Origin of the sequence: Rhodoferax sp. U11-2br (assembly GCF_018619435.1) — a bacterium.
In the GTDB taxonomy this organism is placed as follows: domain Bacteria; phylum Pseudomonadota; class Gammaproteobacteria; order Burkholderiales; family Burkholderiaceae_C; genus Rhodoferax.
Genome location: NZ_JAHFZF010000014.1, coordinates 57,672 through 103,472 on the forward strand (window position 1 = coordinate 57,672; position 45,801 = coordinate 103,472).

Here is a 45,801-nt window from a genome sequence, read left to right on the forward strand (position 1 = left end):
AACACGCTCGACCCGGTGCCGGTGGCCTGCCAACTGGTGCAGGGTTTTCAGAGCATCATCAGCCGCAATATCAAACCGATTGACGCTGGCGTGATCTCGGTCACCATGATCCACGCCGGTGAAGCCACCAACGTGATCCCCAACAGCTGCGAGTTGCAGGGCACGGTGCGCACCTTCTCCTTCGAGGTGCTGGACCTGATTGAACAACGCATGAAGGACATGACTGAACAGCTGTGCGCCGCGTTTGGCCTGAGCGCCGACTTCGACTTCCACCGCAACTACCCGCCCACCATCAACAGCGCGGCCGAGGCCGAGTTTTGCCGACAGGTGATGGCCGAGATCGTGGGGCCCGACAAGGTGCAGGTGCAGGAGCCGACCATGGGGGCGGAAGACTTCTCCTACATGCTGCTGCAAAAGCCAGGCTGTTACGCCTTCATCGCCAACGGCGACGGCAGCCACCGCGAGCTGGGCCATGGTGCCGGCCCCTGTGTGTTGCACAACGCCAGTTATGACTTCAACGACGCATTGTTGCCGCTGGGTGCGACCTACTGGGTACGGCTGGCGCAGCGCTGGCTGAGCCAAGCCGGGTAGCCCCTGGGCTGATCGATATCAGCGAGCTATATAAAAAGTAGCTATCAGCCTTTTATGCAAAAGGGCTAGAGGCCATTTTTACATCAATCCCGACATTCAACTATCAGAGAACTGGCCCGCGGGGACCTGACCGTTGACGCAGCCGCAGCCAAGTCACCGCAACAGCGGCCGGGTTCCCACGGTGGATGCCAGGTGAAACACCGAAACCGCTTGCTCCAGCTCTTGTGCCTGGCGGCGCATGGAGTCTGCGGCGGCAGCGGCCTGCTCGACCAGGGCAGCGTTTTGCTGGGTCATCTGATCGATTTCACTGACCGAGTCACCCACATGGGTTATGCCACGCCCCTGTTCTTCGGTGGCTTCACTGATCTGGGACACCAAGGCACTGACCCGTTTCACCGCTTGCATGATGTCGTCCATGGTGCGTCCGGCGCCTTCAACCTGCTCGCTGCCCACGCGCACCTTGTCACTGGAGTCTGAGATCAGGGTCTTGATTTCCTTGGCTGCCTGCGCAGACCTCTGCGCCAGTGTGCGCACCTCGCCCGCCACAACCGCAAAACCACGCCCTTGTTCACCCGCACGTGCCGCTTCCACCGCCGCATTGAGTGCCAGGATATTGGTCTGAAAAGCAATGCCATCGATCACCGCAATGATCTCTTCGATGCGGTGTGAGGCGCTGTTGATCTCGCTCATGGTGGTCACCACACGGGACACCGCCTCGCCTCCACGCTGCGCCACCAGGCTGGCTTCCTGCGAGAGCGTGTTGGCCTGTCGTGCGTGGTCGGCATTCTGGCGCACCGACTGGGTGATTTCGTCCATGGCGGAGGCCACCTGCTGCACGTTGCTGGCCTGCTGCTCGGTCCGGTGTGACAAGTCGTTGTTGCCCTGCGAGATTTCAGTGGAGGCGGTGGCGATGCTGTTGGTGCCTTGGCGCACCTGGTAAACGATGCGCTCCAGGGAGCTGGTCATCTCACCCATATTGCGCATCAGCTCGGCGAACTCGTCATGCCCCTGCACTTGCGGCTGTTGGCTCAAATCCCCCCCGGCAACCGCCCGGGCCACCGATACCGCTGCGTCGAGCGAGTGTTTGATGTGCCGCGTCACGCCCAAGGCCATCCACAAACCCAGCAAACCCAACACCACAGCAATCCCCAGCTGCCACAGGGCCCGTTGACGCGCCTGCGTCTTGACTTCTGCCACCTTGGCATCCATCAAGCTGCGTTGCAGCGCGGAAAAGGCGGCGATGTGTTCGTTGTAACTTTTTTGGGCCGGGACAAAGCCTTCATCAAACGCTTTGACAGCACCGTCCACATCGCCACTTTTGCGCAGTTCTGCCATTTGCCCCAAAGACTTGAGCAAGGCCTCACGCTTGGGTGTCATGGCGTCAAACCAGGCTTTCTCTTCCTCAGAGGTGGACACCTCGCGAATCTGGTTGAACATGGCGCCCACCGCCTTGACCAAAGGGCCAATTTCAGGACCAAACAGCTGCGCCAGTGCGGGGTCGGTTGACCGGTTGACCGCCATCAGACGCACGGTGGTTTCCTGTGACAGCGCCTTCCAGGTCTCCGTCAAACGTAATTTTTCCAGGTCGCTGCTGACCAGTTGGTCCATCGCCCGGGCGGACTGCTGTTGCTGCAACAATGCCAGACCGGCGCTGGCAAACAACAGGATCAACAAGGCGCCAAATGTCACCGTCAACCGAGCCATGACGCTCAAACCAGATAGAAATTTCATGCGCACTTTCCGCTTCAGTGTTCAGAGTACCCCGACCGTCCTCAGGGCTCAGCGGGATGGCGAGGCATTGGGTTTAACTTCCGTTGCAGTTCAGGCTTTGTGGCCCGTGGGGGCAAAAACCAAACCCGGCGAATGTAGCGTCAAAGCCCCAAATATGGCAAGCCATTCGCTGCGGTCAGTGGCCAAAGCGCCGCTCAGCCATTTCCAGCAGGCCATCAAACAGCAGGTTGTCCACCAGCTCAAAAGGCTGGGTCATGCTGGGCGCCACCTTCCAACCGGCGCCACCGGTCATCAGACACAAAGGCTCGGCGCCACAGTGTTTGCGCACATGCTGCAGCATCCGATCCACCGCACCCACAATCGCAAAGGTGCCGCCGCTGGTGAGTGCGTCGCTGGTGTTGGTGGGGAAATCGACCACATTGCCGGTCGGCACACTCAGGCCTGCGGTGCCGGACTCCATAGCGCGCAACATGATGCCGTGACCGGGCAAAATCAGGCCGCCCAGAAAACGGCCCGTGGCGTCCAGCGCATCCACGGTGACGGCCGTGCCGACCATCACCACCACCATCGGCCGCGCCGGGCCTTGGGCCAGGCCACGGTGCCAGGCGCCGATCATCGCCACCCAGCGGTCGGCCCCCAGGCGCGCCGGGTAGTCGTAACCGTTGGTGACACCAGCCTCTTCGCTGCTGGCCACCACCCACTGGGCCGACACGTCCCACAGCTCCATCTGTTCTTCGACCCGGCGTTTGACCGCCTCACCGGCCACCAGGCAACCCAACACATGCTGCGGCGGCGGGATGCGTGACCAGTCACCTTCAGCCAGTGTTTCGATGTTGTCGAGGAATTGCACCCCCTGGGCCAGCACCGGCGCGTCGCGCCTGGGTGCAGCATGCAGGGCCCATTTCAGGCGGGTATTGCCCACGTCCATTGCCAAAAAAGTCATGCCGGGGATTATCAGCACAAACCCGCTGTCCATTGGCACGACGGCCAGGCCCACAGGCCCTGACATCGTGTCAGTTGAGCTAGCTCAATAAAGCAGCGCCTGTTTGTGTCGGGTTGGGCTTCGACAGGCTCAGTCCAAACTGACAGCCCACCACCGCCGGACACAGATCAGCCGCGTTAGCTGACACTAACTCTGGCGCCAAGGCAGGCCATGAAAGCGCCAGCCGCCGTGCCGGTTGCGCTGGGCGTGCTCATCCGGGTCACCTTCAAAACCTTCGAGGATGTTGTAGGCCTGCAGCCCCAGCTCGGTGGCACGCTGGGCCGCTGCGACCGAGCGCACCCCGCTGCGGCACAGCAACAGCACTTTTTGGCCTTCGGGCACGGAGGCCTGCAACTGCGCATCAAAGTCGGGGTTCATCACCATGCCGGGCCATTGTTTCCAGGCCACCGCCAGGGCACCCGGCACAAAACCAACCCAGGCGCGTTCGGCATCGGTGCGCACATCCACCAGAACTGCTTCACCTGACTCAAACCACTGCCAGGCCAAGGTGGGTGACACGTCACCTGCGTAACCGGCAGCCGGGCGCGGCAGCAGGCTCTCGGGCGCCGGGGTGTCGTGGCGCAGACCAGAGCGCAGGTTGGCAGGCACCGCTTCCTGGATGCGTTGGGGTGGCGGCAGTTTCAGCGCGTCCATGATGGCCACAAACTCGGCCAGGCTTTTGCCCGCCACCCGGGGGTTGCTGGCCTTTTCCTGGCCGATGCTGGATTGGGTTTTGCCCTGGTAATCGTGCCCGGGCCAGACGGTGGTGTCCTCGGGCAGTTTGAACAACACTTCGGTGAGGCTGTGGTACATCTGCGTCGCACTGCCGGACTGAAAGTCGGTGCGGCCACAGCCGTTGATCAGCAAGGTGTCACCGGTAAAGACGTGGTTGTGCCAGACAAAACTCATGCTGCCTGCGGTGTGGCCCGGCGTGTGCAGGGCGCGGATTTGTTCAGCGCCAAAGTCCAGCATATCCCCGTCCTGCAGCTGCACCGACGCGGTGCTGATGCCACAGCCTGCGGGTGCGGTGGTTTTGGCACCCGCCAGTTCGGCCAACTGGCCTGCGCTGGTGATGTGGTCGGCATGGGCATGGGTTTCGAGCGCCCAGATCAGTTTGAGGCCATGCTCGCGTAACACCTGCAGATCACGCGCGATCTGGGTGTCCACCGGGTCGATGATCACGGCATCACGGCTGGCCGGGTCAAACAGGACGTAGGTGTAGGTGCTGGAGGCGGTGTCAAAAAGCTGGATGGGTGTCATGGCATCAGGTCCGAGGGTGTTCAAGGCAGTGGCTGGCGACCACATGGCAATGTAACGCGAAAGCACCGTTTCAAGTACCATGCGCACCAGATTGACGTTGACGTCAACGTCAAGTCAGTTCAAACCGATGAAATCGCGGTTTGAACCTTACAACGATAAGTACCCGACTGGAGACACCCATGACCGACCTGTCCACCGACCTCAAGGCCCTGGCCCACTACCGGCCGACCCACAAAGTGCGTTTTGTCACCGCGGCCAGCCTGTTTGACGGGCACGACGCCTCGATCAACATCATGCGTCGCATCCTGCAAAGCATGGGCGCCGAGGTGATCCACCTGGGCCACAACCGCAGTGTGGACGAGGTGGTGACCGCCGCGCTGCAGGAAGATGCCCAGGGCATTGCCATCAGCTCCTACCAGGGCGGGCATGTGGAGTATTTCAAATACATGGTGGACCTGCTCAAGAGCCGGGGCGGCGCGCACATCCAGGTGTTTGGCGGCGGCGGCGGCGTGATTGTGCCCAGCGAGATTGCCGAGTTGCATGCCTATGGTGTGCAACACATCTTCAGCCCCGAAGACGGCCAGCGCATGGGCCTGGCCGGCATGATTGGTCAGATGGTGAAGTCGTGTGACCTAGACCTCACTGCATACGCGCCGACCCAGATCGAAGCTATCCAGGGCCACACTGACGCCAGTTGGCGTGCACTGGCACAACTCATCACCGCACTCGAGAACGAAAACGCCTCGGGAGTAGGTAAAGGCGAGTTTTCAGTGCCTTTTAAGGCTCTAGCCCTTGATATACAAGGGCTAGAAGCTACAAAAAATATACCTGTTCTGGGCATCACCGGCACCGGTGGTGCGGGCAAGTCGAGCCTGACCGACGAGCTGATACGCCGCCTGCGGCTTGACCAGAGTGACAGCCTGCGTGTGGCGGTGATCAGCATCGACCCGAGTCGGCGCAAGAGTGGTGGCGCGCTGCTGGGTGACCGCATCCGCATGAACGCCATCAGTCCATGGCAAAACGGCCCCAAGGTCTTCATGCGTTCCCTCGCCACCCGGGACTTTGGTTCAGAAATCAGCGCTGCCCTGCCCGACGTGCTGGCCGCCTGCAAGGTGGCTGGTTTCGATCTGATCATTGTGGAGACCTCGGGCATTGGCCAGGGTGACGCGGCCATCGTGCCGCATGTGGATGTGCCTTTGTATGTGATGACACCCGAGTTTGGCGCCGCCAGCCAGCTGGAAAAAATCGACATGCTGGACTTTGCCGAGTTTGTGGCCATCAACAAGTTTGACCGCAAGGGCGCCGTGGATGCACTGCGCGACGTGGCCAAACAGGTGCAGCGCAACCGCGAGGCCTTTAACGTGCCGCCCGAGCAGATGCCGGTGTTTGGCACCATGGCGGCACGCTTCAACGACGACGGCGTGACCGCGTTGTACCAGGCCCTGAAAGTGCGGCTGGCTGAACTCGGCCTGCCGCTGGGTGCCTCACACCTGCCCACGGTGGCGGTGCGCCACAGCACCAACCAGAGCCCGGTGGTGCCCGCCGCACGCACCCGCTACTTGGCCGACATTGCCGACACGGTGCGCGATTACAAGAAAAATGCCCGCGCCCAAGCCAAGCTGGCGCGTGAAATCCAGCAACTGCGCGCCGCCGCAACGATGCTGCAGGACAACGACACCAGCGCGGCGGCCGAGGCCGCCCAAAAGCTGGCCCAGCAACGCGAGCAGACCCAAGACCCCGCTGCCCACAAGCTGCTGGCCCAGTGGCCCGAGATGCAGCGAGCCTACGCGGGCGACGAATACGTGGTGAAGATCCGCGACAAGGAAATCCGCACCAGCCTCACCACCAAAAGCTTGAGCGGCACGCCCATCCGCAAGGTGTGTCTGCCGCAATACGAAGACCACGGCGAAATCCTGAAGTGGCTGATGCTCGACAACGTGCCGGGCAGCTACCCCTACACCGCCGGCACCTTCGCCTTCAAACGCGAGAACGAAGACCCGACGCGGATGTTCGCCGGGGAAGGCGACCCGTTTCGCACCAACAAACGCTTCAAGTTGCTCAGCTCAGGGCTGCCCGCCAAACGCCTGTCGACCGCGTTTGACTCGGTCACGCTCTACGGCAACGACCCCGATCCGCGTCCGGACATCTACGGCAAGGTCGGCAATTCGGGCGTGTCGATTGCAACGATTGACGATCTGAAAGTGCTGTACGGCGGTTTTGATTTGTGCAGCCCCAACACCAGCGTGAGCATGACCATCAATGGGCCAGCACCGAGCATCCTGGCCATGTTCATGAATGCTGCTATCGACCAGAACCTGGAAAAGTTCATCACCGACAACGGCCGCGAACCCACCGACACCGAGGCGCAGAAGATACGTGAATGGGTGCTGGCCAATGTGCGCGGCACGGTGCAGGCCGACATCCTCAAAGAAGACCAGGGCCAGAACACCTGCATCTTCAGCACCGAGTTCAGCCTCAAGGTCATGGGAGACATCGCCAGCTACTTTGTGCACCACAACGTGCGCAACTTCTACAGCGTGAGCATCAGTGGTTACCACATCGCCGAGGCCGGCGCCAACCCGATCAGCCAGTTGGCGTTCACACTCTCCAACGGTTTCACCTATGTCGAAGCCTATCTGGCGCGCGGCATGCACATCGACGACTTTGCGCCGAACCTGAGCTTCTTCTTCAGCAACGGCATGGACCCCGAGTACACGGTGATGGGCCGTGTCGCGCGGCGCATCTGGGCGGTGGCGATGAAAGAGCGCTACGGCGCCAACGAGCGCAGCCAGAAGCTGAAATACCACATACAGACCAGCGGGCGCAGCCTGCACGCACAAGAAATCCAGTTCAACGACATCCGCACCACCTTGCAGGCGCTGATTGCCATCTACGACAACTGCAACAGCTTACACACCAACGCGTTTGACGAGGCCATCACCACACCAACCGAAGACTCGGTGCGCCGAGCGATGGCCATCCAGCTCATCATCAACCGCGAATGGGGCCTGGCCAAGAACGAGAACCCGTCACAGGGCGCGTTCATCATCGAAGAGCTGACCGAGTTGGTGGAAGAAGCGGTGTTGCTGGAGTTTGAGCGCATCACCGAGCGTGGTGGTGTGCTCGGTGCCATGGAAACCGGCTACCAGCGCGGCAAGATTCAGGACGAATCGATGACGTATGAGATGCTCAAACACACCGGCGAGTTGCCCATCATCGGTGTCAACACCTTCCGCAACCCGCATGGCGACCCGGTCAATGACAAGCTGGAGCTGGCGCGCTCCACCGACGAAGAAAAACAAAGCCAGCTCAGTCGCCTGGCCGACTTCCACACCCGCCATGCGGCCGAGGCACCGGCCCAGCTCAAACGCCTGCAGCAGGCCGTCATCGACAACCAGAATGTGTTTGAGGTGCTGATGGACGCGGTGCGTTGCTGCTCCCTGGGTCAGATCACCAATGCGCTGTTTGAGGTGGGTGGGCAATATCGGCGCAATATGTAAGGCCGATAGACTCTATTTTGCATAGCTACCAACCCTTTATAGATAAGGGCTAGAGGCCAAAAATGCATAAAAAAAACGGCCCGACTTGGGCCGTTTTTTGGCGCCGCATCAAGCGGCTAAAGCAGGGATCAGCCGCCTTTTTTGCAACGCTTGCCAGGGTTTTTCTTGTTGTTGGTGGCAACGCCGCGCTCCAGGCTGCGCATCTGGCCGTGGCCAGCGGTGTAGCACACGCCCTTGGGGGCAACAGGACGGGGCGTCGCTTTGCGGTCAGCTTCAGTACGAAATTCTTTGGCCATGATGAATGGGCTCCGGCAGGTTGGTAAAAGGGACGATTATCCTATTTTTTAGATTGGCTGTTCCCAAGCCAAAGACGAAGACCTCTCAAGCGCCCAAAAGCGGGCGATTGGTGCGTGATCAGCGCCTTACTTGGGGGTGCTGCTTTGAAAACGCCACCACACCATATAAATCGCCGCCAACAACAAAGGCAGCGACAGCATCGCCCACAACTCGCCCCGGTAGAGCGAATAAATCAGGAAACGCACCTGGTGCCCGCCGTCGGTAAACGCGGTGATCAGGCCCAGTCCGGCAGAATCAAAAGACGGTGTCTCTCTGGCCAGTTTGGTGTAGAGCGGCGCCATATTGGAAGCAATCAGCAAAAACGTGATGATGACCGGCACACCGGCCACCACCGCGCGAAACACATTGCCGCGAAAAATCAGCACCGACAAGGACATCACCGAGAACAGGTTGGGCAAATCCCCTAGCGGCAAGACTTTGTTACCAGGCAGCACCAGCGCAATCAGCACCGCCAGCATCATCAGAATCAGCCCGGTGACCATCACCGATTTGTGGTGCATCAGAAAACCGGTGTCCATCGCCACAATCAGATTTTTGCGATGTGGGAAAAACCGCGTCACCTGGTCGCGCAAGGCCACGGTCACCGGCATCATCGCATCACCAATCAGCCCGGCACTCTTGGGCAACAAGAACATCACCGCTGAAATGTGCACCGCCAATTCCAGCGTGGCACCCAAGTCATAACCTGCAGCTATGGCCAAAACCAAACCCATCACGGCACCAATGATCATCGGCTCACCCAGCATGTCCAGGCCACTGCCGGCCGACGGCTCGTCACCCTTGCTGTGGGGGTTGTAGTTCAGGTTTTTGAGCACCGGAATGCGATCCAGCAGCCAGTCCACACACACGGCGTAAGGCACCAGTCCGTTGACCGAGACTGGGGAGGCCGAAATACCCACCAGACCGGTTTCGCGCTCCACATCGGGCGCGGTCCATTCGGTCATCTTGAAACAAAACACCGCAATCACCAACACGGCTGACAAGCCCAGCGCCATACTGCCAGTGACCGACATCACCAGCGCACCCATCAACGCAAAATGCCAGTAGTTCCAGATGTCGATGTAAATGGTGCGGGTCCAGCCCAAAGCCAGCATGAGTAAATTGGCCACCAGCACCAGCGGGATCGAAATAGCCGCCAGCGGCGAGGCCCAGGTAATGGCAGCCAAAGGCGGCCAGCCCACGTCCAGCACCGGGAAACTCAGCCCGCGCACGCTGGTGAGTTGCTGCACCGCTGGGCTGATGTTGCTCACAAAGAAGTTGAAGGCAATAAACACCCCGGCAAAACCCGCAGCCAAGCTCACCGTGCTGAGCACCACCTGGCGCAGCGGCAACCGAACTGCCAGCGCAATGAAGAAGATGATGATGGGCAGCATCACATAGGCCTTGAAACTGAAAAAGGCCGTCAAAAATTCTTGGAGAGACTGCATGCTGTGCTTGGGTTCAATCAGGTGAAAAAGGAGCGGAGGCGGGCCTAGTCAGACCGGCGGCCAGACCAGCGTGTCTTTGGTCCAGCTCGCCGCAGGGGAGCATTGATGTCAGCAAGGCGTTGGGGGTGGCCGCCTGGGGCCATCCGTGTTAGGCCGCTTCCTTGTAAAACACGTTTTTTTGCAACGTGCGCCCAGCCATGGGCGCCACCTTGTCGTGGATGGCGCCAATGTGGGCGGGTGTGGTGCCGCAGCAGCCGCCCACAATGTTGACCAGACCTTCTGCGGCAAACTCACCCACAAGGCGGCTGGTCACATCCGGAGTTTCATCAAATCCGGTGTCGCTCATCGGGTTGGGCAAACCGGCATTGGGGTAACAGCTGATGAAGGTGTCGGGTGCGGCCTTGTTCAACTCCTGGATGTAGGGGCGCATGAGCGTGGCACCCAGGGCACAGTTCAGACCAATGGCCAGAGGCTGCGCATGGCGCACGCTGTGCCAGAAGGCAGTCACCGTCTGGCCGCTCAGAATCCGCCCCGAGGCGTCGGTCACGGTACCGCTGATCATGATCGGCAGGCGTTCACCACTGGCCTCAAAAAACTCGTCAATGGCAAACAATGCGGCCTTGGCGTTGAGGGTGTCAAAAATGGTTTCGACCAACAACACGTCCGCCCCACCCTGCACCAGCGCTTCCACCTGTTCGTAGTAGGAGGCGCGCAGCTCCTCAAACGTCACATTACGTGCACCCGGGTCGTTCACATCGGGGCTGATGCTGGCGGTTTTGGGCGTGGGGCCGAGCGCACCCAGCACAAAACGCGGTTTGTCAGGGGTCGAGAATTTGTCGCAAGCGGCGCGCGCCAGTTTGGCAGACGCCAAGTTCATCTCGAAGGCCAGATCCGCCATGTCATAGTCAGCCTGGGCGATACGGGTGGCGCCAAAGGTGTTGGTCTCGATCATGTCAGCACCCGCGGCCAGATACCGCTCGTGGATGTCGGTGATCACGTCCGGGCGGGTCAGGCTCAACAGCTCGTTGTTGCCTTTGACATCCTTGTGGAAGTCTTTGAAACGCGCACCCCTGTATTGGGTTTCGTCAAGCTTGAAGCGCTGGATCATGGTGCCCATGGCGCCATCAAGCACCAAGATACGTTGTTCAAGCAGGGCAGGCAGCTGTTGGGCGCGGGTATAGGTCAGGCGTGTCATAACGCTATTGTAGAAAGCCGTCTGCTATCTGGCTCTGCGCTGGCAGTTCACCCCGTTTGGCCCATGGACGTGCGGACGCGGATTCAATGCAGCGAACAGCCACCCGGTCCGGCCGCGTTCGGGCAGCCGCCACAGGGGCCCGGTGGCATAGCCGCCATGTCTGGGCCGGAGGCTGTGGTGGCAAACACCGACAGCTGTTTCTCGAGCGCTTTGGATTGGCAATTCGGGCATTCAGGCACGGTGTCTGAACGAACCAGGGCTTCAAACTTGTGACCGCAATCGCCGCAGGCGTATTCGTATATGGGCATGACAACTCCTTGTGTGGTGCGGAATTATCGATCTGCCGAAAGCCCATCCAGCACCGAAGCCAGACACCGACTCAAGACATGCTCAAACCGTGCGCAACGGCACAGGTAGGTCTACCACAGCAGAACGTTCAGAGCCCGTCCACTCACCTCCAGCGCCTGCGCCGTGTGGTTGTAGGCGATGCTGCCGTGTGTTTCGGCTTGCCTGGCATCACCGGCTTCGTGCAGCAATGCCGCCTGACGATGGTGCTTGACGGCTTTTTCCAGTTGTACGGCCGCTTCACGGTGGAGAAACTGCGGGGTCACGATGGACACCGGTGGAACGTTTGTATCTATATAGCTCATATGCACTCCAGGACAGGTCAAAAGACCATCGTAGAGTGAGGCTTTTGGGTTCACCGTGCGCCACCACACGCACGATCAAGGTCCTGACTGGGGCATGACCTTCGCCCCCCCCGCAGACCACTTATCCCTGAGCGCGCGCCAGCAAGGGGGCTCACGCACAGACACAGCGCCGGGTCTTTGTTACGTCTGGCGCCAGAAAGCAAAAAGCCCGTCGCAAGGACGGGCTTTTTAAACATATGGAGCGGGAAAAGAGGTTCGAACTCTCGACCTATACCTTGGCAAGGTATCGCTCTACCAACTGAGCTATTCCCGCATTCATCACTTTTGGCGGAGTGGACGGGACTCGAACCCGCGACCCCCGGCGTGACAGGCCGGTATTCTAACCAACTGAACTACCACTCCACTCGGTTTCTTTTACATCACAAAAAATATGGCTCCTCGACCTGGGCTCGAACCAGGGACCTACGGATTAACAGTCCGGCGCTCTACCAACTGAGCTATCGAGGAACAATGTGGCACAAAGAAAAGCCCATCACAGGGATGGGCTTTTACCATTTCTGGTGGCCTGGGGCGGAATCGAACCACCGACACAAGGATTTTCAATCCTACGACATGTGCAAAATCTTTTGATTTCGCGCCGTCATTGAGTATCTGGGTGGTCTAATTGCACACGTTTGCACACAGAGCAATTGTACACCATAGTTTTTAGGCATTGCACATGGGCATTAAGCAGCTTCCCTCTGGCCGATTTAGGCTCCAAGTCCGGCGTGCAGCGTTGCAGATTGATGAGGTGTTTGAGACGCGCCAAGACGCGGAAGCATCCCTAAAGCTCCACACGGGCGGAGCGACCGGCACCGCGGCAAAGAAAACGCGCAGCATCACTCTGGATGATGCCTGGGGACTCTATAAGGAGACGCGCGACTACCTGGAAAAAAAGCCCAACACCCGCAATTCTGAGGAAACCCACATCAAGCCCGTGCTGCAGGTCCTGGGCTCCAAACCAGTGAAAGGTCTGACAGCCGATGACATTGACGCCTTCATTGTGAAAAGGACCAAAGCCGGCAAGGCACCGGACACCATCCGCAACGAAGTTGCCGCCCTGTCCTCCGTCCTGAACTATTGCCGAAAACACCATATCGTGGTGGCAAACGTTGCCATTGGCATCAAGCGCCCCAGCAAATTGCCAACCGTTCACCGCATGCCCCCCGGGCATCAGGGAGCGCTCATGAAAATTCTGGCGCATCCGAAATACCGCTTCCGTGCGGTCGCGCGGCTGGCCTTGCTGGTACGAGAAACTGGGGCACGGCCTGGGGAATGGGTCAATGTCCAGTGGGATGACATCCACTTAGATCAGCACCGAGTGGTTTTCAAAAACACAAAATACAAAGGCATGCCGCGCACGGTGCCACTGACAAAAGCCGCCATGGCGTTGCTGTCTGCCCAATTGGAAGACATCACCATCAATATGCTCGATAAGTTCGGGGCAAGCGATTGGGTGTTTCCCACCCTGAGCCGCGAGGGTGAAATTACACCCCTCCCCTACAGCGGTGCAGTGCGGGACATGAAAAAGGAAGAGCTTTTGCCAAAGGGCTTGCGCACCCACAATGGTCGGCACGAGTTCATTTCCAGTCTGGTCGAAAGCTCAGATCTGGACGACTCCCGCATCATGGCGCTGGTTGGACACCACAGCCCGACGTCCATGCAAATTTACGTGTCGGCCCGTAACGTCCGGTTCTTGCCCCAACTGGAAGCCCTGGAAGAGGGTCGACGCAAGGAGCGCAGTAGCGAACTGGCAAAGGCCATGGGGGTGCCAACGGCGCTTATCGACTCGTATCTGGTACATGCCAGGAACGAGGAAAAAGCGGACAACCTTGACGACACTGGCGACGAGCTACTCTACCAAGCTAACGCTCTTGAAAAAATCAGGACGGTCGCGGACCGCCTTGGCTCCAACGAAAGCGACCGCATGCGCACCCTGCTGAAAATTCGCGCCAATTCCACCAAAAAGCCTGTTCCTCCGCCCAGAGGAAAAGGGGCGTGATGCCCATGAGTGCAGTCAATCGGGCCAGTAGCTGCCGAGACTTGACCCCAAGCCAAACCACCGCCAAAGTCAGGAGATGTGGAATCTCAACTATAGGGCGAGTCCGCGCCACAGCGAACATTGCCTCCTAACGGCTAGGTGGAAATCATAAGATTTTTAGAACGCAATATTTACCTGGCTCCGACCACCGAGTACACCCATAAACGAACTAAGCTTTGACCACAAGGTCAAGATATAGAAAATCAACACGACAAAGCTTTTAGGAGCAGCTGAAACCGTACACTGCCTCATATTGGTTTATATATTGATGGGCCTGTTTCTTTGAGACGGTTATAGAACTCAATTGCGTACCTATCTGTCATTCCAGCAACAAAATCACAAACAACACGATATTTTGCAGCTTTCCCCTTCAGACCAAGGTACATCTGTTGAACATCGTCAGGAAGAAGTTGATATCCACCATCAGTTGTCAACATTTTAAATATTGTCTTTACTAGTTCATACCCTCTATATTCGACGACTTTCAGTCTGGGAGACATAATGTTAACAAGATAATTAAAATGCTTTAGAACTTCGATTTTTATCTTGATATCCGGTCGAATTTCGACTTGACCAAATTTGCTTTGACTATCAGTTTTAACATTCACCGAAATTCCCCGCATAAAGTTACCAATAAGCTCGGACGTAAATGCCGTGCGAAGAAATCCATCATTTGCAATCTTTTTTGAAATCACATACCCCATCTCTGGCACTTCACCCTCCCACATATGGAATAGGTCTTTAAATGCATCAAATACATCGAAATAATCAGCTTCAGGGACTTCCTTTCTGAGTTTTTTGAGGATACCTTCAACTAATTTTTGGTTTGAATGTATTTTTGTGAGTATTGCTAGAGGATGTGTAAAGCCGCCTTTCATTGAATCCTCGAGGTCAAAAGTCGAATAAGCGATGTCATCGGCCACATCCATTAATTGACACTCGATAGTCTTGAACTTCTTCCCTTTTGTCGGCTCCCCGACATGCATTTTTATGCGTGCAACCAGTGCTGCCTCGGAAGCGTAGTATCCCTTCTCAAGCTTTTCTTTGGTCACCCGCTTCGTTTTTATCTCGTGATCATACTTAAGGACAGAGGCCAGCGTCCTATAGGTCAAATTCAGCCCGAGTCGCACGTCTCGACCTTTATCATCGAATGGGGTCTCTGGCGAACGATATGGATGACTACGCACAACCTTTTTTTCGACGGTCGACAGAATGCGCAGTGTCTGAGCATTTCCCTCAAACCCTCCAAATTGTTTCATGCAATCATCAAGAGCTTTCTCGCCATTGTGGCCAAACGGCGGGTGTCCGAGATCATGGGCCAGCCCAGCAAACTCTACCAAATCAACATCTATTGGATTGGCCTCGTAAGCCGGGCATTGCACGTTTACCTGGATCGCCAAATCTTTTGCAATTTGAGCAACCTCCAAGGAGTGAGTCAGCCTGTTTCGAAAAAAGTCCGATTCATGACCAGGGAACAGCTGCGTCTTACCTTGCAAACGCCTCGCTGCTGGTGAATGCAGAAGACGCCCATAGTCTCTTCGAAATGCAGTTCGACCAACATCAGGCTGCTCGTCTTCAAGTTGTTCACGCGCATAGTCACCTTGGCTATACAGCATACCGCCCTCCCCACTATTGCACCTATGTTTCTAGGCTTCCACCCACAACGCTAACTAGGCACTCTTTGTCTCACTCGATTACCGGCCGATGCCTTGCGTTCATGGTGCAGAGGAGAGGGTGCTCGCCTCTTTGCGTCCATATTATGAAAAAAACTGAGATGTCTTACTGCTGCTTCCTTCGCAGACTTCACCGATTGAAAATCTGCTACCTTCAAGTCTTCCTCGTTCATTCGTCACACTCCTAGTGTTGAACTTTGGTCCCTAATTGGACAGTATTGCACTTCCGCTAGGGAAATTGCATCAATAAATTGCTTTTTTGCAGAAAACTGTTGCTTTTTCGGAAACGCTCCAAGCTTGGGATTAGATGTTGAAATGCAAAAAATTCTCATCACCCAAAACGGAACCGGCCCTCCAACAACACACTAGCCCTAGCATCCCTTGTGAACAGCCCCAGCGCTTGCTCACACCACATGCATATGAATCAAGTACGTGTAGCACAATTAAATGCACTGAACATAGCCACAATCACCAGAGCATATCAAAGGTGCATAGAAAGATTTTATTTTAGTGATAAGAGAATACCCTGACAAGGCGACGTTCCCGACCGCGTGCCTCGGATGCGGCAAGCTAACAAATGCCATTAGCCTGCCAACGGCGCTTATCGACTTGTATCTGGTACATGCCAGGAACGAGGAAAAAGCGGACAACCTTGACGACACTGGCGACGAGCTTCTCTACCAAGCTGACGCTCTTGAAAAAATCAGCACGGTTGCAGACCGCCTTGGCTCTACCGAAAGTGACCGCATGCGGACCCTGCTCGAAATTCGCAGCAAATCCACCAAAAAGGCCCCCCCCCAGCCCAAGATAAAAACGGCGTGAGGCCCAGTGGTTAATACAGCCCGTCGCTTCCAGTGCCTGTTCCCACATCGATACCACCACCAACGTCAAGCATGCCATGGTCGCCAAACTGGTGCAAGTCCAACCCGTATGGATTGCCCCCGACATCCATCCCGCCAATGTCGCCCAACATTGGTAACCCGGTTGCGGGATTAATGTCAGGGGTGACGGGGGGCATGTCACCGCCGAAAAGCCAATTCCAGATACCCATACCTCAATCCTCCCCCGGCATCATCACTGTAATGACCGGCTCCGCTGCATCGCCGGGGCCAATATGCATGTGCAATGTCACCTTGCGCGGCATGCGTCCCCTGCCACCGCGTGGCACGCGGTACAAGGTGAAAGCAACGGTGCCTCCCTGCGCAAGGCGCGCGGCCAAGTGCGCAATCCAGAGAACGTCCCACAACCGCCCAGACTCGTCTTGATGAGTTTGGCGACTGCTATCGCGGTCACCCCATTCAACGCAATCAGACCAGGCTGCGCTGGTCAGTGCCACGGGCACGCTGAACCCGGCTTCCTTAGCCATCACAGACACATCCACAAGCACACCATCTGAAATTGCCTGTGCCCTGGAGTAACCGAAAACGACCGACCCGAACGGTGCGCTCTCGTCGTTCGTTGCTGCCTGGTCAATGGATTGGTTGCTCGCTTGGTTTTCCATGGGGTATTCCTTTCGGGTTTGGTTTGCATATCTCATGCAAACCTGCCCGTTGGCGAAACTGGGGGTAACAAGGGCAAGCGCGATCTGGCGCAGGGGTATCACCCGGTCTGCACGCAAGGAAGATGGGGGAGGCCGCCAGATAGGTCGCAGACTTCACGCTTGCCCGGCGTGAGGGGGAGTCCCCTTAGTTGGCAGCGCCCGCATTGGTAGCTTGTTTTCCTGCCGCCATCAAATTTTCTGAAAATATTTCAAAAAATATAAACACCGGTCAATACACGGAATGACTGACCGCACTTCGCGACAGCCACTCTGCAACAGGTTTAAACAATTTTGGAAGTAATAGCGTTATGAAAAGCTCTTGGAAAACAACCCGTGGTGACACCACATATTATTTTGAACAATCCGGCGACCGCTTTAGCTACGGCGGGCCAACCTGCACCAGCCTATGGATTCTGTCCAAAACCGAGGGGGAAGAGCACATGTCGCGCTTCCCTGACATGCACGTGCGTTTAAACGCCACATGTGCTGAGGTGGAGGACGCCTTTTTTGAGATGCTCTGTGACGTACGAGACGATGATTTTGACTATTAAGAAAGGGGCCTTTGGCCCCTTTCTTAAATGGGGTAACGTCGTTGCGAAAGCAATGGCGTGGATTTGGGGGAGCCAACGCAGGCGGCGGGGGTATGTGCGGACTGTGGGCAAGCCATGCCGCAGCCCACAGGTTGCACATTCCCCCTTGAGTGGCACCGCGATAGGGATTGCTACCGTTAGGCCGGGACTACAGGCCCGGCGTGCGCAGCACGTAAAGCCCGGACGGCCAACAGGCCGTATCGCTCGGAGTTTGCAACCCAGGGACGAGCTACGCCGTCAGCGAAACAATCCGCTCTTCACCCAACATGTCGATGACTTTCACGGCGACAACTGACCCAACCGGAGGCGCTGCCAACTCATAGCGTCCAGCTACAAGGTCTTGCTTTCGCTCGGGCACGTCAGCAAGGGTCACGTTGAAAACGGCTCCATCGTGATCAGCGTCAATGAGAACGCAGTCCACCACTGCACGCCAGTCCGGTATCTGTGCTCGGAAAATGCCCTCTTGCAAATCCAGCCGCGCGATGATGCTGGGCGATACCACGTCGGCAATCGTCACTATCAGCTTGTCACCTTCACGCTGAACGCTGGCCTGCACCGACATCGGCTCGTGCTTGATGAAGCCCCCTGCCTTGCGGTCAGTACGCAACTCAATCAAGTGGATTTTGTTGATAGGCCGGTTGTGGTTGTAGTGCTCCACCCATTCGCGCGCCTTGTGCTCTTGTCCCAGACTCACAACCAACAAGTCGCGCTCTTCTTCTGGCCGGTTCTTGAGTTCGGAGCGCAGAGCCTCCAAGTCCAGCGGCGTGAGCGGATGATTCAAGGGGATGATTTTGACCAGCATCTTGCCGCGCGTACCGTCAAAGTACGGGTCGGTGCGGGTGCGCATGATGCCCAGGTGCTCGCATGCCAGTTCAACGGCCTCGTTGTGCTGGATGTGCAAGTCGTAGTCGTTCACGCGCCAGGTGGAGAACGTCAACTGGCAAGGCACAGGCGGTGCATCGTCACGGGCAACTAAATCACCTTGTGATGCGCTGGATAGCACCACTGCTTGCTCCCGCATAACGCCTTGCAAGCGTTTGGCAGTGGTCTGAATTGCACCCTTGTTGATGTCGCAACCAATCCAGCGTCTGCCGAGCTTTTGGGCCGCAGCTGCTGTCGTCCCGGAGCCAATGAAGCAATCCAGCACGAGGTCGCTTGGCGATGTTGCTATTTCAAGCATCCGCTCTATTAGCTTCTCCGGCTTTTGTGTTGGGTAGTCAGCGCGTTCCTCAGCCTGTGAGTTAATCGGAAAAATGTCATCCCAGAGAGTAGTCAGCGGCTGGCCCTCCAACTCATCAAGGTACCTCTTGTAGCGTGCTACTCCATTTGCCGTGTATTGGATACGCCCGGCATCGTGAAGCTCCTGCATGCGCTCCTTTCGCACGCGCCAGACTCTATTAACACCATTCCAATCGTAAGTCAGGGTTGGTCTGTTCGGGTTGGGATTCACCATATTGTCCAGCGTAAAGCGGCGCCCATCAGCATCCGCCTGCGTGAATCTGGCCAAGTAGTCATCTGTATATTTCAATCTCGGGGGGTGCCACTCCGGTTCGTCAGACGGAGAGAAAACAAGAATGCTGTCGGTTGCAACGCTTAACCCCATGGAAACATTTCCTCGTGGAGAGGCGCGCTTCCAAATGATTTCCGTGATCAACTTTCCGGAACCAAATACCTCTTCGCCAAGACATCTCAAATGATGGCTTTGGTGATAGTCACAATGAATCCAAAGCGTGCCATGCTCTGTGAGCAACTCCTTCAACATCAATAGCCGCTCATACATGAACTGCAGATAGTTGTCATTGCTCCAGATGTCGGTGTACTGCACCTGCTCGCCCAGCGCATAGTCTTCACCGTCAATCTTGAGCGTACCCTTGGGGCCACGCAATTGCACTTTGCGTACGTAGTCCGCCCCACTGTCAAACGGCGGGTCTATGTAGATCAGCTTGACCTGCCCTCGAAAGCCGTTTGCCAGCAGGTGCGCCAAAACCTCCTTGTTATCCCCGTGATACAGCAGGCCGCTTTGCGGCAAGTCCTTGGGCCACTTGGACCAATCGGCAGAACTCGGGGGCAAGGGGTGTGCGGCATCCTCCGCACTGAATCGCTCAACATGCTGAGCAGGGAACGCAGTGACACGGCCCAGCGGCTTCTTGCCTACCCAACTCAACATAGGCCGCCCCTTGGCGCGGCCTACCGTCACGTCTGTCGGCTTCTTCTTGGTCTTGGCTTGTTCAGTCATAACGGTCTATCAGGTGGCCGCAGGCGCGGCAATTACTTTGGCGGTGATGAAGTCCAGCACGGTCTTTTTGCCCTCGTCATGCAAAGCAGTATTGGCAAACATGACGTGGTAACTGAGGCGGTCGGGATTGAGCTGTTCCCACCGTTTCAAAGCCACAGCCTTGCGACCTTCCAGCGTTTGGGCAGCTTCACCCAACGCGTGGCGGGCCAAATCCGCATCAATGTCCGGGCTGAGCTTGTCGTTTTTCACCTCAACCACAAGGTGCTTGCCATCTGCACGGCGCAGCACGAAGTCCGGCGTGTAAGTGTGCCAGCGCCCATCGTCGCCCAGGTACTCGGCACGCAAGTCGGTCTTACCGGCATCGGTAAGGCCGCCCGTGAACCAAAGGCCTTCAATCTGGTGGGGGTGCGCCTGGAGCAGGCCCAGCGTCCAGTCCAGAAACTCGGCCTCTGGGTTGGAGTCAAAGTTGTAGCCCTCATAGTGGAAACTGTTAAGCAGGGCGTGTGCAGCGTCGGCGGTCTCGTTTGCCGTCTTATAGAGGTGCTGGTTCTTCTTGTCAAAGCTGATGCGGGCGGTATAGACCGGCTTGCCGTTGACTTCGGCAACATCGAAGCCATCGGCCTTGACCAGCGCCACAGCCACCTCAATTTCGTCCCATGCCTCTTCATACTGGTTACGCTGCGCCTCAATCTGCTGCCCCAGGGCATCTAGATGGTGGTCAGGCACTTCCTGTGTTTCGTAGACTTGGCGAAGTGCGGTCAGCAGTTCGGTGGTGGGCAGGTGGTGGCATGCCGCCAGTCTGGCGGCGGCGGTGTAGCAATCCAGAACCGGAGTGAACGACTCCAGCAGCACGTCGGCGGCATCCAGCCGTTGCATGCGAGTGTCACCGCTGGCGGTGAGCACCGGGCTCCACGTTTGAACCACAGGGCCAACGGGTGCAGACACATCGGGCAAGGAGAATACCAATGGCGCTACATCAGCGGGGACTGCCTTGCGCTGGATGCGGAGCACGCGTTTCTTGATCAGCAAAGCTGGCAAGTGCGGCTTGTGCAGGTGAATGGTCTTTTCAACCCGCTCGGCCTGCTGGATGTCCAGCGCCTTGAGGCTGGTACCGTAGGTCTCGGTCAACTGGTCTTCCAGTGTCTTTTTGTTGCTGGCCGTCAGGTACACGCGGGCAGGCTTGGTATTTCCTGGCACCTGGCGTAGGCACCGGGTGGCCGCCTGCAGCACAAAGTTGTTGCTGGTGGCGAGCTTGCGCACCAGCGCACAGGCAAACAGGCTGGGGCAATTCCACCCCTCGGTGCCCATGTTGACCAGCAGCATGACGCGGTGCGGTGCAGCTGGTTCGCGCGCCACGGCTTCAAAGCTGCGCCGGGTCGCCTCGCTGGATTTGTTGTCTACTGCCAGCAGGGTGTCCGGGCCGATGCCGTGGGCCAGCAACGCGGACTCAATGGCGGGTCGCAACTCGTCGCGGGTTTCGAGGTTTGGGAAATACAGGGCCAGACGTGCGGGGGCCCCCGTCTCCAGCGAGACGGCCCAATAGTCCGTCACGAAGTCATCGACCACGCATTGCACCATGTACTCAGCATCACCGTCCCCCAGCTCCAGCACCTTGATGCCGTTGGCCAGCTCTTTGAGCACGCCGTCACGGATGCCCTCGCCCAGCCCGTACCAGACCACCACGTCCCGTAAGGGTTGCCGCTCGAAGTACGGCGTGCCGGTGGCGTTGATGGTGACGATAAGGTTGGTTTCCTGCGCCAGGTAGTCAATGGTGCGGCGCACCTTCTTGATGCCGTCGTCCTTGAACACCAGTTCGCCGGATTCCTTGTCCTTCTCCCACTTGCCCAGCAGCTTCTGGCCGTAGGTGTGGTGCGCCTCGTCGGAAAAAACGGCCAGGTGCGGCAATGAGGCGATGGCTTGCAGGCGCAAATTGGCCATAGCTGTCGCCTCTTCGTCCTTGGTGCCCGCGAACAGCCGACTCTGTGCCGAATTGCGCACCGTGGGTTTTTGAATGCGGATTTTCTCGGTATTGGTGACGATGACGTTAAAGCTACTGCCCAAGGTGATGGGGATTTGCTTGTCACCGTCGCGCGTGAAGGTGAGCTTCAGGCTGGCCGCGAACGGCTTGTGCAGGCGTGCGGGCAACAACCGCTCAAACGGGATGTCCGCCAGTTCCCGCAGGGCACTGAGGATGGTCTTGCCTGGGGCAAAGACCAATGCGTTCTGCACAAACGGGCCGTCCGGGTACTCCAGGGCCATGGCGAACTCGGTCGCAACGATGGAGCCCATGAGGATGGTCTTGCCCGCGCCCATGGCTAACGCCAGGATGTAGCTGGGGTAATCCAGCGAGAAGGTCTCGCGCAGGCTCTCCAGTCCGTGCTTACGGACGAACGCATTGTCTGATTGCAGCAGCTCTAGAACCGCGTCCAAGCCATCGTCGGCAATCATGTCCACGATTTCGCGCGAAGTCAGGCCCATGGCCTCGCGCCGGTCCTTCGGCTTCGGAAACAGGGTGGCGTACAGGTCAGGAATGCGCGGGGTTTTCAGCACCAACCGCAGATACCAATAGGTCTCAAGTGCCCGGAACTGCGCCCGGCGCAAGTACCTGAGTTGGTCGGTAGCCGGGTCTTCCAGCGCGAAATCCAGAATTTCACCGATTGCCGGGAAGTCTGGGCACTCGTATCGGGCCTTGCGCCACTCGTCCACACGGACGGTCAAGGCTTGAAACAGGTGATTCATTGAAGAAAAGGGGGGGTCTGCTGCGTAGCAGGAAGTATCGCACCTGTCCAAGGGCAAGACGGTCGTCTCCAGAGTAAACCAGTTGTCATAAGCGCCCACTCCCCCCTTTTTACAGGGTCCACGGCTGCGATTTTTTGCGATCAGACGTACGCAAATTTAAACACCGCTCTCTATCTCTTGATGCCATCGATTTTGATGGTGCTTCTAAAGGAAGAGATACACATGACAGACAAAATTCGTTCTGCAATTGCAGAGCTCAAAAACCGCCCTTGGACTGCGGCCACCCAAGACCTGTGTCAGCTTGACATGGGCTACGACACATTTGTCCGCACAGCAAGCAAAGGACTATATGAGCCATCGATTGTTGTAATAGCCTCCCGCAACTTTGCGACCCTGATTCCGCGCGGGCTCCATCACAGCCCTGCGCTTGTAATTTGGCTCCCCACCGCGCTTGACCAAGCGACTTATCTTCTTCCCTACGTAACCCCAAAAGCCGTGGCACACACTTCTGCGGATTTGCGTAGGCGCGACCTGGTTGTTAGCTGGACATGCGCTGGCAAGTCCTTTCTCGCCAAGTTGAGTGCCCTCCAAGCGAGCATAGACAAACAGGCCGCAGAGGGAGCTCTGCCTCTCATCATTGCCTCCGAAACCTATACGGCCATCTCCGTCCTGCTGTTGGGCGAGGACTTTCTGGAAGAGCTGTCGCACACAGGAAGCCGTTGCGGAGAACACTACCATCCCCAGCGCGAGCACACATCAGAAGAACTGACTACCGCGATGAGGCACAAATGGTCACATGCTACGTTGGCCGAAGAATGCATTTTTCAGGAATCACGCGATTCCGAGATACTGCTACGCCCACGCCGCGCCTTCCGCCCTGACTGGATTGTGTAGTGCGGCGCGTGGGCTCTGGGCTTTGGGGGAACCGCCGCGGAATGACGGCGGGGTCAGCGCATCGCTGCGCGCAAACCCCTGGTGCAGCTCGTCGCTCCAGCGACGACAAGCCAGGTTGGGGGAGCCAGGCCCGAGCCACTGGTCAAGTGGCGACCGCGCCCCAGCGCGGACGGGTAGGCGCACGGTGAGCACAGCCGAACCTGCGCCGAAGCCTGGGGGCATCGCCCCGCCCCCCGGTCTAGAGGACGGGGCAAGGGGAAAAGAGTCGCCAGACCGTAGCGACCGCTACGCGTTAAGGGGCGGGCTTGTGCCGCCACCGCCAACGGCTTTTCCCCTTGCCCCGACATCGCAGATGCCAAGGGGGGCGCGGTATTCAGCCGTGACCTGCCCCTAGGCAGGTAGCGACCGGCACACCGTCCAGGCGTGGAAAGGGCGTGATAGGCGGTCTCCCTTGTGCCTGCGAGGCAGGCGCTTGGCGCCTCAATGTGGCGGCTGTGAGGCGTAGCTACACACAGCAGGAGCACAAGAGTGTGCTCCGCAACAGACACAAGGAGACACCAATGTCCAACGACAATCTTTCCCTCTTCGCGCAAGCTGCGCTCACCCCATCCCTCGATTGCGAAGCCGAGGCAACGCCACTGGACAAGCGCATCGTCGGCGAACGCAACCGCCTGACGCTGTGCCGATACCTGCATCGGTTTGGTTGGCTCACAAGTCGGATGATTGCCAGGCTGGTTTGGGGCGATGCCTCACAAGCATGGCCGATGGCCCGTCGTACGCTAAAGGCATTGCAAGATGACTGCATGGTCATCAGGCGGGCTCTGCCACAGGGAGGCGATGTCTATCTGCTTTCCGCCAAGGGGGCTCGCTTCCTTAACGAACGCGAAGGTGTTGATGCAGGCAGTGGGCAAGGCCTCGCCCTAGGCAACCCGGTGCATCGCGCTTGCAGCAACTGGGTTCTGATTGATGCCCTGCGCAACGGTTGGGAAGTGATTACGGAGCACGAGATTTCCACCGACCGCAGCCCGGTCAGAGTGCTTGATGGTAAGCAGCCCGACGGTATTTTGCTGGGAGAAGGCGAAGCCATATGGGTCGAGTGCGAAAACGCCTGGAAGTCCATCAACGCGCGCAAGTCCATCGTCACGTTTTGCAGCCGTCATCTTGACCTGGACAAAATGACGATGATTACCCCGGACTATCCCCTGCGCCAAGTGACTGTCGTGGCGACGAACATGGACGCACTACGTCATATGGCTGCCAGTTTTCAACAGGCCTACCGAGACCATGCCATCCGCGAGGGTCAGTTACAAATGGTGAACGTTGCCCTGCTGCCCATATCCCGCAGCTTGGTGCCCAGTGAACAGGTGGACGGCAATTTGTGGTCCGACGTAATGCTGCCCGCTATGTAGTGGCGCAGTCGTGACAGCGAAAAGGGTGGCCTTCGAGTCACCCTTTCTCGTTGCAGGACCGGGAGACGCCAAAACCACCTACACAAAGTTAGATGCAGAAACATACATAGCAGGTTTACGTACCAACCTTGTTTTGTTTTTTGTATCAGCTTTTAACTAGAACCAAGGTTGTCAGCTGTTGGATGTTGGTGAAGTTCTGAGAGAAGGCAAAACACCCCCCTACCCGCACGGTGCTGCAGGGGGATGTGGTTTGCCTCGAAATTTGGATGCTGGAGCCAGCCCGTCGTTTCAGGCGCAACGGTGGGATGCGTCCCCACGTTGCACAGCATGACTTATGGGCGGTTCGCATCCGTCCCCGTCGCGCCTCTTGCTGTACCACCCGGCGCCGCGACCATGACTCACGCTTGTCGCTATGTACGGGCGCGTGGTGTTGAGCCCTCTCCACCGTACGCAAACGTATAGCGACCACATATAAAAAACCCCCACTTTTTTGCGGGCGGCCAACGATTTGTTTGTCAGATCTCGCAAGCGAGATCAAGTTTTTCGACTTTTCCTTGCTTTGTTTCGAGAAAGGCTAAAACCCATTGGCTTTACGACTCAGCCCGGCACACAACGCCGCACTGAGTCTTACAAGTTTTTGCTTTCGCAATCCACTTTTGTACGTCGTCGCCGGGATGCAACCCGGAGACGTTCATGCAAACCAACTGCGCGCAAGCCAGCACATCCACTACCCCCGCAACCCATCGCGTCATTGAGCTTTTCGCTGGTGTCGGTGGTTTCCATTTCGGCCTGGAGCAAGCCAACCAGCAACGCCAAGCACGCGGCCTACCCCGTGCATTCAATGTTGTCTACGCCAATCAATGGGAACCCAAGGGAAAGCACCAGCACGCTGCCCGCGTTTATGAAGCACAGTTTGGGCTTGCACCCGTGTGCCGCGACATGATGCAAGTGTTGGATGACAGTGCGGAAATGGCACGCATACACGCCCTAGCCCCCACCATGGTGGTGGCGGGCTTTCCCTGCCAGGACTACAGCGTTGCCAAGCCCAGCGCCATGAGCGAGGGCATCGAGGGCAAAAAAGGGGTACTGTGGTGGGGCATACACCGCATGCTGCAGGCCCGCATTGCCGCTGGTCAGCCTGTGCAGCAGGTCTTGCTGGAGAACGTGGACCGCCTCATTAGCAGCCCGTCTGCCTGCCCTGGCCGCGACTTCGCCATCATCTTGGCAAGTCTGCAGTCCCTGGGCTACGGCGTGTCGTGGCAGGTGGTCAACAGTGGCGAGTATGGGTTTGCTCAACGGCGCAAGCGGGTCTTTATCGTCGCGGTGCATCAAAGCACGGCGCAGTTCCAGCGCTTGAAGCAAGCAACCACGGGCGACCTGTCCGAGCTGCTGGTTGATGCAACGCCCTTGGCCCAGGCATTGCCGGTACAACTAGCCCATGCTGTTACCAGCTTCGAGCTGAGCGGAGATGTCTATGCAGCCCAGGAGCGCTATCAAGCTGCCGATGGCGGCAAGTCACAGTTTGCGAACGCTGGCGTGTGCATTGGCGGGCGAGTCTACACCGGCAAGGTCCGTGCTGTCGAACTGCAGGACTTCACAGCGTTTACCGGGCAGGCCCTGCCGCTGACCTTGGGCGACGTAGTGGCCCAGACCCAGAGCGTGCCTGAGAGCTTCTACATCCCCGACGCATCAATTTCTCAGTGGGAATACGCCAAGGGTGCAAAGGCCGTCCCGCGCGTGAGCGCCACCGGCTTCGCCTACAACTTCACCGAGGGGGCCATGGCCTTCCCCGATGCATTGGACCGGCCATCGCGCACCATCATCACGAGCGAGGGGGGAACCTCAGCCTCACGTACGAAGCACGTTGTGCGGGGTGCGAACGGTCGTCTGCGCCGCTTGGTGCCCGAAGAGCTTGAAGCCTTGAACGGATTCCCCCGAGGATTCACCCAATTGGACGGGGTGAACGACATCGCCCGCGCCCGTCTGATGGGCAACGCGCTGATAACGGGCGTGGTGGCCAGCATTGCTGCAGCCATGCTGGACGAGACGCCCGCGCCTTCTGTTGAGATGGCTTCCCGGACCGGCCAAAGCCATTCGTTGCCTGACTAGAGCATCTAAACCGCAAGCCTTTTGCCATTCACAGCACCCCTCAGGGTGCTTTTTTTTAGTCAGAAGGAACCTTTATCACCGTGCAACTGCCACCTCGATCAGCTTTATTGGAGGGGACAGGCCGCTCGTCACCCAATTAGCAGTCGCAGAAATGCACATACGTGTGCAGCAATTTTGCACATGGATTTCAAAAAAAGTGGGGAGTAGAAATAGGAAAACCCGCATAAAACCTAGGTTTCATGCGGGTTCCAATATGGTGGCCTGGGGCGGAATCGAACCACCGACACAAGGATTTTCAATCCTCTGCTCTACCGACTGAGCTACCGGGCCTAAGCCTCATAGTATAGCAGTTTGAATGCGCAGTTCTGGGCCAAGGCCTCAGATTTTCAGTTGCGTTTTGTACGCGACAGATTCACACCCAACTGTTTGAGCTTGCGGTAGAGGTGCGTGCGCTCCAGACCGGTCTTTTCCGCGACACGTGTCATGGAACCGTTCTCCTTGGTCAGATGGAATTCAAAGTAAGCCTTTTCGTACTCGTCACGACCTTCGCGCAAGGGTTTGTCGAGCATGAAATTCTGCGTTGACTGCGGACCGAGATCGGCCACCGCCTCATGATTTACACCCACGATCTCGCTGACCTTGATCAGGCTGTCGACACGTGGGCTCATCAGACCGGGCAGTGGCGCAGCCTGCTTGCGTGGTGAGCCCCGCGCCAGGCCCTGCTCCACCGCTTTGAGAAGCTTCTGCAGGGTGATGGGTTTTTCAAGAAACGCCAACGCGCCGATACGTGTGGCTTCCACCGCTGTGTCGATGGTGGCGTGACCACTCATCATGATCACCGGCATGGTCAGCGCACCGGTGGCAGACCACTCCTTGAGCAAGGTGACGCCGTCGGTATCAGGCATCCAGATGTCCAGAAGCACCAAGTCAGGTCGCTCACGGTGCCGGGCAGCACGCGCTTGTGCAGCGTTTTCGGCCAATTCGACGGTATGTCCCTCGTCGTTGAGGATGTCACACAACAAATCACGAATCCCCAGTTCGTCATCCACCACCAAAATGTTTGCCATGTTGTGCCGTTTCCCTTAAATGTGCCTGCTTTGTGCAGCCTTACGTCGTCTGATGCGTCTGTGCGCGTTCCACACTGAATGATAACGACACCTGGGCACCTAACACCTGCCCATCCTGCAGCCGATTGGTGATTTCGACCCGGGTACCGTGCTCGTCTGCTATCTTTTTCACGACAGCCAGCCCCAGACCGGTGCCTTTGTCCTTGGTGGTGACATAGGGCTCGAAGGCACGTTTGAGGATGTGATCGGGAAAACCGGTGCCACTGTCCTGCACACTCAGACGCACACGCTGCGTGCCTGGCAACCATCGGGTTCGGAGCAGGACCGGGTGCTCCGGGCTGGCCCGGCCAGCACTGACTGTGGCGTCCTGTGCGTTTTGCAACAGGTTGTGCAGCACCTGGCGCAGCTGCTGAGGGTCACCCAGCACAGGGAGGCAGGCTGGGTCCAGCTCGGCAAGAATGGGAACCTGGGCGTGGTCAGGTGCATACAGGTTGAGCACCTCTTGCACCAGTGCATTGAGGTCAAGGGCTCTGAGTTCCGCCGCAGGCAAACGGGCGTAGTCACGAAACTCGTTGACCAGACGTTTCATGGCCTCCACCTGGTCAACAATGGTTTTGACAGACTTGGCCAACAGGGTCTGTTCTGTGGCGGCCAGCTTGCCGGTCAGCTTCATCTCCAGGCGCTCTGCCGAGAGTTGGATCGGGGTCAAGGGGTTCTTGATTTCATGGGCCAGTCGCCGCGCCACCTCGCCCCAGGCCTGGGCGCGCTGGGCAGACACCACCTCAGAAATGTCGTCAAATACCAACAAATTTTGGTTGCTAGGCAGTTCGGCGCCACGTGCAATCAGGGTGATGGTGGTGTTGCTGGGGCGGCCCGTCGGGTCCAGACTGGTATTGCCCAGCTCGAACGACTGTTGCCAGTGGTCCAGGTTGCGCTCGCGGCCATAGGCCAGAAAAGCTTCGAACTGTTGCTGCACCGCTTGACCGAATGCTGCCAGCTCCTCGATGTCAACCAGGCGTCTTCCTTCGTAAACCGCCAGCGGCAGCTTCAGAATGCGGGTGGCACCTGGGTTGGACGAGACGATGGTTCCGTCCGGCGCCAACACCAGCACTCCGGTGGTCAGGTTGTCCAGGATGGTTTGCAAATGGGCTCGTGCTGCGTTGGTTTGCGCCATGCTGGTGTGCACCGCCTGGCGTGCCTCCAGCAGCTGCTGGGTCATGTCGGCAAAAGAGCGGGTCAGGCCATCGAGTTCATCCTTGCCGCGCAAGGATGCCTTGGGCGAGAGGTCACCCGCAGCCACCTCACGCACACCATCAGCCAGCACCAGCAAGGGCCGGGCAATCTGGTTGCCCATCACCACCGCCAGCAACACACCACCAAAAACCGCCATGAACAGGCTCAGCGTCAAGGTGCCGATGTACATACGACGCAGGCCTTCACGCGCCAGGGCCCGCTCCTGGTATTCGCGGTTGGCCTGGGTCACAGCCAACGCATTCTCCACCAGCGTGGTTGGCAAAACCTTGCCCGCCAACAAGTACCGCGCTTCGCCCAGCGTGCCCACCGCAGCACTGTTGATCAGCGCCAGAACCTTGATTCGTGCGGGTGTTGCACCGGGTACCAACCCCTCATCCAGGCCCTCGATCCAGGTGATGGCACGTTGACTGCGAGCGGCTCGAAACTGCTGAGGCGTGGGCATCTCCGGGGTCAACTGGTAGCGCGATTCACCCGCCGCAGCCACCAGACGTCCCGAGGCACGCCAGAGTTGCAGGTCATCCGCCCCCATGGCGTCGCGTGCACGCTCCAGCGGCAGCGCCACCGTGACGTCAGCCTTGTCAGCCAGCTGGGCTGCTGCGGTGCGGGTTTTCCCCTCCAAGTCGGCAGACAAAGCCTCCAGCGTGGTGCGGCCCAGATTCAATCCTGCAGCCAGCGCGCCTTCAACTTCAACGTCAAACCAGCTCTCGATGGAGCGCGACACAAACTGGTAAGACACCACATAAATCAGGACACCCGGCGCAAACCCGGCCAGTGCAAACACGGCGGCCAGCTTGACCAGCAAACGGCTACCGAACTTCTTTTGCCGCAAGCGCTTCACCAGCCGCCAGGCAATCCAGGCAATCGCCAGCAGCAGCAACACAGCTACCACCACATTGACGGCAAACAACACCTGGTAGTTGCGCTCGTACAAGACCCGGTTGCTGGTGGCTTGCGTCAATAAAAACATGAGCACCAAACCCACAGCTACCATGGCCGTCAGGCCAAAACCAATGGTCCAGCGCAGCGCCTTGGATTTTCTGGATGCCTCAGCGCCAGTGGCACTCACTTGACACGCTCCAGGTCAAGTGGCTGCGACTGCCGCAGTTCGATCATCCAATCTGACTGCCCCAGGGTGCCAATCTGCAGCGGCCGGGGCAGTTGTGAAGTGTCCAGTTCAAAGCTGAAATCCACCAGATATTTGTTCCCAGGCGGGAGGTCTTGCACCTCGGCGATCTTCCAGCGCGAGATACGGCGCACCACCGCCATGGCATCGTCCAGACTCTCAAAACTTTGACCCAGCGTGAGCCCTTGGGTGGTTTCGTTCATGTCGGCGGCACCGATGGTAAGTCGCCAGCGCCGTGTCAGGGGATGGTAGGCCAAACGCATACGCCGCTGCGCCGTGGCGATGGTCTTGCTGGTCCAATACCAGCGTTCGCGCAGCAGTTCGGACTGCGCCACAAAGTAGATGGGAATCCCTTTGTACAGCGCGTCTTCCACCACCACAGGCAGCTCAAACTTGAGCTGGACCGACAACAACAAGCTGCTGTCCGAGCGCTCCAGCGTCAAAGTCGGTCGACTGCCTGACTCTGCGGCACTGGCGTTTGCAGCGGCCGCAGGCGTCCACGCCTGCAGCCAACACAGCAGAACAGCCGCCAACAGCCCAGCCCAGCCGCTAGGCCGCTTGTTTGTCGAATAACGCGTAATAGAAGCCATCATGGTCACCGATGGGATTGTCGGCGGGTGTTGCCCCCTGTGGCGCACCGTGAGGCAACAAATGCCCCGGGGATCTCAGCATTTTGGCGTCACTGTGGTTGGCAAGAAACGCGGCCACCTGCTGCGCCCCTTCTTGGCGAAACACCGAGCAGGTGCAATACAGCAGTCGGCCACCCGGTTTCACCAGGGGCCACAGCGTGTGCAGCAAACGCGCCTGGATGGCGGCCAGTTGGGCAATGTCGGTCTGGCGCCGCAGCCAGCGGATGTCCGGATGCCTGCGAACAATGCCCGCAGCCGAGCAAGGGGCGTCCAGCAAAATCGCATCAAACGGGGAGCCGTCCCACCAGGCAGACACATCGGCGGCGTCTGCCGCGACCACCTCTGCCTGCAGGCCCAGGCGGTCCAGGGTCTGGTGGATACGTTCACAACGCAGCGGATCCACGTCCAGTGCGGTGACCTGGGCCGAACTCAGCTCCAGCAGATGGGCGGTTTTGCCACCGGGTGCGGCGCAGGCATCGAGCACCCGCAGTTCGTCCACCGGCATCAGACCGGACAACAACAGGGGGGCCGCCAGCTGTGCTGCGCTGTCCTGCACCGACACCCAGCCTTGCTCAAAACCGGGCAAGTGCTGCACTGCACAGGCACTGGCCAGCACCACACCATAGGCTCCGATCAGGCTGGCCGGGATGCCGACCTCAGACAGTTTTTCAAGATACTGGGCCGGTGTGCCCAGGCGGGCATTCACACGCAGCACCATGGGTGCGTGCTGGTCGGCCGCCGCCAGGATGGCTTGCCACTGGTCGGGCCAATCGGATTGCAGTTGCTTGATCCACCAAGCCGGATGGTTCCAGCGCGCCACCGGGTCCTGGTCCGTCTGCGCCACCAAGACCTCACGTTCACGCACAAAACGCCGCAGGCAGGCATTCACAAAAGAGGCCTGGGCCTTGAGGGCAGGCGTGCGTTTGGCGCACTCCACCGTCTGGTTGACCAGCGTGAAGGCATCGTAGGAGGCGTCTTGTGGGCGCCACAACAAGGCCAGCGCGGTACACAACAAGGCATCCACGGCAGGCGGAGGGGTACGGGACGCCAGCAGCTTGCGCAGCGCCTGAGCACGCCCCAGAGAGCGCAGCACCTCAAAACTCAGCGCCTGGACACCGGGCCGCAGCGCAAGCGCCACCGCGGCCAAAGCAGTCGTCCCCGACTGCCCCTGCCGGATGGCCTGCAGCACCTGGGTGACCGCTTGTAGCTGGCGCCACAAAGGCAATCGCTGTTCGTCGTTCATCACATTTCAGGTATAAAAAACGCCTCAGACCCTTATATATCGGGCGTGAGGCGCTATATATTACAGAGCGTTGCGCTTATTCGGCTGCAGCGCCCTCTCCCAGCTCGGCTTCACTTTCACCGGCCAGTTCAGCGGCTTCGGCTTCGGCAATGGCACGACGCTCGGCATCATCCATGTTTTCACGCACATTGCGCGCTTCGTGGTAAGCCATACCGGTACCGGCCGGGATCAGACGACCCACGATCACGTTTTCCTTCAAGCCACGCAACTCGTCGCGTTTGCCCATGATGGCGGCTTCGGTCAGCACACGGGTGGTTTCCTGGAAGGACGCCGCAGAGATGAACGAGTCGGTGGACAACGATGCCTTGGTGATACCCAGCAGCAGGTTGGTGAAGACGGCAGGCACCTTGCCTTCGGCGCGCAAGGCGTCGTTGGTGTTGAGCATTTCCGAGCGTTCAACCTGTTCACCATTGATGTAGGTGGAGTCACCAGCGGCTTCCACCACCACGCGACGCAGCATCTGACGCACGATCACTTCAATGTGCTTGTCATTGATCTTCACACCTTGCAAGCGGTACACGTCCTGCACTTCGTCAACGATGTAACGCGCCAGTTCTTCGGCACCCAGCAGGCGCAAGATGTCTTGCGGGTCAGCCGGGCCGTCCACCACGGACTCGCCCTTGTTGACGATCTGGCCTTCGTGCACCAGGATGTTCTTTTCCTTGGGCACGAGTTCTTCCCAGACCTTGCCTTCGGGGTCGGTGATCTGCAGGCGGATCTTGCCCTTGGTTTCCTTGCCGAAGGAAATGGTACCGGTCATCTCGGCCAGCACACCCTTGTCCTTGGGTGAACGGGCTTCGAACAACTCAGCCACGCGCGGCAGACCGCCGGTAATGTCGCGGGTTTTCTGACCTTCGACCGGGATACGTGCCAGCACTTCGCCGGGGCCCACGTCCTGACCGTCACGCACCTGCACCAGGGCACCAATCGGAAAACCGATGGTCACCGAGTGGTCGGTGCCAGGGATCTTGACTTCGTTGCCATTGGCGTCGATCAGCTTGACCTGCGGACGCACCACCTTGGCGGAACCACGGCGTTTCGGGTCGATCACCACCAGGGTGGACAAACCGGTCACTTCATCGACCTGCTTGGCCACCGTCAGACCTTCTTCCACATTCTCGAAGTGCGCTTTACCGGCGAATTCGGTGATGATGGGGCGGGTCAGCGGGTCCCAGTTGGCCAGGATCGTGCCAGCCTTGATGGTCTGGTCGGCCTTGATCGTCAAAATGGCGCCGTAAGGCACTTTGTGACGTTCGCGCTCACGACCATGTTCGTCTTGGATGATGATTTCGCCGGAACGGGAAATCACCACCAGGTCGCCCTTGCCGTTGGTCACATAACGCATGGTGGCGTTGAAACCGATGTTGCCGTTGGACTTGGCTTCCACGCTGGACGCGATGGCCGCACGCGAAGCCGCACCCCCGATGTGGAAGGTCCGCATGGTCAGCTGGGTACCGGGTTCACCGATCGACTGCGCCGCAATCACGCCCACGGCTTCACCGCCGTTGACCAGACCACCACGGCCCAGATCGCGGCCGTAGCACTTGGCACAGATACCAAAGCGGGTTTCGCAGGTCAGCGCGGTGCGGACCTTGACCTCGTCGACGCCAGCGGCTTCGAGCATCTCGATCATGTCTTCATCGAGCATGGTGCCCGCAGGTGCCAGCACCGAGCGGTTTTCCGGATGCAGGATATCGTCGGCAGCGGTACGGCCCAGGATACGGTCACGCAAAGACTCGATGGTTTCACCACCTTCGACGATGGCGCGCATCAGGTAACCGGCGTGGGTGCCGCAATCCTGCTCGGTCACCACCAGATCCTGGGTCACGTCCACCAGACGACGGGTCAGGTAACCCGAGTTGGCGGTTTTCAAAGCGGTATCGGCCAGACCCTTACGCGCACCGTGGGTGGAGATGAAGTACTCCAACACGTTCAGACCTTCGCGGAAGTTCGCGGTGATGGGCGTTTCAATGATCGAGCCATCGGGCTTGGCCATCAGACCCCGCATACCGGCCACCTGACGGATCTGCGCTGCAGAACCGCGGGCGCCCGAGTCAGCCATCATGTAGATGGAGTTGAACGACTCTTGTGGCACCTTGTTGCCATGACGGTCAATGACGGTCTCCTTGGAGAGTTGCCCCATCATCACCTTGGACACTTCGTCACCGGCTTTGCCCCAGATGTCCACCACCTTGTTGTAGCGCTCACCAGCAGTCACCAGACCGGATGTGTATTGCTGGGCGATTTCCTTAACCTCAGCTTCAGCACGTTCGATGATGCCCGGCTTCTCAGTGGGCACCAACATGTCTTCGATCGAGATCGAGATACCGGCACGGGTTGCCAGACGGAAGCCGTATTGCAACAGCTTGTCGGCAAAAATCACCGTTTCCTTCAGACCACACTTGCGGAACGAGGCATTGATGAGTCGGGAGATTTCCTTCTTCTTGAGCGCCTTGTTGATGAACTCAAACGGCAGGCCCTTGGGCAGGATTTCGGACAACAGGGCACGGCCAGCAGTGGTTTCCCACAGCTTGGTCGAAGGCACCAGTTCACCGGTTTCCTTGTTCTTGGTGTACTCGGTCAGGCGCACATTGATACGTGCACTCATCTCGACTTCACCCGCATCAAAAGCGCGCTGGACTTCGCTCACATCCGAGAAGATCAGGCCTTCACCCTTGCCGTTGATGCGGTCACGGGTGGTGTAGTACAGACCCAGCACCACGTCTTGAGACGGCACGATGGACGGCTCGCCATTGGACGGGAACAGCACGTTGTTGGAGGCCAGCATCAGGGTGCGGGCTTCCATCTGTGCTTCGACCGACAAAGGCACGTGAACGGCCATCTGGTCACCGTCAAAGTCGGCATTGAAGGCCGCGCACACCAGCGGGTGCAGCTGAATCGCCTTGCCTTCGATCAGGATCGGCTCAAACGCCTGGATGCCCAAACGGTGCAGGGTTGGTGCACGGTTCAACATCACCGGGTGTTCTTTGATGACCTCTTCCAGAATGTCCCAAACCACCGGCGTGCCGGTTTCGACTTCCTTCTTGGCCGCCTTGATGGTGGTGGCAATGCCCATGGCTTCCAGGCGCGCGAAGATGAAGGGCTTGAACAGCTCCAGCGCCATCAGCTTGGGCAAACCACACTGGTGCAGCTTGAGTGTCGGGCCCACGGTAATCACCGAACGGCCAGAGTAGTCAACGCGTTTACCCAGCAAGTTCTGACGGAAACGACCACCCTTGCCCTTGATCATGTCGGCCAGCGACTTCAGGGCACGTTTGTTGGCACCGGTCATGGCTTTGCCGCGACGGCCGTTGTCCAGCAAGCTGTCCACCGACTCTTGCAACATGCGCTTTTCATTGCGGGCAATGATTTCAGGTGCTTTGAGTTCCAGCAAACGGCGCAGACGGCTGTTGCGGTTGATCACGCGACGGTACAGATCGTTCAAGTCAGACGTGGCGAAACGGCCACCATCCAGCGGAACGAGCGGGCGCAGGTCGGGTGGCAGCACCGGCAACACGTCGAGCACCATCCACTCGGGCTTGATGCCCGATTTTTTGAACGCTTCGAGCAACTTGAGGCGCTTGGTGTTCTTCTTGATCTTGAGTTCTGAGCCGCTGGGGTCGTTGCGCAGCTTCTCGATTTCGCTCTCAATATCGAGGTTTTGCAGCAATTCCTTGACGCCTTCAGCACCCATCTTGGCCTGGAATTCGTCGCCGTATTCCTTGAACTTGGCGTCGAAGTCGTCCTCACTCATGATGCTGAATTTCTTCAGCGGGGTCATGCCGGGGTCGGTCACCACGTATGCTTCAAAGTACAACACACGTTCGATGTCGCGCAGGGTCATGTCCAGCACCAAGCCCAAACGGCTGGGCAGGGACTTCAGGAACCAGATGTGGGCGCAAGGTGCAGCCAGGTCGATGTGACCCATGCGTTCACGACGCACCTTGGTCTGGGTGACTTCAACGCCGCACTTTTCACAGATCACACCACGGTGCTTCAGGCGTTTGTACTTGCCGCACAGGCATTCGTAGTCTTTGATGGGGCCAAAGATCTTGGCGCAAAACAGACCATCACGCTCAGGCTTGAAGGTGCGGTAGTTGATGGTTTCGGGCTTTTTCACCTCGCCAAAAGACCACGAGCGGATCTTTTCGGGCGAAGCCATACCGATCTTGATCGCATCAAAATGTTCGTCGGGCGTGAATTGCTTGAACAGGTCGAGTAATGATTTCATGAGACAAATTCCTTTTAATCGGTGGAAAGCAGCTCCCGCTCACAGAGCGGAGCGGAGGCTGCCCAGCAATACTTTTCGCTATTCAATTAAGAGCGTTCAAGCTCAATATCCAGGCCCAAGGAGCGGATTTCCTTGACCAGCACGTTGAACGACTCGGGCATGCCCGCTTCGATCGAGTGTTCACCCTTGACGATGCTCTCGTAGACCTTGGTACGACCTTGTACGTCATCCGACTTGACCGTCAGCATTTCCTGCAAGGTGTAAGACGCGCCATAAGCTTCCAGTGCCCACACTTCCATTTCACCGAAGCGCTGACCACCAAACTGGGCTTTACCACCCAGGGGCTGTTGCGTGACCAAGCTGTACGGACCAGTCGAACGGGCGTGCATCTTGTCGTCCACCAAGTGGTGCAGCTTCAGGTAATGCATGTAACCGACCGTGGTGGGACGCTCAAAGCGGTCACCGGTGCGGCCGTCGTACAGGTAGGCCTGGGTACGGGTCTCGGTCAAGCCCTTGAGCTTGGCGATGTCGTCCGGGAACGCCAGCTTCAGCATGGCACGGATTTCGTCTTCCGTTGCACCGTCGAACACGGGTGTCGCGAATGGCATACCGGTGGTGAGGTTCTGCGCCATCTCCAACAACTGGTCGTCGTTGAGTTGGCTCAGGTCTTCCTTGCGGCCGGTTGTGTTGTAGATCTCTTCGAGGAACGTGCGCAGTTCGGCCACACGGGACTCGGCTTGCAACATGTCACCGATGCGCTGACCAATGCCCTTGCCTGCCCAACCCAAGTGAACTTCCAACACCTGACCCACGTTCATCCGTGAAGGCACACCCAACGGGTTCAGCACGATGTCACACGGGGTGCCATCGGCCATGTGCGGCATGTCTTCCACCGGAACGATCTTCGAGACCACACCCTTGTTACCGTGGCGGCCGGCCATCTTGTCACCCGGTTGCAGGTGACGCTTGACCGCCACATACACCTTGACCATCTTCAACACACCTGCGGGCAAATCGTCGCCCTGAGTGAGTTTTTTGCGTTTTTCTTCAAAAGCCAGGTCAAAACTGTGGCGGGTTTGTTCGTTGGAGTTCTTGATGCTCTCCAGTTGCACCGACACATCATCTTCTGCCGGACGGATGTCAAACCAGTGGTAACGGTCCACCGAGGCCAAGTACGCTTTGTCGATCTTGGTGCCTTTGGCCAGCTTTTGCGGGCCGCCATTGGCGACTCTGCCAACCAGCAGCTTCTCAATCCGGTCAAACGCATCGTTTTCCACAATCCGCAACTGATCGTTCAAGTCCAGACGGAAGCGTTTGAGCTCGTCGTCAATGATCTGCTGGGCACGACGGTCGCGCACAATGCCTTCACGGGTGAAGACCTGCACGTCGATCACGGTGCCTTGTGAACCCTGGTCGACACGCAGCGAGGTGTCCTTCACATCGCTGGCTTTTTCACCGAAGATGGCGCGCAACAGTTTTTCTTCAGGCGTCAGCGTGGTTTCACCTTTGGGTGTGACCTTGCCGACTAGCACATCGCCAGGTTGCACTTCAGCACCCACGTAGATGATGCCGGATTCGTCCAGACGGTTGAGCTGTTGCTCACTCAGGTTCGGAATGTCGCGTGTGATTTCTTCGGCACCCAGTTTGGTGTCGCGTGCCATCACCACCAATTCCTCGATGTGGATCGAGGTGTAGCGGTCTTCAGCCACCACACGTTCGCTGATCAAGATCGAGTCTTCGAAGTTGTAGCCGTTCCAGGTCATGAAGCCGATCAGCATGTTCTGACCCAGCGCCAACTCACCCAGATCGGTGGAGGCACCATCCGCAATCACGTCACCCTTGGCCAGCCGATCGCCCTTTTTCACAATCGGACGTTGGTGGATGTTGGTGTTCTGGTTGGAACGTTGGTACTTGATCAGGTTGTAGATGTCGACACCGACTTCGCCAGCTTGTGCTTCGGCGTCGTTGACACGCACCACCACACGGGTTGCGTCGACATAGTCCACCACACCACCACGGGTTGCCGTCACGACGGTGCCCGAGTCAATGGCGGCCACACGTTCAATACCGGTACCAACCATAGGCTTTTCCGGACGCAGCACCGGCACAGCCTGACGCGACATGTTGGCGCCCATCAAGGCGCGGTTCGCATCATCGTGCTCAAGGAACGGCACCAAAGAAGCGGCCACCGACACGATCTGTGCGGGCGACACGTCCATGTACTGCACACGTTCGGCACCCACCAAAATGGATTCACCGGCTTCCCGTGCCGAAATCAGGTCACCTGAGAGGCGGCCTTCTTTGTCCAGCGCGGCATTGGCCTGGGCGATCACGTACTTGCCTTCTTCGATGGCCGACAGATAGTCAATGTCCAGCGTTACCTTGCCCTCAACCACGCGGCGATAAGGTGTTTCGATAAACCCATACTCGTTCAGACGTGCGTACAACGCCAAGGAGTTGATCAGGCCGATGTTCGGACCTTCGGGCGTTTCAATCGGGCAGACGCGACCGTAATGGGTCACGTGCACGTCACGCACTTCAAAACCTGCACGCTCGCGGGTCAAACCACCTGGGCCAAGAGCAGAGACACGACGCTTGTGGGTGATTTCCGACAGCGGGTTGGTCTGGTCCATGAATTGCGACAGCTGCGACGCACCAAAGAACTCTTTCAAAGCAGCTGAAATCGGCTTGCTGTTGATCAGATCGTGCGGCATCAGAGGCTCTTGCTCCGCCTGACCCAGACGTTCTTTCACAGCCTTTTCAATACGGGCCAGACCCATGCGGTACTGATTTTCGGCCAACTCACCCACACAACGCACACGGCGGTTACCCAAGTGGTCGATATCGTCCACTTCGCCATGGCCGTTACGCAAGTCGACCAAAATCTTGACCACAGCCAAAATGTCTTCGTTGGTCAACACCATCGGGCCGGTGGACTCAGGGCGCCCCATCTTGGCGTTGAACTTCATACGACCAACACGCGACAGGTCATAGGTGTCAGGGTTGTAGAACAAGCGCTGAAACAAAGCTTGCACGGCGTCTTCTGTTGGCGGCTCGCCAGGGCGCATCATGCGGTAGATCGCCACACGGGCGGCGAACTCGTCAACGGTTTCGTCGGTGCGCAAGGTCTGAGAGATATATGCGCCTTGATCCAACTCATTGGTGTAGATACACGCCAGATCCTGCACACCCGAGGTGCGCAGTTTCTTGAGCAAGGCTTCGGTCAACTCTTCATTGGCTTTGGCCAGAATTTCACCAGTGTCGCCGTCTACCACATTGCGGGCCACAACACGGCCAATGAGAAAATCCTCAGGCACGGACACATGGGTGGTAGCAGATTGCTCCATCTCGCGTGTATGGCGCGCCGTGATGCGCTTGTCCTTGGCAACAACCACCTTGCCGTTTTTGTCGGTGATGTCAAAACGTGCCACCTCACCGCGCAGGCGTTCGGCCACGAACTCCATCTGCGCACCACTGTCCATCAGGCGGAAGTTGTCGTTGACGAAGAAATTGGCAAGGATGGATTCGTGGTTCAAGCCGATGGCTTTCAACAGGATCGTCACCGGCATCTTGCGGCGGCGGTCCACCCGGAAGTACAGAATGTCTTTCGGGTCAAACTCAAAGTCCAGCCAGGAACCGCGGTAGGGAATGATGCGTGCCGAGAACAGCAACTTGCCGGAGCTGTGGGTTTTGCCCTTGTCATGCTCAAAAAACACGCCGGGAGAACGATGCAACTGCGACACGATGACGCGTTCGGTTCCATTGATGACGAAAGAGCCCTTTTCAGTCATCAAGGGCACCTCGCCCATGTACACCTCTTGCTCCTTGACCTCTTTAACGACCTTGTTCTGTGTCGTGGAAGACTCACGGTCATAAATGATCAACTGCACCTTGGCGCGAACGGCCGACGCGTAGGTCAAACCACGGGTTTGGCATTCGCGCACATCAAAAGCAGGTTTCGCCAGGTTGTATTCGAGGTACTTCATCTCGACAAAACCATTGTGCGAGACGATCGGGAAGGCCGCACTGAAGGCAGCCTGCAGGCCTTCGGTCGAACGCTTTTTGGGAGCAACATCAGCTTGCAGGAACGCGGTGTACGCGTCCTTTTGCATCTGCAACAGGTAAGGAATTTCAAGCACGCTGTCGCGATTGCCAAAATTTTTACGAATTCGTTTGCGTTCGGTGTATGAGTAAGCCATGAAATCTCCGGGCAACTGAGGAACCTGGCGGGTCCTGGACGACTTTTTTCTTGGCGATTGGCCGCTACCAATCTATGGCGGACGGTTGCACCTTGCATGCAACCCGAACCAAGGCATCTTCTTCTGTCGGAATGAGAAGACACTGAAAAACAATTTTTTGTCTGGTTTTGAGCTAACTTTCCAGCTAGCCAAAGTGTCAAAAAACTGCTTTACGGTGTGTTCTTTAGAAACACCAAAGGCTGGAGGCCTTTGACAGCACTCCAGCCCTTTGACCTAACTCAATTACTTGAGTTCAGCCTTGGCACCTGCTTCGATCAATTTCTTCAGAGCGGCATCAGCGTCAGCCTTGGCCACGCCTTCCTTGACGTTCTTCGGAGCGCCGTCAACCAGGTCTTTCGCTTCTTTGAGGCCCAGACCGGTGATTTCACGCACAGCCTTGATGACCGACACCTTCTGGGCGCCTGCATCCAGCAGAACAACGTTGAACTCGGTCTTTTCTTCGGCCACTGCGGCGGCAGCACCACCGCCAGCGGCGGGGGCAGCCATGGCAGCTGCGCTCACACCAAATTTCTCTTCGATGGCTTTCACCAGATCGTTGAGTTCCATGACCGTCATGCTGTCGAGCGCGGTCAAAAATGCGTCTTTATCGAATGCCATTTTGATTTCCTAACAATATTGATTACTAAATGCCGAAAGCGGATCAGGCTGCCACGGCTTCGGCGGGCGCTTCTGCACCGCCGCCTTTTTGCTCTGCCAGAGCCGCCAGCACGCGCGCGGTGCGCGAAATAGGCGACTGCATCAAGCCCAACAACTGCGCCAACAACACTTCCTTGGAAGGGATACTGGCCAACTGCTTCACACCCTCGACGTCCAGAGCTTTACCGCCGTATGCACCACCACGAATCACCAACTTGGCGTTGGTTTTCGCGAAATCTGCCACCACTTTCGCGGCAGCAACTGCATCTTCAGAAAAGCCATAGATCAGCGGACCGGTCATCTGGTCAGACACAACTTCAAAGCCGCTTCCGGCAACAGCCCGGCGAGCCAAGGTGTTTTTCAACACACTCAGGCTAACGCCATTGCTGCGCGCAGTTGAGCGCAATTTGGTCATGTCGGCAACCGTGATACCCCGGTATTCCGCCATCACGAGCGTTTGAGCTTTAGCGGCGAGGCCAGTCACATCACTGATGACCGCTTCTTTCTCACTGCGATTTAAACTCAAGGTCTACTCCTTCAAAATGTGTCTTTGGACAAAGATCAACTCTACGTCACCCGACACGCCATATTTCAGCGACCAACTGTTAAGAAACCCAACGAATCTTTAGCAGCGGGGTCGCCATCTGCGTTGGCGATTAATTCATTAAGTGCAAACATTGCAAAGCAAATCATGCACACCAACGGTCTTGGATGGCCTGCTGACATCTTGCAACATCAGCAACCCACCACACCAGGCACCCTTTTCAGGACACCCAATTCTTCACATTAAGCGGTGATTGTTTGCAAATCAACGCGAACACCGACACCCATCGTGCTAGACACGGCAACTTTGCGCAAATACAAACCCTTGCTTGTTGCAGGCTTGGCTTTAGCCAACGCATCAACCAATGCAGCCAAGTTGCCTTGCAGCTTGTCGTTGTCAAAAGAACGACGGCCAATGGTGGAATGCACAATACCGGCTTTGTCCACGCGGAACTGCACTTGACCGGCCTTGGCGTTGCGAACCGCAGTTGCCACATCAGGCGTCACTGTGCCGACCTTGGGGTTAGGCATCAAACCACGTGGGCCCAGAATCTGACCCAGAGTACCGACAATACGCATGGCGTCAGGTGCGGCAATCACAACATCAAAAGGCATGTCACCGGCCTTGACCATGGCAGCCAGATCGTCCATACCCACGATGTCGGCACCGGCTGCCTTGGCTTCTTCAGCCTTGGCACCTTGGGCGAACACCGCCACACGCTTTGTTTTACCGGTCCCATTCGGGAGCACCACAGCACCGCGCACAACTTGGTCAGACTTCTTAGCGTCGATACCGAGTTGAACAGCCACATCGATCGATTCGTCGAACTTGGCATTGGCGCATTCTTTCACCAGACCAAGCGCATCACCCAGGGCGTACAGCTTGCTGCTGTCAACCTTACCTTGGAAGGCCTTTTGTTTTTTCGTCAAGCGTGACATTTAGACACCCTCCACATTCACGCCCATCGAGCGCGCTGAGCCAGCAATCGTCCGAACCGCTGCATCCATGTCAGCAGCAGTCAGGTCCTTCATCTTGGTCTTGGCGATTTCTTCGAGCTGGGCACGCGTGATCTTGCCGACCTTGGTCTTGAGAGCATTGGCCGAACCCTTGTCGATCTTCACTGCTTTCTTGATCAAAATGGATGATGGGGGCGACTTGATGACAAAAGTGAAACTCTTGTCAGCAAACGCCGTAATCACCACAGGCAAAGGCAGACCTGGCTCAACACCTTGAGTTTGCGCATTAAATGCCTTGCAAAACTCCATGATGTTCAGACCACGTTGACCCAATGCGGGGCCAATGGGAGGGGAAGGATTGGCTTTGCCTGCTGGGACTTGCAGTTTGACAAAACCGACGATTTTTTTCGCCATGGTTTACTCCTGACGGGTACTAACGCCGAAGTTTGTTGTTGACAAACACTGGCTCCCCGGTATTAACGACTCGACTTTTAACCATTCGCACCGAGTCGGAAGATGCGAATGCCTCAACCAAGCAAACAAAGGAAAACCTTCATCCACCCAGCAACAATTCAACTCAGGTTTTTTCGACCTGCGAAAACTCCAGCTCGACAGGCGTCGAACGGCCAAAAATAGTCACAGCAACACGAACTTTGCTCTTGTCGTAATTAACCTCTTCCACCGAACCATTGAAGTCAGCAAAAGGACCTTCCTTGACACGCACAAATTCACCCACCACAAATTCGATTTTGTGACGCGGCTTGTCTGTACCTTCCTGCATCTGACTGACGATTTTCAAAACCTCAGCTTCAGAAATTGGAGAAGGACGAGTCTTGCCACCACCCACAAAACCTGTCACCTTGTTGGTGTGCTTCACCAAGTGCCAAGTGTCATCATCCATGACCATTTCCACCAAAACATAGCCCGGGAAAAATTTGCGCTCGGTGGTTTTTTTCTGACCATTCTTGATTTCAACCACTTCTTCCATGGGGACCAGAATGCGTCCAAACTTGGACTGCATGCCCGCACGGTTGATGCGCTCAAGGATGTTGCGCTCAACAGCCTTTTCCATGCCGGAATACGCATGAACAACATACCAACGCAAATCTGGATTGGTAGGTGCGGTAGCCAGGGTCTGCGCCGCAGTGGGCAAACCCGGAACAGGTTCTGCTACAACATCGTTCATTATTTTTTCCATCCAAGAATCAGGTCGTAAAACACCCATTCAAGCGTTTTGTCTGTCAGCCACAAAAACAGGGCCATGACAAAAACAAACCCAAACACATACAAGGTCATTTGAATGGCTTCACGTCGTGTCGGCCAAACCACCTTCTTGATTTCACGCACCGAGTCTTGCCCAAAAGCAGTCAAGGCCTTGCCAGACTCAGATGCCAAAAAGACAACAACCGCTACAGCCAAACCTGCCAGCAGACCCAACCACTGAAACAAAGGACCCTGCTTGGCCAAAACGTAATAAGCAACCAGCGACAAAACTACCAAGACAACAGCCGCCGCCAATTTGGCCTTGTCTGCAGTGGTATTGACGGTTTGAACTTGAGGAGTAGCCATTGTCAGTTGATGTCGAGCATGTTAATTAGCCATATTTTTGGGTGCTTTCCAGACGCACAAGCCCGCCGTTTGCACAGCGGGCTTTTTTAGCCACCTCTCGGCCAATTCAGGTGGCAGGGGCAGTAGGAATCGAACCTACAACCTTCGGTTTTGGAGACCGACGCTCTGCCAATTGAGCTATACCCCTACAGACAATCAAGCAAGAATCTTGGCAACCACACCGGCGCCCACAGTCTTACCACCTTCGCGGATAGCAAAGCGCAGGCCTTCTTCCATAGCGATGGGGGCAATCAACTTCACGGTGATCGACACGTTGTCACCAGGCATCACCATTTCTTTGCCTTCTGGCAGTTCAATAGCACCGGTCACGTCAGTTGTACGGAAGTAGAACTGGGGACGGTAGTTGCTGAAGAACGGGGTATGACGACCGCCTTCATCCTTGGACAACACATAGACTTCACCTGTGAAGTGGGTGTGCGGCTTGATCGAACCCGGCTTGCACAGCACTTGACCGCGCTGCACGTCTTCGCGCTTGGTACCGCGCAGCAAGATGCCAACGTTGTCGCCCGCTTGACCTTGGTCGAGCAGCTTGCGGAACATTTCAACACCGGTGCAGGTGGTCTTTTGGGTGTCATGGATGCCGACGATTTCGATTTCTTCGCCGACTTTGATGATGCCGCGTTCGATACGACCGGTCACCACGGTACCACGACCCGAGATGGAGAACACGTCTTCCACGGGCATCAGGAAGGCGCCGTCCACAGCGCGTTCAGGCGTGGGGATGTAGCTGTCCAGTGCGTCAGCGAGTTTGAAGATGGAGCCTTCACCGAGGTCACCCTTGTCGCCTTCCATGGCGAGCTTGGCAGAACCATGGATGATGGGGGTGTCGTCGCCCGGGAAGTCATACTTGTCCAGGAGTTCACGCACTTCCATTTCAACGAGTTCGAGCAGTTCGGCATCATCCACCATGTCGCACTTGTTCAGATAGACGATGATGTAAGGCACACCCACCTGACGAGCCAACAGGATGTGTTCGCGGGTTTGCGGCATCGGGCCGTCAGCAGCAGAACAAACCAGGATGGCGCCGTCCATTTGAGCTGCGCCGGTGATCATGTTTTTCACATAGTCAGCGTGTCCAGGGCAATCCACGTGGGCATAGTGACGAGCTGCGGTTTCGTACTCAACATGAGCGGTGTTGATGGTGATACCACGGGCCTTTTCTTCGGGCGCTGCGTCAATCTGGTCATACGCCTTGGCTTGACCACCA

Annotated in this window: 33 protein-coding genes, 5 tRNA genes and 1 pseudogene (1 of these 39 cut by a window edge); 7 read left to right on the forward strand and 32 right to left on the reverse strand. The window is 57.5% G+C overall.

Annotation, left to right across the window (positions count from 1 at the left end; translation table 11 throughout):
- Positions 1-591: the 3' portion of a M20 aminoacylase family protein gene (locus KKO72_RS10875; RefSeq protein ID WP_214938151.1), read on the forward strand. It extends 612 nt beyond the left edge of the window; only the last 591 of its 1,203 coding nucleotides appear in the window; the start codon falls outside the window, past its left edge; the stop codon is at positions 589-591.
- A 153-nt stretch (positions 592-744) separates the two neighbouring features.
- On the opposite strand, the gene KKO72_RS21270 is transcribed toward KKO72_RS10875, so the two are convergent.
- The 4 genes and pseudogenes from KKO72_RS21270 to KKO72_RS20995 all read right to left on the reverse strand — a co-directional run.
- Positions 745-2,322, reverse strand: a complete 1,578-nt coding sequence (locus KKO72_RS21270; protein WP_214938153.1) for a methyl-accepting chemotaxis protein — start codon at positions 2,320-2,322, stop codon at positions 745-747.
- 175 nt (positions 2,323-2,497) lie between these two features.
- Positions 2,498-3,265 carry a type III pantothenate kinase gene (locus tag KKO72_RS10885; protein WP_214938155.1) on the reverse strand — a complete coding sequence of 256 codons (768 nt, stop codon included), beginning with the start codon at positions 3,263-3,265 and terminating at the stop codon, positions 2,498-2,500.
- Between the two features lie 186 nt (positions 3,266-3,451).
- Positions 3,452-3,889 carry a rhodanese-like domain-containing protein gene (locus KKO72_RS20990; protein ID WP_251140593.1) on the reverse strand — a complete coding sequence of 146 codons (438 nt, stop codon included), beginning with the start codon at positions 3,887-3,889 and terminating at the stop codon, positions 3,452-3,454.
- A 174-nt stretch (positions 3,890-4,063) separates the two neighbouring features.
- Positions 4,064-4,645 (reverse strand): annotated as a pseudogene (locus KKO72_RS20995) (MBL fold metallo-hydrolase); the annotation flags it as partial.
- A gap of 98 nt (positions 4,646-4,743) precedes the next feature.
- Between KKO72_RS20995 and icmF the strand changes: the two are divergent.
- On the forward strand, positions 4,744-8,064 hold the full coding sequence (gene icmF, locus KKO72_RS10895) for a fused isobutyryl-CoA mutase/GTPase IcmF (RefSeq protein WP_214938159.1): 3,321 nt from the start codon (positions 4,744-4,746) through the stop codon (positions 8,062-8,064).
- 128 nt (positions 8,065-8,192) lie between these two features.
- Here the strand turns inward: icmF and KKO72_RS10900 are convergent, their stop codons facing one another.
- The 8 genes from KKO72_RS10900 to KKO72_RS10935 all read right to left on the reverse strand — a co-directional run bounded on the left by KKO72_RS10900 (position 8,193) and on the right by KKO72_RS10935 (position 12,200).
- Complete coding sequence (locus KKO72_RS10900; RefSeq protein ID WP_169906443.1) at positions 8,193-8,360, reverse strand: hypothetical protein; 168 nt, start codon at positions 8,358-8,360, stop codon at positions 8,193-8,195.
- A 126-nt stretch (positions 8,361-8,486) separates the two neighbouring features.
- Positions 8,487-9,848 (reverse strand): PTS transporter subunit IIC, encoded by a 1,362-nt coding sequence (locus tag KKO72_RS10905; RefSeq protein ID WP_214938161.1) that lies wholly within the window; start codon positions 9,846-9,848, stop codon positions 8,487-8,489.
- 148 nt (positions 9,849-9,996) lie between these two features.
- On the reverse strand, positions 9,997-11,043 hold the full coding sequence (locus KKO72_RS10910; protein WP_214938163.1) for a homocysteine S-methyltransferase family protein: 1,047 nt from the start codon (positions 11,041-11,043) through the stop codon (positions 9,997-9,999).
- 83 nt (positions 11,044-11,126) lie between these two features.
- Complete coding sequence (locus KKO72_RS10915; RefSeq protein WP_214938165.1) at positions 11,127-11,351, reverse strand: zinc ribbon domain-containing protein; 225 nt, start codon at positions 11,349-11,351, stop codon at positions 11,127-11,129.
- Between the two features lie 111 nt (positions 11,352-11,462).
- Positions 11,463-11,693: a hypothetical protein gene (locus KKO72_RS10920; protein ID WP_214938167.1), complete on the reverse strand. Its 231-nt coding sequence runs from the start codon at positions 11,691-11,693 to the stop codon at positions 11,463-11,465.
- Positions 11,694-11,930: 237 nt separating this feature from the next.
- Positions 11,931-12,006: transfer RNA gene (locus KKO72_RS10925), tRNA-Gly, on the reverse strand.
- Between the two features lie 12 nt (positions 12,007-12,018).
- Positions 12,019-12,095: transfer RNA gene (locus KKO72_RS10930), tRNA-Asp, on the reverse strand.
- A 29-nt stretch (positions 12,096-12,124) separates the two neighbouring features.
- Positions 12,125-12,200, reverse strand: a tRNA-Asn gene (locus tag KKO72_RS10935).
- Between the two features lie 211 nt (positions 12,201-12,411).
- Here KKO72_RS10935 and KKO72_RS10940 point away from each other — a divergent pair.
- The gene (locus tag KKO72_RS10940; RefSeq protein WP_214938169.1) at positions 12,412-13,734 is read left to right on the forward strand and encodes a tyrosine-type recombinase/integrase; all 1,323 of its coding nucleotides are present in this window, start codon (positions 12,412-12,414) and stop codon (positions 13,732-13,734) included.
- Positions 13,735-14,021: 287 nt separating this feature from the next.
- Here KKO72_RS10940 and KKO72_RS10945 read toward each other — a convergent pair whose 3' ends face one another.
- The 3 genes from KKO72_RS10945 to KKO72_RS10955 all read right to left on the reverse strand — a co-directional run bounded on the left by KKO72_RS10945 (position 14,022) and on the right by KKO72_RS10955 (position 16,947).
- Positions 14,022-15,389: a deoxyguanosinetriphosphate triphosphohydrolase family protein gene (locus tag KKO72_RS10945; RefSeq protein ID WP_214938171.1), complete on the reverse strand. Its 1,368-nt coding sequence runs from the start codon at positions 15,387-15,389 to the stop codon at positions 14,022-14,024.
- 627 nt (positions 15,390-16,016) lie between these two features.
- Positions 16,017-16,346: a hypothetical protein gene (locus KKO72_RS10950; protein WP_214938173.1), complete on the reverse strand. Its 330-nt coding sequence runs from the start codon at positions 16,344-16,346 to the stop codon at positions 16,017-16,019.
- Positions 16,347-16,500: 154 nt separating this feature from the next.
- Complete coding sequence (locus KKO72_RS10955) at positions 16,501-16,947, reverse strand: DUF6573 family protein (RefSeq protein WP_251140587.1); 447 nt, start codon at positions 16,945-16,947, stop codon at positions 16,501-16,503.
- Between the two features lie 347 nt (positions 16,948-17,294).
- Between KKO72_RS10955 and KKO72_RS10960 the strand changes: the two genes are divergently transcribed.
- Complete coding sequence (locus KKO72_RS10960) at positions 17,295-17,537, forward strand: hypothetical protein (protein WP_214938175.1); 243 nt, start codon at positions 17,295-17,297, stop codon at positions 17,535-17,537.
- A gap of 268 nt (positions 17,538-17,805) precedes the next feature.
- On the opposite strand, the gene KKO72_RS10965 is transcribed toward KKO72_RS10960, so the two are convergent.
- A complete protein-coding gene (locus KKO72_RS10965; RefSeq protein WP_214938176.1) occupies positions 17,806-19,812 on the reverse strand; it encodes a site-specific DNA-methyltransferase in 2,007 nt (668 codons plus the stop codon).
- Positions 19,813-19,821: 9 nt separating this feature from the next.
- Positions 19,822-22,551, reverse strand: coding sequence for a DEAD/DEAH box helicase family protein (locus tag KKO72_RS10970; protein WP_214938178.1), 2,730 nt, complete (start codon positions 22,549-22,551; stop codon positions 19,822-19,824).
- A gap of 222 nt (positions 22,552-22,773) precedes the next feature.
- Here KKO72_RS10970 and KKO72_RS10975 point away from each other — a divergent pair, with 222 nt between their 5' ends.
- The 3 genes from KKO72_RS10975 (at position 22,774) to dcm (ending at position 26,963) form a co-directional block, all read left to right on the forward strand.
- Positions 22,774-23,445, forward strand: a complete 672-nt coding sequence (locus KKO72_RS10975) for a hypothetical protein (protein WP_214938180.1) — start codon at positions 22,774-22,776, stop codon at positions 23,443-23,445.
- 560 nt (positions 23,446-24,005) lie between these two features.
- Complete coding sequence (locus KKO72_RS10980) at positions 24,006-24,854, forward strand: hypothetical protein (protein ID WP_214938182.1); 849 nt, start codon at positions 24,006-24,008, stop codon at positions 24,852-24,854.
- A 693-nt stretch (positions 24,855-25,547) separates the two neighbouring features.
- Positions 25,548-26,963, forward strand: coding sequence for a DNA (cytosine-5-)-methyltransferase (gene dcm / locus KKO72_RS10985; RefSeq protein ID WP_251140588.1), 1,416 nt, complete (start codon positions 25,548-25,550; stop codon positions 26,961-26,963).
- 254 nt (positions 26,964-27,217) lie between these two features.
- Here the strand turns inward: dcm and KKO72_RS10990 are convergent.
- The 15 genes from KKO72_RS10990 to tuf form a co-directional block, all read right to left on the reverse strand.
- A tRNA-Phe gene (locus tag KKO72_RS10990) sits at positions 27,218-27,293 on the reverse strand.
- 56 nt (positions 27,294-27,349) lie between these two features.
- Positions 27,350-28,030, reverse strand: coding sequence for a response regulator (locus tag KKO72_RS10995; protein WP_078365483.1), 681 nt, complete (start codon positions 28,028-28,030; stop codon positions 27,350-27,352).
- A gap of 40 nt (positions 28,031-28,070) precedes the next feature.
- The gene (locus KKO72_RS11000; protein WP_371736867.1) at positions 28,071-30,350 is read right to left on the reverse strand and encodes an ATP-binding protein; all 2,280 of its coding nucleotides are present in this window, start codon (positions 30,348-30,350) and stop codon (positions 28,071-28,073) included.
- Positions 30,347-31,000, reverse strand: a complete 654-nt coding sequence (locus KKO72_RS11005; protein WP_251140589.1) for a DUF4390 domain-containing protein — start codon at positions 30,998-31,000, stop codon at positions 30,347-30,349. The genes KKO72_RS11000 and KKO72_RS11005 overlap by 4 nt, the downstream gene beginning before the upstream one ends.
- Positions 30,957-32,279, reverse strand: a complete 1,323-nt coding sequence (gene rsmB / locus KKO72_RS11010; RefSeq protein ID WP_214938185.1) for a 16S rRNA (cytosine(967)-C(5))-methyltransferase RsmB — start codon at positions 32,277-32,279, stop codon at positions 30,957-30,959. Before rsmB ends, KKO72_RS11005 begins: the two co-directional genes overlap by 44 nt.
- A gap of 76 nt (positions 32,280-32,355) precedes the next feature.
- A complete protein-coding gene (gene rpoC / locus KKO72_RS11015) occupies positions 32,356-36,570 on the reverse strand; it encodes a DNA-directed RNA polymerase subunit beta' (protein ID WP_214938187.1) in 4,215 nt (1,404 codons plus the stop codon).
- Between the two features lie 86 nt (positions 36,571-36,656).
- The gene (rpoB, locus tag KKO72_RS11020) at positions 36,657-40,769 is read right to left on the reverse strand and encodes a DNA-directed RNA polymerase subunit beta (protein WP_078365480.1); all 4,113 of its coding nucleotides are present in this window, start codon (positions 40,767-40,769) and stop codon (positions 36,657-36,659) included.
- A 282-nt stretch (positions 40,770-41,051) separates the two neighbouring features.
- Entirely contained in the window at positions 41,052-41,426 is a 375-nt protein-coding gene (gene rplL / locus KKO72_RS11025; RefSeq protein ID WP_078365479.1) for a 50S ribosomal protein L7/L12, read from the reverse strand.
- Positions 41,427-41,469: 43 nt separating this feature from the next.
- Entirely contained in the window at positions 41,470-41,991 is a 522-nt protein-coding gene (rplJ, locus tag KKO72_RS11030) for a 50S ribosomal protein L10 (protein ID WP_078365478.1), read from the reverse strand.
- 260 nt (positions 41,992-42,251) lie between these two features.
- On the reverse strand, positions 42,252-42,947 hold the full coding sequence (rplA, locus tag KKO72_RS11035) for a 50S ribosomal protein L1 (protein ID WP_078365477.1): 696 nt from the start codon (positions 42,945-42,947) through the stop codon (positions 42,252-42,254).
- A complete protein-coding gene (gene rplK / locus KKO72_RS11040; RefSeq protein WP_078365476.1) occupies positions 42,948-43,379 on the reverse strand; it encodes a 50S ribosomal protein L11 in 432 nt (143 codons plus the stop codon).
- Positions 43,380-43,542: 163 nt separating this feature from the next.
- The gene (gene nusG, locus KKO72_RS11045; protein WP_214938189.1) at positions 43,543-44,151 is read right to left on the reverse strand and encodes a transcription termination/antitermination protein NusG; all 609 of its coding nucleotides are present in this window, start codon (positions 44,149-44,151) and stop codon (positions 43,543-43,545) included.
- Positions 44,151-44,534, reverse strand: coding sequence for a preprotein translocase subunit SecE (gene secE / locus KKO72_RS11050; RefSeq protein WP_078365474.1), 384 nt, complete (start codon positions 44,532-44,534; stop codon positions 44,151-44,153). Before secE ends, nusG begins: the two co-directional genes overlap by 1 nt.
- 111 nt (positions 44,535-44,645) lie before the next feature.
- Positions 44,646-44,721 (reverse strand) — tRNA-Trp (locus tag KKO72_RS11055).
- An 8-nt stretch (positions 44,722-44,729) separates the two neighbouring features.
- On the reverse strand, positions 44,730-45,801 hold a 1,072-nt coding region (tuf, locus tag KKO72_RS11060; RefSeq protein WP_214938192.1), incomplete at its 5' end, for an elongation factor Tu.

Bases quoted from the DNA above. Each gene is read 5' to 3' on its own strand.
- KKO72_RS10950 (WP_214938173.1), bottom strand. From the start codon at position 16,346: ATGGCATGCTTGACGTTGGTGGTGGTATCGATGTGGGAACAGGCACTG.
- rsmB (WP_214938185.1), bottom strand. From the start codon at position 32,279: ATGAACGACGAACAGCGATTGCCTTTGTGGCGCCAGCTACAAGCGGTC.
- rplK (WP_078365476.1), bottom strand. From the start codon at position 43,379: ATGGCGAAAAAAATCGTCGGTTTTGTCAAACTGCAAGTCCCAGCAGGC.
- dcm (WP_251140588.1), top strand. From the start codon at position 25,548: ATGCAAACCAACTGCGCGCAAGCCAGCACATCCACTACCCCCGCAACC.
- icmF (WP_214938159.1), top strand. From the start codon at position 4,744: ATGACCGACCTGTCCACCGACCTCAAGGCCCTGGCCCACTACCGGCCG.
- KKO72_RS10955 (WP_251140587.1), bottom strand. From the start codon at position 16,947: ATGGAAAACCAAGCGAGCAACCAATCCATTGACCAGGCAGCAACGAAC.
- KKO72_RS10940 (WP_214938169.1), top strand. From the start codon at position 12,412: ATGGGCATTAAGCAGCTTCCCTCTGGCCGATTTAGGCTCCAAGTCCGG.
- KKO72_RS10885 (WP_214938155.1), bottom strand. From the start codon at position 3,265: ATGACTTTTTTGGCAATGGACGTGGGCAATACCCGCCTGAAATGGGCC.
- secE (WP_078365474.1), bottom strand. From the start codon at position 44,534: ATGGCTACTCCTCAAGTTCAAACCGTCAATACCACTGCAGACAAGGCC.
- KKO72_RS10960 (WP_214938175.1), top strand. From the start codon at position 17,295: ATGAAAAGCTCTTGGAAAACAACCCGTGGTGACACCACATATTATTTT.
- KKO72_RS10970 (WP_214938178.1), bottom strand. From the start codon at position 22,551: ATGAATCACCTGTTTCAAGCCTTGACCGTCCGTGTGGACGAGTGGCGC.
- KKO72_RS10915 (WP_214938165.1), bottom strand. From the start codon at position 11,351: ATGCCCATATACGAATACGCCTGCGGCGATTGCGGTCACAAGTTTGAA.
- KKO72_RS10910 (WP_214938163.1), bottom strand. From the start codon at position 11,043: ATGACACGCCTGACCTATACCCGCGCCCAACAGCTGCCTGCCCTGCTT.
- KKO72_RS10920 (WP_214938167.1), bottom strand. From the start codon at position 11,693: ATGAGCTATATAGATACAAACGTTCCACCGGTGTCCATCGTGACCCCG.
- KKO72_RS10905 (WP_214938161.1), bottom strand. From the start codon at position 9,848: ATGCAGTCTCTCCAAGAATTTTTGACGGCCTTTTTCAGTTTCAAGGCC.
- KKO72_RS10975 (WP_214938180.1), top strand. From the start codon at position 22,774: ATGACAGACAAAATTCGTTCTGCAATTGCAGAGCTCAAAAACCGCCCT.
- KKO72_RS11005 (WP_251140589.1), bottom strand. From the start codon at position 31,000: ATGATGGCTTCTATTACGCGTTATTCGACAAACAAGCGGCCTAGCGGC.
- KKO72_RS10965 (WP_214938176.1), bottom strand. From the start codon at position 19,812: ATGACTGAACAAGCCAAGACCAAGAAGAAGCCGACAGACGTGACGGTA.
- nusG (WP_214938189.1), bottom strand. From the start codon at position 44,151: ATGAACGATGTTGTAGCAGAACCTGTTCCGGGTTTGCCCACTGCGGCG.
- KKO72_RS10945 (WP_214938171.1), bottom strand. From the start codon at position 15,389: ATGCTGTATAGCCAAGGTGACTATGCGCGTGAACAACTTGAAGACGAG.
- rplA (WP_078365477.1), bottom strand. From the start codon at position 42,947: ATGTCACGCTTGACGAAAAAACAAAAGGCCTTCCAAGGTAAGGTTGAC.
- rpoC (WP_214938187.1), bottom strand. From the start codon at position 36,570: ATGAAATCATTACTCGACCTGTTCAAGCAATTCACGCCCGACGAACAT.
- rpoB (WP_078365480.1), bottom strand. From the start codon at position 40,769: ATGGCTTACTCATACACCGAACGCAAACGAATTCGTAAAAATTTTGGC.
- KKO72_RS10980 (WP_214938182.1), top strand. From the start codon at position 24,006: ATGTCCAACGACAATCTTTCCCTCTTCGCGCAAGCTGCGCTCACCCCA.
- KKO72_RS21270 (WP_214938153.1), bottom strand. From the start codon at position 2,322: ATGAAATTTCTATCTGGTTTGAGCGTCATGGCTCGGTTGACGGTGACA.
- KKO72_RS10995 (WP_078365483.1), bottom strand. From the start codon at position 28,030: ATGGCAAACATTTTGGTGGTGGATGACGAACTGGGGATTCGTGATTTG.
- KKO72_RS10900 (WP_169906443.1), bottom strand. From the start codon at position 8,360: ATGGCCAAAGAATTTCGTACTGAAGCTGACCGCAAAGCGACGCCCCGT.
- rplL (WP_078365479.1), bottom strand. From the start codon at position 41,426: ATGGCATTCGATAAAGACGCATTTTTGACCGCGCTCGACAGCATGACG.